Here is a 57,671-nt window from a genome sequence, read left to right on the forward strand (position 1 = left end):
TTGCCACACGCTCAAAAGTGGCCAGCTCAAGCCGTCCTTTTGCTAGCATTTTAACTAGCTGGTCTAAATTGGTTACTTCAACAAACTTGGCTCGTGGAATATCAAGTAATTCTGAGAAAAAGTCGGCATTGCCGATTAAGGTTCCTATGCTTGCATTTGGAATGTTAGCAATATCAATGTGCTTGCTTTTTTGTGAAAAAATATCAACATGAGCGGCAATATTCCAATTTAAATCTTGTGCATAGCGGTAAAATTCTTCAGTTTCTAGCCGCTGAGGTGTTAACCCAATTAAGTCCAGCTGATGGTTTTTTAAGGCGAGCTTTGCGCGACCATAAGTCATTATTTTAATATTGAATTTAAAATTCGAAATTTTTTCAATTGCGCGCAACATGTTAATAACATGTCCTTGGCCGCTTTCATTTATCATTGGCGGAAAGGGTTCAAAGCCAACGTTGATGTTTTTTGCAAACAGTGGTGACGTGCAAATTAACGCAGCCAAGCAACTAATAGCTAATAACTTCACTATTTTACCTAGATTATTATAGACGGAGTCAAGATAACATGCGGCTAGATAGATGCCAATGCTGCATCTATCTCGCTAAGTTTTGTTGAGTTAAAATATCAAGGGTATTGACGACGGTAAGTTACGGGTGCAACTTAAAATGTTGCCAATCGTTATTATTTTTTTCAAAGCAAACTCGATCATGAAGACGGTTAGCTCGACCTTGCCAGAACTCAATGTAGTGCGGTTTTACTCGCCAACCACCCCAAAACTCTGGTAATGGTACTTCCTTACCGGCAAACTTTTTAGTGTAGTATTCAACACGGCTAGCTAACTCATTTTCTGATTGTATTTTATCACTTTGCCTTGATGCCCAAGCGCCAATTTGGCTGCCTCGATCTCGGCTATGAAAGTACATCGCCGATTGTTCAGCACTGACTTTTTCGACGCAACCTTCTATTCGAACTTGGCGCTGTAAAACATTCCAGTGGAATAACAACGCAACTTTATCATTTTCATCCAACTCATGACTTTTTCGACTAGCGTAATTGGTATAAAAAACAAAACCATCGGTGTTGAATTCTTTTAGTAACACCATACGAGAGCTTGGTTGTCCGTCAGTGCTTACACTGCTGACTGATACGGCTTCTGGGAGTAAAATACCTGACTTATTAGCATCTTCGAACCAGACCTTGAATAAGGAGTAGGGCTCTGCATTGTTATCAATTTCGGGTAGAGCTAGGGCGACGCCTTGGCCAAAGGTTAGCAAGCAGCGCAGTTTTTCAAATAACGTCATATCAAGGATGGATAAGCTTAAGTAATTGTTTTTGCCATGATATCAGTTTTTTGCAAAAAACGAATCGTTGTACTCAAAAATGCCTAGATAAATTAGCTATATTGAATACTTATATTGTGCTTTGCCTGCGCATTGGTTGGCTTGTTTAAATATCCCAATCATCAGAGTCGTCTAATAGTTCTTTTAAGCGTTTTTTCTCTAAAAGATCATCGATACGCTTTCTGACTTCGGAATTATGTGTTGCCTTTTCTCCTTTAGGCAAGTCTTTATCATAATTCTCTTGGTCTACAGACGGGGTAATATCATTTGTTAATTCATCGTTCATTCTTAATACCTACGGCTTTTACAGCAATGCTGTAATTACAATAAATAGTGGCTTACGCTAATCATGCCTCAACTTTTTACGTTTGAATATCTCAAATAGCAGTAACTCATAATCATAATGAATAATGCTAACTTTCATAAATTGAACATAGGCAACTCAGGCAGAATTTTCAACTAAATAATTTTTCATTTCAACAAAAAAGTCGCCTAAAAAAACTAAATGATTATTTTCTATTCGGATTTATCACTGATGGAGATATTTAGCTTTTGTATGTGCTCTGATAGACTTATCGTTGAAATTCTTTAAGGTTAGTTACATTGATGTCGAACGACGAATTTTCTTCTTGGTATAGTCAATTACAACAACACGCGGTACAAAATCGTTGGCGAAACCTTGTGGTTTTAGCGGGTGAAAGTGATTGGATAAATCAACGGCTCAAAGTGGTGTTTTCTGCTCATGACTCTTGGTTAAAGGCGAAAAATTCAGCGCCAGTCTGCGGGCTCAGCTACCAGGGGAAATCTTCAGTATTAGTGGCTCAAAACCTCATTACGGTTAGCCGTAAAACTTATGGCCAGTACTTAGGCACTGAGCAACAAGTGGTTATCTTTCCTATCAGTCAATGTGAAGGAGGTCATGAAATTGCGAGCGACTTCGATGTTGACGCTTTTGCTGCGCTTTCAGGCACTATAATTTCCGGTGGTGTATTGGTTCTGACTATTGTGACTAACGCTGAAGTAGAACTGCCACAATTTGATTGCTTTTTACAACGCTTTTGGCAATTACTTAATGCCGGTAATAGTTATATTGTTAGACAAAATGATCAGCCATCATCTTTAATACCAATGCAGAATGTTGTTCAAGCCGACGTAGTAAAGGATAAGTTCGATATAGGCAATAATGCAGGTGATATTGCACAAGATAGTAACTTACCAGCCCTGCGGTCACTACGATATGGTGGTATAACTCAAGAACAAGTGCTTGCCGTTGAAGCAAGTTTAAAAGTGCTATACGGGCATCGCAATCGTCCGTTAGTATTGACTGCCGACAGGGGGCGTGGAAAGTCTTCAGCACTAGCTCTTGCTGCATGTGAAATGCTACTTAATGCTAAACAAAAATTGAAAATAGTGCTAACAGCGTCTAGTCGTGATGGTGTCAATATTTTTTTTAGTCATGTCGCGAGTCATTTACCCGGAGCAATTTTATCTGCTAACGCTATTGCTCATGACAATGGCGAGATAGTGTTTTTGCCGATTGACAGCATTTTAAAAGACCGTCCTGTTGCAAATATTGTCATGGTGGATGAGGCCGCGGCGTTTCCAATTTATCTTTTACATGAGCTATTAAAGCAATATCATCGCCTTGTTTTTGCCTCTACCGTGCATGGCTACGAAGGTGCTGGGCGGGGCTTTAGTATTAAGTTTCGTTTAATTTTAAATAAGTTGAGGCCGCAGTGGCGTGAATTGCATATTCATGAACCGATTCGTTGGGCTGCGGATGATCCACTAGAGGCGTTTGTTTTTTCTAGTTGCCTGCTCAATGCTAGCTTACCTAAATATCCTGAAAATAGTGTTAGCAATGAGCAATTACAAGCTTGTCGAGTTTTACAACTTAGTGCTAATCAGTTGTTGGCAGATGAAGCACTGTTGCAACAGGTGTTTGCGGTATTAGTTACCGCACACTATCAAACCTCGCCGAGTGATGTGAAGTTACTACTCGATAACCCTGCCATCTCGTTATTTGTACTTATGCATGATCAAGAGATTATTGGCGTTGCTATGCTCATTTGCGAAGGACAAATTGATGGTGAGCTTGCTGAGCTGGTGCGCGATGGTAAGCGTCGACTACCTGATCAATTTTTACCACAATCGTTGCTGACCCACTGTGGTATCAAAGATAGCTTTGAATATAGCTACCAACGAGTGATGCGTATTGCGATACACCCACAATTTCAAGGGCAAGGGCTTGGGCAATATTTTCTCACTAACATTGAGAAACAGCTTAGTGTTCTAGGTAGCGATTTCATAGGTTCAAGCTTTGCGGGTAATGCGACTTTACTCAGCTTCTGGCAACAAAGTGACTTTTCACTGGCGCGTATTGGCTTTAATAAAGACAAAGCCAGTGGCGAGCATTCATGCTTAGTGCTTAAACCATTAAGCGGTAATGCGATTATAAAACAACAAGAAATATCTCAGCGTTTTTATCAGCAATTTGACTACTGGCTAACAGATGAGCTTAAAGAGTTGCCGGCGAAATTGGTTTGGCAAGTACTACACCACAGGACTTTTTCGCAAACCAACTCGTTTGAACTTAGCCGTGAGCATCAACAAGCGGTCGAAGATTTTATCAGTGGCCAACGACAATTTAGTAGCTGTGTTTATGGTTTGCATCATTGGCTATTACGCCATTGCGTAAATGACTTTAATACCGAGGTATTACCGCTGATTACGCGAATTTTTCAAAAGCACAGTATTGAACTGGTTTGTGCGAGTTTTGGTTTTACTGGCAAAAAGGCACTTAACCAGCATTTGATTAATACTATTGCTAAGTACCAAATTTAGTTTAGCGTCTCACTAAAACTTGGCTAAGCGATTTGGTAGCGCCATAGCCAATAGTTTTTCATTTTGTAATAACTACAATGGCGATCGGCTAGTTGGTCAAAGTCATCATGTTGCATAACCGCGTTAACCCCTAAGCATATTTTGGCCAATAATTGTTTATTTGATGAATGACTGTAGCTGTTAATAAAGCTTTCTAACCAGGCTTCTAAATAACTTATGTCAGCAATAGGTAATTCAGTGGTCATTGTGTTACTCCATAATACTCAGATTTAAAAGTGACAGCCATAAGGTTTTACGAGCGTTATTATCTAAGCATTTGCACTCGTTACCGGCGAGTGCGCCGGAGCTGATTAAATGCGCCAGTAAAGCCGTGGGTATTTCAACACGTGAGGTGTTATTGCAGCCTTCATTTACTTGTTTAATGCCCATATTTATCTCCTGTTATCACTTAGCTGTTTAAACAATAATAGAATTTTTTATTTAATGCAAATGATAATTATTATCATTTGTAAAATATTGTCTTTATTGTATTAATATTTTTTCTTAGCCGCTAAAATGATACGCAGAAGTTTATTGAGGTGTGCTATGCAAGAAGTTATTCGGGTGGAAAATCTCACCAAGAGTTATAAAGATGTTGTTGCGGTTGACCATATTGATTTTTCGATTAAGAAAGGTGTTTGCTTTGGCTTACTTGGCCCTAATGGTGCAGGTAAAACCACCACAATAGAAATAATGGAAGGCATTATTAAAGCGACGAAAGGCCAAGTTTTTTATTACGACAAGCCCGTTGATGAATCTATGTCACAACAAATAGGTATTCAATTTCAGCATACCGCTTTGCAAGACTTTTTAACGGTGAAAGAAACCTTAGATTTATTTACTTCTTTCTACGAAAATACGGTGCCACATCGAGAGTTAATTGAACTATGTGACTTAAGTGAGTTTTTAGATCGTGACAATCGTTTGCTTTCAGGCGGGCAGCGCCAACGACTATTGTTGGCATTAGCACTGATCAATGATCCTGATATTGTTTTTCTTGATGAGCCAACCACTGGCTTAGATCCACAAGCGAGAAGAAACTTTTGGCAGCTGATCAAAAATATTAAAGCACGCGATAAAACGGTAGTACTGACCACACACTATATGGATGAAGCACAACAACTTTGTGATGATGTGTTGATTATGGATCACGGTAAAGTAATCGAGCGTGGTACGCCGAGAGAATTGTTGTCGAAGCATTTCGATGAAGTTTTTATTTACTTACCCGCAGAACAAGTGCCCAGTGAACTGTGTCAGCAATCGAATTGGCAAATTCACCATCAGCAAGTTGAAATAACTACCACAGATGTCGAAGCAACCATAGCGTTATTGCTGGCTAAAAACGTGTCGTTGTCGGGCTTGCATGTAAAATCACCGAATTTAGATGATTTATTTTTAAAACTCACCGGCCATTCTTTAAGGGATTAATCAGATGAATTTTTCACGTTTTTTTGCTGTTGTTAAAGCCCGAAATATTGAATTTTTTCGCGATCGTTCATCACTAGGCTGGAATTTATTTTTTCCAGTATTGCTATTAGTTGGCTTGTCGTTCGTGTTTTCTGGCGATGGTCGAGCGGTATACAAGGTTGGAGTAATGAACCTAGCTCAAAGCCAGTCAAGTTTTTTAGAGACCAAGTTTATCGGCTTTATCGATTACCAAGAAATAGCACCAGCGAAAGTGAAACTTGAGCAACACAGTATTGATTTATTAGTTGATTTTAATGCTCAACAATACTGGGTTAATCAAGGGGCGCCGAATAGCTATTTGGTAGAAAAAATATTCTTAAATGATCATAGCAATTTTCAGCGTATTGAAACGCAAGGCCGCAAAATACGTTATGTTGATTGGGTGCTGCCGGGCATTTTGGGCATGAACATGATGTTCAGTTGCTTATTTGGTGTTGGCTACGTTATTGTTCGCTACCGTAAAAATGCGGTATTAAAACGCTTAAAAGCGACACCATTATCGGCCTTAGAATTTGTTTCTGCGCAGTTAGTATCGCGTTTATTTATTGTCATGTTTATGTCATCAGTAGTTTATATTGGCTGTAACCTATTTTTTGATTTCTACATGTTAGGCAGCTATTTTGACTTATTTATTATTGCCATACTAGGCGCCTTTAGTTTGATCACCTTAGGTTTGCTAGTGGCAAGTCGCAGTAAAAGTGAAGAGCTTATCGGTGGCTTACTAAATTTAAGCTCTTGGCCGATGATGTTGCTATCGGGGGTGTGGTTTAGCTTAGAAGGTGCACCTAATGCCGTGAAAGTATTTGCCGACTTTTTGCCGCTAACGCATTTAGTGGCTGGCGCTCGTAAAATTATTACTGAAGGGGCAACACTGGCTGATATTAGCCATCACGTATCAATTCTTGTAGTGATGAGCATAGTGTTTTTAACTTTAGGTGCTTATTTGTTCAGCTGGAATACCGAGCGTTAGTGTAATAACGGATGTTTAATTGACTTTATATCAGCTTGCGGTGAATCTGCCATAGTAAAAATGATCTCATTCGTTGCCGCGACTTTACTCATGGTGGTATTTGAATCGAGCAAGTTTTTAGGGATTTTGATTAACGGCACGCTTTTTTGTTGCGAGAAGTCATAAAAAGCAATGATATAGTGTTTATTATCTCGTTGGCGATAGTAAACACCTTGCTCTGTGTACTCCCAAGAATAAGTGACTTTAAATTCTTTACTACTGATCTTTAGTAATGGTTGAGCATTGCTGTAGGGGCCAGCGAGCTCTTTTTGCCATAATCCTTTTTGTTCTTGCGTATAAATCAGTGTTGTTGGTGATGTCATAACACCGTAGCGACTACCATTAGATGTGATGCGAGTACTAATGCCTGTTTCAATGTCGATCTTATGTAAATCTACGTATTCACTTTCATAAACAGCAGATATTATAGCATCGTCGTGCCAACTCCATGTTGGCCTATTATGGGCTTGGTGTTGACTTGGTACAATGGATAAGATTTTACTGGCTAGGTCATAAATGTAGATTTTATCGGTTTTATCGTCTTCTACTGGTGCTAGAAATGCGATTTTATCGCCTTTATTTGACCAACGAGGATAGCGAATGGCTTGCTCTAAGAACGTAAGCTGTTGCCGGTTTTGGCCATCAACATCACTAAGCCAAAGCTCATAAAAGCCTGACTCATTTGAAACATACGCAACCTTATTACTCTTTGGCGAATATTGTGGGTATTGATGACTGAATTTTGATTGTAATATTGGATAAGGTGTTGCCGCCACGTCACGATTGAGAGAAAGGCTGGCTAAGTGATAATTCTCAGTTCGTTGTTGATAAAATAGTTCTCCGCTTTGTTTTGCAAATGCAGGATAGCTAAAACCATCTAATTGCAAATTGATACTCTCTTTTGAATCTAGGTCTATAATATAGCCACGTCTAATATCAGCACGCTGAGCGCCGTAAACGAGCTTTTCTCCACTTGGGTGCCAAGCTAAACCAACAATATCCTCTTCACCAAAGGTTAATTGTGTTGTTTTGAGTGTGTTGAGGTTAACTAGAAAAATATTCTCATTAAAGCGATTCACGCGGCGAGTAACGGCTATATTTTCGCCATCAGGGGAAAAGCTAAAGTCTCTATCTTTATAGCCACAATTTGTACTACAGGAAAAGCGCACAGGTTGACTACGGTCGTCTGTTAAATCGATAAAATATATACCACTGTCGTCAGCAGGTGGTTGATAACCATGAAATGCTAAGGTTTTGTCATCAGGGGAAATGTCTAAATAATAATAGCCACCACTTTCAGGGCAGTTGGTAATAACCTTTTCTTGGTGAGTTTGCACCTTTAATTGAATAACTTGGCAGGTTTTATCACGACGATTCTTTCGAGAAAAATAAAGAAAGTTACCATCGTTACTCCAAATCGAGTGTCCTACATAGGCTGAGCCGAATGTAAGTTGCTGTGGCGGCAATTGCGGATTGTTTCTATCTTTTAAGTACAAATTGCCATTTGCTTGATTATTAAGCCATTGGAAAACTATTTTTCTGCCATCAGGCGAAGGGGAAGTAAATAATTCAACACCAGGGTATTTGGTAATTTGCGTTACTGTACTTGTTTTTAGTGACGATTTGCTATGTTGTGTTGTAAAAAAGATCAATGCTGAGATGACTAAAATTACTAGTAGACTGTAATAATTTATCTTTTCATGAGGTTTTTTGGCTAGTGTTGCTTGTTTATTGTTATCTATTTGCACCGGTGAAATCAATAACCGGTAACCGACCTTTCGAATGGTTTCGATGATTTCTTTTTCTTCATCTGCATCTTTTAAGTGCTGGCGCAGGTGCCAAATCGCATTTGTTAAGGCTTTTTCACCAACATAGTCATTACCAGCCCATACCTCATTAATTAACTCATCGCGTGGCACGATACGAGGAAATTCAGCGGCTAAATAACATAGCACTTCAATAAACTTAGGTTGGATAGTTTGCTTCGGCTGACCGTCAAATTTAATGGCATATTCAATAGGAATAATTTGGCAATTTCCAACCATGAATGCTTGATTAAATTTCATAAATATCTATATGCAGCCTTAAATTATGTCGTTAACTGATTATATGAACAGACGTGGTATTCATCATAGCGAGTTCAATGGTGTCATTCAATGGAATTAATTGTTGAACTATTAGATTTTAAAATTACCAATAATTTATATGTTAAGTCAATAATGAGTTTTCTATTAAAGTATTGAAATATAGATATATTAATGTAAATAGATATTAAATAGATATAGAAACGAGCGCTAGAAGATTGTAGTTACTCCTTTGAGTAGATAAAAAAAACTTGCACCACATAAAGTTGATTGGCCTTTGTTTACATTTAAATGAACGATTGTTGGTTTAATTGCATCGGCTAAACACACCACTCAACTAACAATAATTATAATAAATTTTATAAAATAGTCGGAGAGAACATGAAAATGTCTAGGATAACAATAGCGGTAAAATCCGCTATTATCAGCTCGGCGGTAGCTCTATCGGGTCATGCTTTTGCTCAAGAGTTAGAGCAAATTGCGCCTCCTCAAACAAACACTAGTGCAGCATCGGAGAATATAAAAGAAGACACCACTGAGAAAATTACTGTCACAGGCTCAAGGTTGCGTCGAGATAGCTTTAGCGTTGCAACGCCATTAGCAACTATGAACCGAGAAGCCATTGAAGATACCGGCATAGGTTCGTTGTCTGATATTCTTATCAATGAATTGCCGCAAATCTCTGAAGGTAGTAGTAATAGTAATTCGCAATCAAGTGTGCAAAATACTGGCCTATCGACCATTGATTTACGGGAATTAGGCACGAATCGTACATTGACTCTGATTGATGGTCGTCGCGTCGTATCAAATTCATATTCAGGTAACTATGTTAGCTTATCGACAATTCCGTCAGGTATGGTTGATAGAGTTGAAGTTATAACTGGTGGTGCTTCTGCGGCGTATGGCTCTGATGCTATTGCCGGTGTTGTGAATATTATTACTAAACAATCTTCAGAAGGCTTTTCGTTTAAAGCCCGCGGAGGCGAATCTGATGAAGGTGGTGCAAAAGAGATTGGTATCGATGTTGATTACGGTACTGAGTTCGCCGGCGGTGATGGTTTTGTCTATTTCGCATCGAGTTATGACAAAGAGTATGGTTTAAAGTTTTCTGATCGAAAACGCGCTCAGCAGCAAGACTCTTGGGATTATGATAATGATTTAATGTGTAATGTCATGCAAACTGAAGATGGTGATCAATGTATGCGCGACATTACCCAAGCTGACTGGCGTAGTTTAAGTGACTCCATTCCTGGTGGTGTTTTTGACGAGTCTTCAAGTACTAAGCCAGATTCTGGTTTTTGGTATGATCAAAATGGATTACGTAGTGATTGGCATGAAGAAAAATACGGTATCAATACGAACCAATTTGTGATGCTTCATGTTCCAGATGAAAAGGCATCGGCCGCTATTAAGGTTGATTATGATCTAAATGATGACCTTATGTTCTACGGGCAAATACAATACAGCTATAACCGTTCTATTAATGATAAAGCACCTGAAAGTGAAGATGAGTGTGATTTAATTGTCACGCATGACACTGCAACGGGTGAGTTTGGCGAAGACTGTATTGGCAGAATTCCAACCAATAACCCGTTTATGCCAGATGAAATTCGTGATGATGCAAGCTCGAAAGGCGTGAAGTGGGATCGTAATTTTGCCGAAGTTGGCAATATTATTACTGATAATACTCGAAGAACTATTCGCTCTTGGGCTGGTTTAACCGGCACAATATTTGATGGTGAATGGGATTGGGACTTATCGGTCGGTTTTGGTAAATTTGAACAACAACAAAGGCGCTTTAATGAGCTTTATGTTGCGAATGTTCGCAACGCTTTAAACGTGGAAGATGATGGTAATGGTGGCTATCAATGTGTTGATGCCGATGCCCGAGCTGATGGTTGTGTGCCAGTAAATTTATTTGGCGAAGGGGCTATTTCTCCTGAAGCGGCTGATTATATTCGTGCTAACCCTGGCATTAATACAGATATAGAGCAAGTGAATGTTCTTGGCTACATCGCTGGCGACCTCTTTGAAATGCCTGCGGGTTCGGTTGCAAGTGTTTTTGGTTTTGAGTATCGAAAAGATTCACAAGAGGTCAGTACCAACGTGCCTGAAGGTGGTGTTACCTTTAATTATGTTCCGGACTTTGAAGGTGATATCAGTGTCGCTGAAGTGTTTGCTGAAGCGGCTTTCCCGTTATTAAAAGATGCTGCTGGCGCAAAGAATTTAACCGCGGAAGTATCAATGCGCTTAGCAGAATATGACCTAGACAATATTGATTTAGTTGAAAGTTATAAAGCAGGTATCGTTTGGGAACCTATTGAAGGTTATGCACTTCGTGCTAATTGGGCAAAAGCACAACGCGCCCCGACCGTAACAGAAGCCTTGTCACCACCACGTGGCGATTATGATTCATTCGATGATATTTGTGACGGTGTTACGGCAACATCTGTAGGTCGAGCGGATGACAATTGTCGTAAAGACGCTGGTATTGCTGCAGCAATTGCTGCTGATGGCGTCTTTGAAGATGACAATAATGGTTATTCGCCAAATGTTGGTAATAAAGATCTATTTGAGGAAACGGCTGAAACCGTGACTTTAGGTATTACCTTAGCACCATCATTTATCGAAGGTTTTCGGGCTGCGGTAGACTACTATGATATTTCAATTGAAGATGCCATTACCTCATTTGGTAATGAAGATATTATAGAGTTCTGCTATGACTCTTCGTTGGAATATGGTGAGTCGAATCCGTTTTGTAGTGATGTTAGTCGTGACCCAGATGGGCAGATCACAGGTGTAATGCAACGGTTATACAACCAAGATGAAATTTCCACAAGTGGTTATGATGTGGCGATGGAGTATAGTCTAGATCTCAATGACTACGGTACTTTAAAATTTAAAGCCGATTGGACACATGTGTTGAAGTATGAAGAAACCAAGACTTCACCAGACGGCAAATTTACTACAGATTTTACTGGCTCATTATCGGCAGATGTGTTTGAAGATAAAGCGAGTGCATCAGCGACTTGGTATAAAGATAACTGGCGTATTCGTTGGAGTATGAAATACAAAAGTGGTGTGATTTCAAGTAAATCTCGCTATGACGAGTTTTATGCCCCGCTCGATGAAAATGGCAAAGGCGGCATTATTCCAGAATACGAAGCGTCATGTGCTGCCGACGCAAGTGCCTGTGTAGATAATCCTGAAACCCCTTACAAGTTATTCTTACCTTCGTATGTACGTAATGACGTTTCTGTATCCTATAACATGGAATTGGAACAAGGTAGTGAATTGCGCTTATTTGGTGGTGTGAACAATATTTTTGATAATAACGGTTCATTTATCTTAGGTGGTAAAGGTAATTACGATAGTAATTACGGCGGTGGTAAAGGCCGCTTCTTTTATGCGGGTGCTGAAATTAGTTTCTAGCCCATTGATCGGTAATTAACGACACATGGACGTGTGGTTTCCTCTATAGCTTTAATTTTGGTGTTTTATGATGTTGGTTAAACAAAAGGTTTGGCTGGTTGGTCTGTGTTTGTTGTTTGCATTGGGCGGGTTACTTTTAGTCAATAAATTTAAGGGTATTCACCCGTTAACAAAGCGAGAAATTAGTGACGGCCCTTATATTAAACGGCTAGAAACTGATATTTTAGCTTCGTGGTTTTGCGATAGTGAATTGTTCGAAAAGCAATTTGCTAATGTTTCACTGCCACTCGCCGTGCCTAACTGCAACTACAATGTGGTGATTGATCGTTTAAATTTTAACGAGCAAGAACTGCTTGAATATTCAGGTGAATTTGATGTCGTTGCAAGCAGCGATTTTCACGGTCAGTACCAGATATTAATTGATCTTCTGACCAATAACGGTGTGATTGATAAAGAAGGTCACTGGCAATTTAAAAATGGACATTTTGTTATTACTGGCGATGTTTTTGACCGAGGGGATAAAGTAACTGAAATTCTTTGGTTTTTATATCGACTTGAGCAAGAAGCAAATCAAGCGGGTGGGAAAGTGCATTTGCTTTTGGGGAATCATGAGGTGATGGTACTTAATGGCGATTTACGTTATTTGCATTCTAAATATGTTGCCGTTGCAGAATTAGCAAATGTCCCTTTTGAACAGCTATATGCGAAAGGTACTGTTTTAGGGGATTGGCTAAGAGCAAAACCGGTACTGGTAAAAATTAATAACATGCTATTTACTCATGGTGGCTTTCATCCCGATCTTGCCAAAGAAAAGCGTAGTTTATCGGAGATTAATCGAGTATTTAAAACCAACTTAGTAAAAGCGGAATTAGCCTCGCCCCGAGCAGACTTTGCTGAGTATTTACATAAGCGTAATGGCCCTATTTGGTATCGAGGTTATTTTAAAGATAATGGTGCCAGTAGCGCTGAAATTGATTTATTGCTAACACATTTTGATGTTGAGCATTTAATCGTTGGGCATACGTCTCAAAAACAAATCGAGACTCGACATCAAAGGCGAGTTATTGCGATTGATTCAAGCATCAAAAATGGCCAATCAGGAGAATTGCTTTTTGTATCTGGTGCTGAAAAATGGCGCGGTAGCATGTCGGGCGAAAAGAGACCTTTATTAATAAATGCCTCGCAATAGGGGCTGTGTTAGATGAATCACTTTGCTAGAATAGTTATCTAATGATTTTCTTGCCTACAAAGGCAATAAAAAGTGAATTAATATAGCTAAAGCGCAGAGGGATTATGCTGTTAAAAATAACGGGGATATTGTTTGTTGGTTTAGCCTTTATTGGCGCGTTTTTACCTTTATTACCAACAACGCCTTTTTTATTAGTTGCGGCAGCATGTTTTGCTAAATCTTCACCGCGCCTACATAAAATGCTGTTAGCTAATAAAGTGTTCGGGCCGATGATTTATCACTGGGAACAGTCCCGAAGTATTCCAAAAAGAGCCAAAGTCATCGCTTTAACGTCAATTGTTATTGCGACACTTTGGTCTTGTTATATTTTGCCATCACTATGGTTAAAAGTGTTGGTGGTGGCGTTAGTGGCTTGGCCATTTGTATTTTTATGGCGCTTACCACTTTCAGATGGCAATGCAGAAATAGCCGCAATTGAAGCGCCCGAACAAACTAAACCAGAAGAAAATAAGTAACTCTGGTTTTAAGCTAACGCTTTAGCAACCAGTTGCGCTAGATGTGGCGGTAAGGTTAGTGATAGCGCAATTTCTTGGCCCTGTGCTGACATTTTACGCCAAGTTAACTGTACAATTCTGATGATTTTTTCTTCAGTATGCTTGGCGGAAAACTCATCAAAGTAATATTGTAAGAATACTAAACACGCAACATCTTCCAATGTTTGACTATCGTTATTTGATTTTAACCTTTCTTTACGAATAATTGCTGCGGTAGTTTCTGCTGCCTCTTCACTGTAGCCATGTTCTAACATAAGCGCTTTGGCTGTGGCGGCATGAAAAATACCAAGTTCTCTACGCCAAGTTAGGTAACCTTGTTTACCAAGGGCATAGTCAGCTCGCTTTAAGTGCCAACGTTTAACATGCTGTGCCCGTACCGCGATTTGCAAATGTTCATTTGCATCAGGCCAATATTGTTCAAGGCAAGTGGACATATATTGCCCATACAATAACTCTTTTGGGTGGCTAATACCGTCAACAACTGTGGTATTGATATCGTCTTTATTGATGTTGTCGATGGCGTCTAAAACATTTTGCAATTGAGTCATAGTATTTATTTATTGTTTGTGAAAGAAAATTAAAAAGCCAGTTTACCCCGTTTTTAAATAGTTACAATAATACTTTACGGCAAATATAGGCTATTTTAATTAAAATATGTGCAACTAGATGTCTTGATCATATTGTCGTGAACATGGCTTTTCGGTATAATGCTTTCCCGTCCTACTAAATTCATTTGTTTGCCAAAAATCAAATCAATTTAGTGCAAAATTTCTGTTTTTCCTGACTCTGGGTATCGCATGACAACTAGATATATTTTTGTTACTGGCGGCGTTGTATCGTCTCTTGGTAAAGGTATTGCTGCAGCTTCACTAGCGGCAATTCTCGAAGCACGTGGTTTAAAAGTTACCATGTTAAAACTTGACCCATATATTAATGTTGACCCGGGCACCATGAGCCCAATTCAACATGGTGAAGTTTTTGTTACTGAAGATGGTGCGGAGACAGATCTAGATCTAGGTCATTACGAACGTTTTATTCGTACCAAAATGACTAAGCGCAATAACTTTACTACTGGCCGTATCTATCAAGATATTCTCGCCCGTGAACGTAAAGGTGAATTCTTAGGTGCCACGATTCAGGTTATTCCTCATATTACTAACGACATTAAGCGTCGTGTTATTGAAGGTGCTGAAGGTTACGATGTTGCCATGGTTGAAATTGGTGGCACAGTAGGTGATATCGAATCACAACCTTTCTTAGAAGCAATTCGTCAACTAGGTGTTGAACTAGGTCGTGAACGCGCTATGTTCATGCATTTAACACTAGTACCATATATTGCTGCAGCAGGCGAAATTAAAACCAAGCCAACACAGCATTCAGTGAAAGAGCTACGTTCAATTGGTATTTTCCCAGATATTTTAGTTTGTCGCAGTGAACAAGCTATTCCAGCCAATGAACGTGCTAAAATTTCATTGTTTACCAATGTCGAAGAAAAAGCGGTTGTTTCAATGCGCGATGTTGACTCAATTTATAAAGTGCCAGCCTTACTTAAATCACAAGGTACTGATGAACTAGTGGTTAAGCGCTTTGGCTTAGATGTACCAGAAGCTGATTTAAGCGAATGGGAAAAAGTGCTTTATCAAGAAGCCAACCCAGCGGGTGAAGTGGTTATTGGTATGGTGGGTAAATATACTGAATTACCAGATGCTTATAAATCAGTAAACGAAGCATTAAAACATGCCGGTATTAAAAACCAAGTAAAAGTTAAAATTCAATATGTCGACTCACAAGATGTTGAAGCCAAAGGCGTAGACGTATTAAAAGACTTAGATGCGATACTAGTGCCCGGTGGATTTGGTGAGCGTGGTGTTGAAGGTAAAATTTTAACAGCACAATATGCTCGTGAAAATAAAGTACCTTACTTAGGTATTTGTTTAGGTATGCAAGTGGCATTAATTGACTACGCACGAAATGTTGCTGGCTTAACTGATGCGCACAGCACTGAATTTAACCCTGAAACACCACACCCAGTGGTTGGTTTAATCAATGAATGGTTAGATGAAGAAGGTAAAATTGAATACCGTAATGCCGATTCTGACTTAGGCGGCACTATGCGTTTAGGCTCACAATTGTGTCACATTGTGAAAGGTACCAAAGCGTATGACGTATACGGCAGTGAAACAATTTATGAAAGACACCGTCACCGTTTTGAGGTAAATAATAACTACCGTGAACAATTAGGCAAAGCTGGCTTAGTGTTCTCGGGATTATCTACGGATAAAAGCTTAGTTGAGGTGATTGAAAATCCAGATCATCCTTGGTTTATTGCTGGGCAGTTCCATCCTGAGTTTAATTCAACTCCGCGCGATGGTCACCCACTTTTTGAAGGCTTTATTGCTGCTTCTTTTGAGCATCAAAAACAGCAATCAAGTTAAATCGAACTAATTAAAACCGTAGCTTATTGCTGCGGTTTTGTTTTTAGTCACGCGATGATTTATCGTGACTAAAAGCTCAACAATTTCAAATTTAATTTATCGTTAATAACCTGCCATGCGCAGTTAGTAAGGAATAGGGAACATAATGTCGAATATCAGTAAAATTATCGCTCGCGAAATCATGGATTCTCGCGGTAACCCAACGGTTGAAGCTGACGTATATTTAGAATCAGGTGCATGGGGTCGAGCTGCTGCTCCTTCTGGCGCATCAACCGGTTCTCGTGAAGCACTAGAATTACGTGACGGCGACAAAGCACGTTATTTAGGTAAAGGCGTGTTAAAAGCCGTTGCTGCTGTAAACAATGATATTGCTAACGCGCTTAAAGGCAAAAATGCTTTAGAGCAAGCAAACATTGACCAAATCATGATTGACTTAGACGGTACTGAAAATAAAGAAACTTTCGGTGCTAATGCGATTCTAGCGGTATCTTTAGCAAATGCTAAAGCGGCGGCAATGGAAAAGAAAGTACAATTATTTGAGCACATTGCTGATCTTAACGGCACGCCAGGCCAATACTCGTTACCATTACCTATGATGAACATCATCAATGGCGGTGAACATGCTGACAACAACGTTGATATTCAAGAATTTATGGTACAACCTGTTGGCGCAAAAAGTTTTAAAGAAGCATTGCGTATGGGCGCTGAAATTTTCCACGCCTTGAAAAAAGTATTATCTTCAAAAGGTATGAGCACAGCGGTTGGTGATGAAGGTGGTTTTGCGCCAAACCTAGAGTCAAATGCTGATGCACTAGCAGTAATTAAAGAAGCAACTGCCGCTGCAGGTTACGAACTAGGTAAAGATGTAACATTAGCGCTTGATTGTGCCGCTTCTGAATTCTATAACGCTGATAAAGGTATTTACGACCTTACAGGTGAAGGTAAGCAATTTACAGCCAATGAGTTTTCTGACTTCTTAGCTAGCCTTTGTCAACAATACCCAATTGTTTCAATTGAAGATGGTTTAGATGAGTCAGATTGGGATGGCTTTAAATACCAAACTGATTTAATTGGCGATAAAGTACAAATCGTTGGTGATGACTTGTTTGTGACAAACACGAAAATTTTAGCCCGTGGTATCGAGCAAGGTATTGGTAACTCTATCTTGATCAAATTCAACCAAATTGGTTCATTAACTGAAACCTTAGCAGCGATTAAAATGGCGAAAGATGCAGGCTTTACTGCGGTTATTTCTCATCGCTCAGGTGAAACTGAAGATGCAACCATTGCTGATTTAGCAGTAGGTACGGCAGCCGGCCAAATTAAAACTGGTTCATTATGTCGCTCAGATCGTGTTTCTAAGTACAATCAATTACTACGTATTGAAGAGTATTTAGGTGATAAAGCGGTATTTAATGGTTTGTCTGAAGTGAAAGGCCAGTAATCATAATTTTTTTGCTAATTAAATTCTGCATAAATTACGACAGGGCTTTGGTTATACTCACTAACACTTGTTAGCTGCGTGTAACCGCATTGTTCTTGAACTAATTAGCGACAAGTTTACTGATTACTTAGCAATGATAGAAATTTAAAAGCCACTCAAATGAGTGGCTTTTTTGTTACTACTGACTTGTTGAGTAGGTAATCTAAGTTATGTATATTATTTTGCATTAATGCAATACGGAGTTAATCAGTTGGCCTTTAAAGCAATCACAATTCTACTTTCATTACTTTCTTTTAATGTCTTTGCATCTACACAAGATGAAATTGCTCACCTTTTGAAGTTTGTCGAAACGACCGAATGTAAATATGAACGCAATGGCACTTTGCATACAGGTGCAGAAGCTGTAGAGCATATTAACAACAAATATCAATATTACGCTGATGATATTAAATCGACTGAAGACTTTATTAAGTACTCTGCGACTAAAAGTAAAATGTCAGGTAAATACTATAAAATTCATTGCGCTAATGCAGATGTTGTAAAAAGCCAAGAGTGGCTGCTTACTGAATTGAAAAAATTTCGAATTAAACAGCAATAACGATGGATATATCTCATGTATAAGTATTTACCATTAGCATTGATATTATTGTCATTTTCAAGCTATGCCGACGAAACTGAAGCGTTAACCGTTGATAGAGTTATCTCAAATAATCTGGAGTTAGTTTTTCCTAACGATAAAAATATTAAGCCGAAGGCCAGTGACTTTGAATTGATGAACTATGTTGTCATGAGTAACGACTTAGGTGAACGCTGGGCAGTAATTACTTTAAATAATACTTCCTCTGGTAGCCGAATTCTTGAGCACGAGCATTTAATGGCTTTGTTTGCTGACGGAAAACGTCAAAGTCCGCTAGCATTTAAAATGAGCTTTGAAGGGCAGGAAACACAGTCAATTACTGTTTCATTTGGTGAGAATAAGTTCCCTATTTTGTCGATAAGTACTGACGCTTCACTGTAATAACGGCTTGAGCTGAAATTGAACTTAATGGCGTTTTACCCGTCATATTTAGCGGGCTTAATTATTATTTATTTATCACGTTCACTTAAGGCATATTATGAAAAACATTATATTTTTTGCGTTCGTATTACTTGCATTAACAGCTTGTAGCAATAAGCAACTTTATCAAGTGGGGCAAGACTATCAAAAAAGTGAGTGTATTAAAGAGTCTAGGACTGCACCGCAATATAATGACTGCGTAAGTAGCGATAAAAAGTCGTTTGAAGAATATGAAAAAGAACGTAAAGAAATCGCGAAAAAATAATACTTCTCATATCTTATTGATAGTCGGTTATACCGACATATCTTCATTAAAGCCAAACATTAAGTTTGGCTTTTAATTTAATCGCTAGCAACTATAACGCAGCGTGAGGGCCAAATACTTCATAATGTATATTACTTTCTCCGACACCTAGTTTTAGCAATTGCTGTTTAGCAAATTGCATAAATCCAATAGGACCACATAAGTAGAAATTACCTTTTTCAGTAGGTAAGTTAACGGCCGCTAAATCCATCATGCCACTACTAATATGAGCTTGCTGAGCATCTTCATTTCTATACCAGATATTTTGTTGCCAGTTATTTTGCTTAACTAATTCGCTAGTACGTTGTGAAAATGAATGCTGCTCGCTACCTTCACAGGCATGTAAAAAATGCACCGGTTGATTATGATTATTATCTGCTAATGTTTCTAACATACCTTGCATGGGAGTAATACCCACACCTGCAGAAATGAGCACGGTAGGTGTTTGACGATCAACAAAGAAAAAATCGCCAGCTGGTGCGTATAACTGTACTTCGTCGCCAACGTTAACCGCATCGTGTAAGTAGTTAGATACTTTACCTGGAACGCCTAATTGCTCTCGTTTTACTGAAATACGGTAAGTTTTACCGTTTGCCTTGTCTGACAATGAATATTGGCGAATTTCTTTATAGTCATTGCCGGTAGGGTGAACTTCAAGCCCTAGATATTGCCCGGGCGTAAAGCCAATAACCGCTTGTTGGTCGACTGGAGCAAAAACAAAACTTTTAACCAGTTCCGACTCGACAATTTTATCAATAACTTTAAATGCTCTAGCGCCTTTCCAACCGCCAATGTCTGCAGCTCGTTGTTGATATAGTTCTGATTCACGGTTAATAAAAATACTCGCTAAAAACTGGTAGGCTTGAGTCCAAGCTTCTTCAACTTCTGTGGTAAATGCTTCAATGGCAAGTTCTCGAAGGGTTTCAATTAAATGATGGCCAACAATAGCGTAATGATCAGCCTGAATGTTAAAGCTGGTGTGTTTTTGCGCGATGCGTTCTACGGCACTGGTTAATACACTCAAATTTTCAATGTTTTTTGCATAAGCAGCTATCGCTTCAAACAATGCTACTTGCTGGCGGCCTGTATGCTGGTTCGACATATTGAAAATGTCTTGTAATTCTGGGTTATGCGCGAATAACCGCTGGTAAAAGTGTGCCGTCATTGCTGAACCAGCGTTCTCTAATAGTGGAATAGTGCTTTTAATTATGTCGATGTGCTTATCAGTTAGCATTGTTGCTCCTAAATTAACTGAATGAGTAAAGCCTATGATGTTGATTGTTTAATGTTCATAGGTTGTATGGAAATAGGTTAAGTTCTCTGTTGATATTGTTACTAAATACGGTTGCGTTTGGGCTTGGTTAATACCGGAATATAAATGATTAAAAACAGACTTGCCGCGACTAACCAAGCCGATAGACTGATATTCCACCCAAGTAGCGAGTGCTGAAACATTGGCATTAATACACGAGTGATTGCACTGATAAAAATTAACAAGAATATCCAGCTTACTAATTTATGTGGTAATAAAGCTCTTCCTGTATGACCTAGTGATACTCGCGACATCATGGCAAATATCATTAAACCCATTGCAGCAATAGTGATGACATGAATTGCATCCGAGAAGCTTATATAAAATGGACTTCCCATAACGAATAAGTAACTTGAACCAAGTAATATCAGCCCTAGGCCAAGTGAGAAATATGATAAATGCAAAGACCAAAGTAATGAAATTTGCAGAGTTGATGCTGTGCGCCAAAAACAGAGGCGGATCAAATGCGCGATACCAACGCTGATCATTAAAGTGGCTGGTGTAAAAGGTAGTTGAATAAAGTAGCCACTGAAAAACACCAGTATTCCCAGTAACGATAACGTGGTAATTAACGGGGTAAGCCATGTAGGTTGTTGTATCGCGGAAGTTTTTGCACCTGAAACGGTGAAAAATGGAATGACACGGCCACCAAGCACGCCCATGAGTAAACAAAATAGCAAAACAGCCGTTCTTGCAACATGTAAACTAAGCGCTTTATAGCCATTAACATCTAAAACTAATAAGCTAATATTTGTTAGCATTAAGGCAATGAGTAAAGGGATGAAAATGTAGTTACGATGGTTTTTACTGCTAAGCACTAATTTAGTAAACACTAAAATTGAACCAAGCCACCAAAGTAACTGCAAGGCAATAGCCGTATATAAAAATAATGACTGATTGATTTCATTTTCGGCAACTATGCTCATTGCCAAACACACTCTCACGATTAGCCAAAGCGTGATAAAACTTAATACTGCTAAGCCTTTAATGCTTGCTTTACCTGTCCATGTTTGTGCTGCCGTTAAAATAAAACCGACGGCAACTGTTGCGGCAAAGCCAAACAGCATTTCATGAATGTGCCAAGTGCTTGGGGAAAGTTTGCTTAAACTTATAGTGATATAGCCATTGAGAAAAGCGCCCCAAATTGTCAGAGCGAAAATAGAACATAAAGCTGCTGAGAGAAAATAGCTTCTAAAAGGTAAGTCTAGCACCGCATGGTGATGAACTTTATTTAGTGGGCTTTGGTGTTGCGGATGATTGAGTTGTATAAGTTCAGTATCTTGAATATTAAACATCTTAAAAGTCTCTTTTTCCAAAAGCATGTAACGCTACGCAGCGTATGACATAACCAAGCTTTAATGCGCCAGCAGAAATGATAGTCGCGATATGACCAGAAATTTGTATTGCCATATCAAAGTGATCATCGAATACAAAAGTAATTGCAATGCTTAGTGAAATGATGACGAGCGATATCAGCATCATGTAGTTACCTACAATCAGACACTTTTGAAAATTAAGCGCGTTATCAATCTCTGGTAGCGGATTGGCTATAGAAAACTGTGAGTACATCACTAACTCCTGAATCAACGTGTTGACGTTGTCATTAATATTGTTATGTACTCATTTAGCAATACTAGAGCCAATAATTAATTTAATTGTTAATCAATGGTTTAGGTGTTTATGTTGATATAGTGTAGTCGTATTGACTCTTTAATTTTGTGGTCAATATGACTCGTGTGTGTTATTTTGTTTTTATGTAATATCCATTTTCGATAAAAGAAAATTTAAAATGAGCCAAATATCATCAACAGCCATTATTGAACTGGCGTTAGACTTAGCCAGTAGCCTTAACAGTAAAGATAGGTTTGATCGCTTGCTTGATACGGTGAGAAAAGCAATAACTTGTGATGCGGTAGCACTGCTGTCGTTTCATGGTGATATTTTAACACCAATCGCACTACAAGGCTTGAGTCGAGATACTTTAGGTCGACGCTTCTATGTTGCCGAGCACCCACGCTTTGCTGCGCTATGTCAATCAAGCCAGCCAATTCGCTTTGCGGCTGATTCAACATTACCTGATCCTTACGATGGCTTGCTAATCGACCGTGAAGGCGACTTACCTGTGCATTCATGTATGGGCTTACCACTATATTATGATGATAAATTACTTGGTTTATTGACCATAGATAGCTTAACCCCACATGAGTTTGAAGATATTCCAGAACGCACACTGGTAGTGATTTCAGCAATGGCGGCAGCAACCTTGAATACCGCCTTTTTAATTGAGCAACTAGAGTCTCGTGCCGATCATTCACAAAAAGTTGTCGCGGAACTAACTGAAGAAGCTTGGAAGCGTGATGGTGGTGAGTTAATTGGTGAAAGCCCAATTATGTATCAACTTAAAGAAGAACTAAATATTGTCGCAAATTCAGATTTTAATATTTTAATTTATGGTGAAACTGGGGTTGGTAAAGAGTTAGTTGCCCGTACATTACATCATAAATCATTACGCCAGCATGGCCCTATGGTTTATGTTAATTGTGCTGCTTTGCCAGAAAACTTAATTGAAAGTGAGTTATTTGGTCACGTTAAAGGCGCGTTCACTGGTGCTGATAAAGACCGGGCCGGTAAGTTTTCATTAGCAAACGGCGGTACCTTATTTCTCGATGAAATTGGTGAACTTCCATTGGCCGCACAAAGTAAAATTTTACGCGCTATTCAAAGTAATGAAATTCAGCCAGTCGGGCAAGACGAGGTTGAACAAGTTGATGTTCGAATAGTAGCAGCGACCAATAGAGATTTAAAAGAAGAAGCTGAAGATGGTCGCTTTCGTGCTGATTTGTATCATAGATTAAGCGTATACCCAATTCGAGTGCCTAAACTGCAGGAGCGTGTCGGTGATGTACAAGTATTAAGTGGCTATTTTGTTGAGCAAACAAGGCGGAAATTGGGGTTAGGGCAATTAAAAATAACCGCTGAGGCAGTCTCTCACCTTGAACAATACAACTGGCCTGGCAATGTCCGTGAGTTAGAGCACGTAATTAGCCGAGCAGCATTAAAAGCGCGAGCTAGACAAAAAGATAAAGCCATTATCGCGATAGAAAAACCAGATTGTGGTTCGTTAGTAAACCTACAATTTAATGAGTTGAATAATCAACATATGGTAGCGGCAAGCTCTGATAAAAACACTGAAAAAGTTACCGAAGCAACACTTTTGAATCTACGTGATGAAACTGAGCAATTTCAACGACAATTGATCAGAAATGTTTTAACAGAAGAAGATGGCAATTGGGCCGCAACGGCTAGACGATTATCTACAGATAGAGCCAATTTAAATCGCATTGCGAAAAGGCTGGATATTAAAGTCGTTAAAAGTATCATTTAGTCATCACAAAACTTAGTTAGTAAAATTAATATCTATATAGAGAGTAAAAGCTATAGCTAACAAAAATGCCTAATTACAACAGTAGTTAGGCATTTTGTTTTTACTTTAGGCTTACTTAAAGTACTTAGGCTTTAGCTTCTTCTTTCGGTAAAATTAAATTTAAACCAATAGCAACCAATGCACATAAGCTAATACCTTGAATGCTGTATCCACCTAAACTCAGCGCCATACCGCCGATACCAAACACTAATACAACGGCAAATATAATGAAGTTTCTCGGTTGGTCAAAATCAACTTTTGCTTTTACTAAACTTCCTAAACCAACGCTGGCGATTAAACCAAACAATAACATCATAATGCCGCCCATGACTGCACCAGGTATGGTTTGTAAAAGCGCGCCTAATTTACCAACAAATGCCATAATGATGGCGGCACAGGCGGCCCAAGTCATAATTCTAGGGTTGAATGCTTTAGTTAGCATTACCGCGCCAGTCACTTCTGAATAAGTTGTATTTGGCGGTCCGCCTAGCATTGAAGCGGCAGTTGTCGCTACGCCATCACCTAATAAGGTGCGGTGTAAGCCTGGTTTTTTAATATAGTCTTTACCTGTTGCCGAGCCGATAGCAAGTACATCACCAATATGCTCAATTGCCGGGGCAATGGCAATAGGTAACATGTAGACAATGGCTTGCCAGTTAAACTCCGGCGCGGTGAATTTTGGTATAGCAAACCAAGCCGCGTTTTGTACTGGCGTGAAGTCGATAATACCGTGATAAAGCGACAATAAATAACCAACCACAATACCGGCTAATATCGGCATTAAGCGCATAAAACCTTTGCTAAAGGCTGAGACGAATAATGTTGTTAACAAGGCCGGCAATGAAATGCTCAAGGCAAGTGACTGGTCAATTAATTGCGCTGAACCGTCGCCCGTGCGCCCTAATGCCATGTGCACTGCAACAGGGGCAAGTGATAAACCAATTACCATAATAATTGGGCCAGTCACAATAGGTGGTAGATATTTACTAATAAAGCCAACACCGCGTAATCTAATAAAACCACTAAAACAGGCATAAACGACACCAACAACGGCCAAAGCCCCCATAGTTGCCGGAATACCCCAAGTTTGTGTGCCGTACATAATTGGCGCAATAAATACAAAAGAAGAGGCTAAAAACACTGGTACTTGCCGCTTCGTTACTAATTGAAATAAGAGGGTACCAATACCAGCAGTACATAGCGCAACGTTAGGGTCTAAGCCAGTTAATAAAGGCATTAGTACTAAAGCACCAAAAGCGACAAACAGCATTTGCGTGCCTGTTAGTACTTCTTTAAACAGTGATTGCTTATTATTGAAATTGTCAGTTGAGTTATTTTCTAAATTCATATTTTACTCAATAAAACTGCCAGCAAGCTGGCAGTAAAGTAGTTTTTAATGTTTGCTATAAACAAAGATGAACAATGCTATTTGGTACCGAAAATCTTATCACCAGCATCACCTAATCCCGGTAATATGTAACCAGCGTCATTTAGGCAGTCATCAACCGAGGCGGTATATAATTCAACATCAGGATGCGCTTTTTCTAAGGCTGCAATGCCTTCTGGAGCAGCAACTAACACTAATGCTTTAATGTTCTTACAGCCACGGTCTTTTAACAGGTTAATGGTTTCTACCATAGAGCCACCTGTCGCTAGCATAGGGTCGATAACTAGCGCTAAACGCTCATCAATTTGACCTGCTAATTTTTCAAAATAAAATACTGGCTCTAAGGTTTCTTCGTTACGGTACATACCAACAACCGAAATGCGAGCGCTTGGAATAAGTTCTAATACGCCGTCCATCATGCCTAAGCCAGCACGTAAAATTGGTACAACGGTAACCTTTTTACCTTTAATTTGTTCAACTTGAATTTCGCCATTCCAGCTATTAATGGTTTTACTTTCAAGTTCAAAACCTTTTGAAGCTTCATAGGTTAGCAAACTACCAACTTCGGCCGCCAATTCACGAAAACGTTTGGTGCTGATATCACCTTCGCGCATTAGGCCAAGTTTGTGTTGAATTAAGGGGTGCTTTACTTCGATTACGCTCATCGTTTGCTCCAAAACTTGATGAAATTATTTGCCATATTATATGTGATTTATCAACTTATGTACTTAATCATTATGAAAAACAATTTACCTGCTCGAATGTAAGTGCGCGAATATAAGCTGAAGTCTAGAAATTAACCGTATAATTTTATCGCTTCTCTTCAGTATTCGCTTTGTTGCGGATCAATAAATGCGTTAAGGGCCGGAATAATATGCATCCGCTCGATATAATGAGAAAAATCCATATTGGTATGGTTAAGTTTTTGCTTGTTAGTTGTCGATAATTTTTCTTTGTTTGGTAGTGGCGTTTTACTGATAATAAGGATGATATTTTTATAATCGGTAAAATCAATTAATGCTAAATTCAAGCGAAGTGTTTTTAATTTTGCTAACAACTCAACTAACTGTTGCTGAGAGTCAACGCTAAGGCTAACTAATGCACATCCTTTCGTATTAAGCCTTTTGGATATATTGAGATAAAAATCTATCGTAAACAGTGCTTCAGGTGAAATTTCCTGTTGGTATAGGTCGCAAATAATAATATCAAAAGAATTTTTTGTTGCTGCTAAAAATGATTCAGCACAGTCGGCAATTGTTTTGACATTATCAGGCAAGGCAAAATATTCCTTCGCCATGTTTATTATCTCTGGTTGTCGTTCAACTGCAGTAATATCAAAATTATGGTTATGCACCAGTGTTCGTTCTAGTCCGCCAGCTCCTAAGCCTAAATTCAAAATGCTTTTGGCAGAGTTATGCCATAGCAGAAATATTAGCAATGCTTGTGGCACGGGTAATACACAGGTATTAGGCTGGCTTTTCAACATTATCGCTTGAACAGCGTTTCCTCCTAAGGTAAACCACCGATATTGCGAATTTTCAATGACTTTTAATGTTTGTTCATTAAATGGATGTTGAAAAATAGTTTTACCTTTTAATGCAATTAATTCTTTCGCAGTCAGCATAGTGTATTGATTAACGTAAGTGGGTGGCTAGGTTATTGTAATTTAACGCAGTTGAAATGTAATTAGGTGCTTTTCTTTTAGATTTATAGCAATTTTCTACAGTTGATTATTAATGGCTAAATTGTTACTTCGCTATTTTATCTTTACACAACAATCAAGTATGCTTAAATTATCGTCAGTAAATTTTAGTAGTAGTTAATTTCATGGTTACTCAATCGTTATTATGGCAAACAGAGCAGCAGTCTTCCGACTTTGCTGAATTGTGCAATGCCTTATATGAGCGTGAGTTACAGATTTTAGCAACGACTGAGATAACCGCTGTCTTGGCGCTACAAGGAAGAATTAAAAGTTTGCCGCACTATGTCAAACGGGCGGCGCATGCCTTATTAAGTGCAGATACTCCTTTAGAGTTAGACATTCAAAATGCCAGTTGGTCAGCTAAACAAACAGCCAGTATGCCATCGACTAGCCAATTACTTGATTATCATGGGAATGTATTGCCTTGGTATAAAGACCGGCAATTAGCCCATGGCTTGGTGGTGCCGATAGCAACAGAAGGCCGTATTGTACTTGACTGTATCGATAGAGTTGATATCGAAAAACAAAGATTTCGCACTAATGTTTATGGTTGGTTTGATTTAGCATCGGCACCAGAGGGAGTTGAGTCACAAGTACCGTTGGCTAAAGCGAAATTGCTTAAACCGAACAAAAAAGTGATGACGGCCGCATGTGCTGGACATTGCTGGCAAAATAGTCGAAAAGTTCAGCCTGTTATTCCTTCATTACGAGAACTGCTGCTTTCTTGCTCAATTAATTGGCACAACTTTAAGCAACCAACAACTGCAAACAAGTAATATTAAATCGCCTTGGGTGTTTACAGCAGGCTGTACGCATTTATAATGGCTATCAATAAGTGTTTTATCTCGAATATAGATAGTTTATGCGGCTGATCACGGCAATTTTAGTTATTTTTTTAGCATTACTGCAATACCGACTTTGGTTTGGTAAGAACAGTGTGCCTGACTATTTTGCGCTCGAAGATGAAGTTGCTCGCCAGCAAATTAACAATGATAAATTAAAACAGCGTAACAAATTGCTGTATGCCGATACGGATGATTTAAAATCAGGTACTGAAGCCATTGAAGAGCGTGCTCGTCATGAGTTAGGTATGATCAAACAAGAGGAGACATTTTTTCGTGTTATCCCCAGTGACTCTGATGCCAATAAAAAGGAACGATTGCGATAATGAGCAATTCTTCGGGGCAATATATAGTGGTAATGCCCGCCGCCGGTGTTGGCAAACGTATGCAAGCATCCTGTCCTAAGCAATATTTAACGATCAACGATAAAACCATTTTAGAACATACCGTGCAACGTTTGCTAAGTCATCAGGCTATTGCGCATGTTGTTATTGCCTTGGGCGAACACGATGAATATTTCCCTAGCACCTCATTAGCGAATAATGACAGTGTTACCGGTGTTGTTGGCGGTAAAGAACGTGTTGATTCGGTATTGGCCGGATTACAAAGCTTAGATGTTGAAAAATCACCTTGGGTGCTGGTGCATGATGCGGCTAGACCTTGTGTACAACATCAGGATTTATCGCAACTGATAAGCTATTGCCTTGAACATGATCATGGTGGCATTTTAGCGACGCCAGTGCGCGACACCATGAAACAAGCGACATTAACAGGTGTCATTGATAAAACCTTAGATCGCAGTCAAATGTGGCATGCGTTAACGCCACAAATGTATAAAACAGAGGAATTGACCTCGGCGATTACCTCGGCGTTAGCACAAGGTATTACCGTTACTGATGAATCCTCAGCGATGGAGGCGTTCGGCTATACCAGTGGTTTAGTGGCTGGCAGTAGCGATAATATTAAAATTACTCAGCCTGAAGATTTGCATTTGGCTGAATTTATTTTGCAACAACAAGAAAAAGAATCTCAACTAGAGGCATTATGAGAATAGGACATGGTTTCGATGTACATAAGTTTGGCGGCGAAGGGCCGTTGGTTTTAGCGGGTGTTGCTATCCCTTATGATGTTGGTTTTATTGCCCACTCTGATGGTGACGTCGCAATTCATGCTTTATGTGATGCGATTTTAGGTGCATTATGCTTAGCTGATATTGGTAATCATTTTCCAGATACCGACGGGCAATATGAAAATATATCTAGCCGTATTTTATTGCGTCACGTTGTTGGGCTTATGCAAGCGAAAGGTTATTGCTTAGGCAATGCTGATATCACTATTTGTGCTCAAGCCCCGAAAATAGCCCCGCACCTGTTAGCTATGCGCAACCGTTTAGCTGAAGATTTACAATCGGACATCGAACAAGTGAATGTTAAAGCCACAACAACCGAAAAATTGGGCTATGTTGGCCGTAAAGAGGGCGTTTCCGTGCACGCCGTCGTATTGCTAATGAAAGCTGAAAGTAAGAGTACTTAATTAAATGTCTGAACAATCACCTGAACACGTTTCAGAGCCTGTGGCCAATTCACTGCCAGATTTTGCCTACTTATACGGTGAGCCGTTATCAACCGGTTTACTGCGTAGTCACAAAGCAGATTTTAAAGTTTTTGAACAAATTCCTTTTTTACCTTGTGGTCAAGGTGAACATCTTTTTATTCATATTCGTAAAACTGGTGCTAACACGGCATTTGTTGCTAAGCAATTAGCGCAATATTTCTCGGTAAAAGAATCGCTAGTTTCTTATGCCGGATTAAAAGATCGTTTTGCTGTAACTGAACAATGGTTTGGTGTGCATGTTCCGGGTAAACAAGTTTATGATTTAAGTGATTTAAATATCGAAGGCGTAGAAGTTTTATCTTATAAGCGCCATAACAAAAAGCTCCGTATCGGTGGCTTAGATGGTAATCGTTTTGAAATTATTTTACGTGATGTGACTGACGTTGATGAGTTGGTTAGGCGCTGGCATGTGGTGAGTAACTTTGGTGTGCCAAATTATTTTGGTGAGCAACGTTTTGGCATTAACGGTGGTAATATAGAAAAAGCCTTAAGTTTGTTTTCTGGCGGTAAAGTTAAAGACAAGAAAAAGCGTGGCATGTATTTATCGGCCGCTCGCTCTTTAATATTCAACCAAATTATTAGCGAACGTATAAAGCAACAAAATTTCGACACGTTACTCAATGGAGATGTTTTGATGTTGTCAGGCACACAATCGGTGTTTTTAGCCAATGATATTGATGAAAGCTTAAAAGCAAGACACTTAAGTCATGATTTAGATATTACCGCCCCTATGTGGGGAGCGGGAGAGCTAATGACAACCGCTGACGCTTTGGCGCTTGAACAAGATATTGCTAAGCATCAACAAGTGTTTTGTGAAGGCTTACCACGTTTTGGTTTAAAGCAAGAACGCCGTAGAATTCGCTTAGTGGTAAAAGAGCCGAAAATAGAGCTTAAAAATGATATTGTCACCTTGTCATTTTTCTTACCTGCTGGCGCTTATGCCACCACCATTATGCGTGAGTTACTTAATTACACCGATATGACAGAGCGTGTTGATACCGCTGCACGTAACAAAGGCTGAACATGAGAATTTTATTGAGCAACGATGACGGTGTTCATGCCAATGGCATAAAAGTACTTTTTGATGAGCTGGTAAAAGCATATGCTGTTACGGTAATCGCACCAGATAGAAATTGTAGTGGTGCTAGTCACTCATTAACACTAATCAACCCATTACGAGCGCAAGAGTTAAATAATGGCTTTATTTCAGTTAACGGTACACCGACTGATTCAGTGCACTTAGGCGCGACACAATTAATGCAACCTGCACCTGATTTAGTGGTGGCGGGTATTAATCATGGCGCTAATTTAGGTGATGACACTATTTATTCAGGCACGGTTGCTGCTGCAACAGAAGGACGGCATTTAGGTATGCCAGCGATCGCAGTTTCATTGGTGGCCAAATACCCGCAACATTTTCAAACCGCGGCGGTGGTAACGGCTAGGTTTATTGAACGGCTAAAATTACACCCGTTACCAAGTGATCAAATTATTAATATTAATGTACCAGATTTGCCATTAAGTGAATTAAAAGGTATTAAAGTGACTCGCTTAGGACATCGTCATAAAGCGGAAACAATGAAAAAGATGCAAGATCCTTGGCAACGTGATATTTATTGGTACGGGCCACTAGGACAAGAGCTTGATGCAGGTGAAGGCACAGATTTTCATGCCATTGCCAATGGTTATGCCTCTATTACGCCACTAACTATTGATATGACCGCATATAAAAGTATGGCACAAATGACAGAATGGATTAATGAACTTTCAATATGAATCAACGAAATAATGCCAGAGTAGGCAGCAGTATCGGCGGTAAGTCGAGTCGAAGTGGGGAATTACTGGCACAAAAGTTACTGGTTGAAGGCATTCAAAATCAACAAGTACTGCAAGCCATAGCTCGTTCTCCTCGCCATATTTTTGTCCCTGAAATTTTAGCGCATAAAGCATATGACAATACCGCATTACCGATAGGGCAAGGGCAGACGATTTCTCAGCCATATATTGTTGCGAAAATGTCAGAACTGCTGCTCGCCGACGGTGTGCCGGAAAGCATTTTAGAGATAGGTACAGGCTCTGGTTATCAGACCTCAATTCTAGCGCAATTAACAACCAAAGTATTTTCTGTTGAGCGGATTAAATCTTTGCAATGGCAAGCCAAAAGAAGATTACGAGCCATGGATTTACATAACGTTTCAATGAAGCACGGAGATGGCTGGCAAGGTTGGCAGAGTAAAGCACCTTTTCAGGCCATTATCGTTACCGCAGCACCAACAGAAGTGCCAGCAGCCTTGCTTGAACAGTTGGCAGATGGGGGGCGTTTGATTATACCGGTTGGCGAACAAAGCCAAATATTAAAGTTAATTACCCGAGATGGTGATGACTTTAAAGAGCAGCAAATTGAAGCCGTGCGCTTTGTGCCTTTAGTTCCTGGTTCATTAGGATAGTTTGTGAAAATATTTTCTGCATTGTACGAATGGACATTAAAGTGGGCTGAACATAAGTTCGCGCCAAGAATTTTAGCAATACTCACCTTTGCGGAGTCTGTATTCTTCCCAATACCACCTGATGTACTGTTAGCTCCTATGGTGTTAGCGCAACGTGAAAAAGCATGGCGACTTGCTACCTTAACCACGGTAGCGTCCGTTATTGGTGGTATGGTTGGTTATGGATTAGGGTATTTAATGTTTGAACCTTGGATACAGCCTCTTATTACTGAGTTTGGTTATCAGGCACGCTTCGACAAAGCCATGTCATGGTTTAGTGAGTGGGGTGTTTGGGTGGTATTTATTGCTGGCTTTTCTCCTATTCCTTATAAATTGTTTACTGTTAGCGCTGGTTTTTTACATATGGCTTTTCTGCCATTTATGCTAGCGTCAACTATCGGTCGTGGTATGCGTTTCTTCTTGGTCGCAGGTGTTATTCGTTGGGGGGGAGCACCGATGGAGAAAAAAATTAGGCAATGGGTTGATGTCTTAGGTTGGCTGGTTGTTGCCATTATTGTTGTTGCTTATATTGCAACAAGATAGAGGAAGATAATATTTTATGGCGAAAAGGATGAAATTCTATTTATTCAACATTAATCACTTACTGATATTGATTGTGATGTTGGCAATAAATGGCTGTTCTAGTCGCACCAAACCCGCACCGGTTGTTGATGTCCAAGGCTCGCTTCCGTTGAGTCAACGAATAAAAAATAGTGTCACTGGGAGTGAATATATAGTTAAAAAAGGTGAAACTTTATATTCGATAGCATGGCGTGCAGATGTTGATGTTCGCACCCTAGCAAATATCAACAATATTAAAGCTCCTTATAATATTTACCCAAATCAAAAATTATTTTTAAGTAAAAAATCTAGCCAGCCAAGTAAAAATAAAGCTAAGAGTAAAAGCTTTAACTCGTCAAAACAAAAAGTTATAAAAAAACCTATTGCACAGAAGAAAAAGCAGGAGTATGGTGGAAATGTAACTGAGCAAAAAACAAGCAAGAAGGCTCAGCAACAAAAAACTGCGTTTTCACAAAAAATAAGAAAATGGCAGTGGCCTGCGAAGGGAAAAGTTATTCATAAATTTTCCACCGCAAAACAAGGGAATAAAGGAATCGACATTGCGGGGCGACGCGGTGATTCGGTGAAAGCAACTGCAGATGGCAAGGTAGTATATGCCGGTGATGCGTTACAAGGATACGGCCAGTTAGTCATAGTTAAACATAACGACGATTACCTTAGTGCCTATGCCCATAACGATCGCATTCTAGTTAAAGAACAGCAAGTTGTAAAAGCCGGTCAAGTGATTGCTAAAATGGGTGATACTGACGCTGAAAGAGTCATGCTTCATTTTGAAGTTCGCTTTCGCGGGAAATCAGTCAATCCCATGAAGTATTTGCCGAAATAATAATAAAAATTTATCAAGAAATAGATTGGAGCCAACGTGAATATTTAGTCAGTAAATTTAGCAATTGCTAATAGCGGGAGATATAACATGGGCATAAAAAAACAAGTAGAGTGTTCTGATGTTGCGGAAAAAGAAAAGCCAAATAATGCTAAGGCGACATTGTCTGAAGAGACCCCCTCTAATTTAGATGCAACACAAATATATTTAAGTGAAATCGGATTTTCGCCATTATTAACTGCCGAAGAAGAAGTGTACTATTCTCGCCTTGCCCTAAAAGGTGACGAATCATCCCGTAAACGAATGATCGAAAGCAATCTTCGTTTAGTTGTTAAAATTGCCCGTCGTTATAATAATCGTGGTTTACCCTTATTAGATCTTATTGAAGAAGGAAATTTAGGCTTAATTCGTGCGGTAGAAAAGTTTGATCCCGAGCGTGGCTTTAGATTTTCTACTTATGCGACATGGTGGATACGTCAAACCATTGAACGCGCTATTATGAACCAAACTCGCACCATTCGGTTACCTATTCATGTGGTAAAAGAGCTGAATATTTATCTTCGTACCGCTCGTGAACTCGTGCAAAAACTTGATCATGAACCGACCGCTGAAGACATTGCTATGGAACTTGATGTGCCAGTAGAAGATGTCAGTAAAATGTTGCGTTTGAATGAACGTATTGCCTCGGTTGACTCACCCTTTGGTGGTGAAGGTGAAAAAGTTTTACTAGACGTTATTCCTGATGAAAAGTCCGGTGGCCCAGAAACTAAATTGCAAACTAATGATATTAAACATAGTATTGTTGACTGGTTAAACGAGCTTAATTCTAAGCAGCGTGAAGTACTAGCAAGACGTTTTGGTTTATTAGGCTATGAAGCGGCGACATTAGAAGACGTTGGTGTTGAAATTGGTTTAACCCGTGAACGTGTTCGTCAAATTCAAGTTGAGGCGTTAAAACGATTACGTGACATTTTGAGCCAACAAGACTTGTCTATCGAAGCCTTATTTCAGGCACAGTAGTTAAATAGTTATTTCGTTGATAAAAAAAACCAGCAAATGCTGGTTTTTTAGTTTTAGCGAAGGCAACAATTAAACTAATTCTTTCAATTTATACAGTAAATCAAGTGCCATTTTAGGGCTTAAATCATTTACATCGGTTGCACTCAAGGTTTCCACAATGGGATGACTAGTATCCATGAGTGACAATTGCTCAAATGCTTGTGGTTCATTATTCATAATCGATGGCGCTTGCATGTTTTCTAGCTCAGATAGCCGTTGCTTTGCCCGTTGAATAACGGTTCTTGGCACACCAGCCAGTTGTGCCACTTGCAAGCCAAAACTTTTACTTGCCGCACCTTCTTGCACTGCATGCATAAAAACAATGCTGTCGCCATGCTCAACAGCATCAAGATGAACATTGGCTAAGCTATCAATTTGTTCTGCTAATAAGGTTAATTCAAAATAGTGACTGGCAAATAGTGTGAAGGCTTGAGTTTTTAATGCTAACATTTCTGCGCAAGCCCATGCCAGTGATAGACCATCATAAGTGCTGGTACCGCGGCCAATTTCGTCAAGTAGCACTAAGCTTTTGTTGGTGGCATTATGTAAAATATTGGCGGTTTCGGTCATTTCAACCATAAAGGTTGAGCGACCACTGGCTAAGTCATCTGAAGCGCCAATACGGGTGAATATTCTATCAACCATGCCAATATTAGCCGCACTTGCGGGCACGTAACAACCAATGTGCGCAAGTAAAACAATCAGTGCTGTTTGGCGCATATAAGTTGATTTACCGCCCATATTTGGACCGGTAATAATCAGCATTTTTCGGCTATCAGTGAGAACCACTGGGTTTGCAATAAAAGGCTCAACCGTCATTTGCTCAACCACGGCATGGCGACCAGCTTCAATGTTAATACCACTTTCTTCTTGTAACTTAGGCTTAACATAATTTAGTGCTTCAGCACGTTCAGCAAAGGTATTTAATACATCGAGCTCAGATAAAGCTTGTGCCAGTACTTGTAAGCTCTCTAATTCAGGTAAAACTTTATCAAACAATTCTTCGTACAAGCGTTTTTCAAGCGCAAGAAACCTACTTTGTGCTGACAGTACTTTTTCTTCGTGTTGCTTTAATTCATTAGTAATAAAGCGCTCATTGTTTTTAAGCGTTTGACGGCGAATATAATCGTCAGGCACTTCGTTAGCTGAACTGCGGCTAATTTCAATGTAGAAACCATGTACCTTGTTATAACCAACTTTTAACGTTTGAATACCTGTACGGGCTTTTTCACGTTCTTCAAGCTGTGCCAAAAATTCTGTCGCACCATCACTTAAATCTCTAAGTACATCAAGTTCGTCATTGTAGCCTGGTGCGATAACGCCACCATCGCGAATTAATACCGGTGGATTCTCAACAATTGCACGCTCTAATAATGTTTGAACTTCGGGTAGTGGCTGACATTTTGAGACTAATGAGCTTAAGTAGGTTTGTGAACTTGCTTGCATTAATGTTTGGAGATCTGGCAAAAGCATAAGTGCATTACGTAAGCGAGCAAAGTCCCTTGGGCGCGCAGAGCGTAAAGCTACGCGAGCGACGATACGTTCAACATCACCAAATTGCTTTAAGTTACCATTAAGTTCAAAGCTAAGATCTTGCTGTAGTAACTCTGCAATGGCATCTTGGCGATTATTTAGTATGGTAAGATCGCGCAGCGGAAAATGTAGCCAACGCTTAAGCAACCGAGATCCCATAGGTGTCGCGGCTTTATCTAGAATTGCTGCGAGGGTATTTTCACTGCCACCTTGCAGGTTTTGAGTTAACTCTAAATTTCGTCGAGTCGCCGCGTCTAGGATCACTGCGCTTGAAGCACTTTCGGCGATAATTGCTCTGATATGTGGTAACGCTGTCCGCTGACTGTCTTTAACGTATTGAAATAAACAACCCGCCGCAGCAATACCTAGTGGTTTATTGTCAACACCAAACCCTGACAGTGATTTAGTGCCAAATTGTTTGTTTAACAGAGTTTTACTGGTTTCTAAATCAAACTCCCAATCTGGACGTCTGCGCAAACCTTTACGTCCGGCAATAATATTAGTTGCAGTAAGTGATTCTGGGTACAGTAATTCGGCTGGTGATAATCGTTGCAGCTCAGCTTGTACTTGTTCTTCTGTATTTGGCTCGACTAGAACAAAACGGCCACTGGTCATATCTAAATAGGCTAAACCAAAACCTTGAGGGGATTGATGCACGGCAACAATTAAGTTGTCTTGTCGGTCCGTCAATAGTGCTTCATCACTGACAGTGCCAGGGGTTACCACACGCACAACTTTTCGCTCAACCGGTCCTTTACTGGTCGCAGGATCGCCAATCTGTTCGCAAATCGCGACCGACTCACCTAATTTTACTAGCTTAGCTAAGTAACCTTCGACAGCATGATAAGGTACACCGGCCATCGGAATGGCATTACCACCTGTTTTGCCACGCGCCGTTAATGAAATATCTAATAAGTCAGCTGCTTTTTTAGCATCATCAAAGAATAATTCATAAAAATCACCCATACGGTAAAAAATCAAAATATGAGGAAATTCTGCTTTAATGGTCAGGTATTGACGCATCATTGGCGTGTGGGCCGAGAGGTCTTGCGGTATTGTGGTCATCGAAATGCTGTAACTCATAAATTTATCAAGGTATTAAGTGAATAGATTATGCCATAAGGCATGCTTTCAGATCTTTCTATTTTTAATAAATTTAACTGTTATTCAGAAAAAGAAAACACCTGTATAACATCAAAAATCAGTAAGAGTAACTTTTTTAGCTGAAATTTCTAAAAGTTACTAATCGATTTAAATTCCTTATTTTTCAATGGATAAAAAGTACGACAACTTTTATTTTTAAAGTAAAATAAAATAAATTGATAAAAACCTTGATACTGTACGACTATACAGTATACTTTGCTTCATCAAAACGAATTAACCACCTAAATCATTGTGGAGCAATAAATGAGCGACAATAAAGAAAAAGCATTATCAGCTGCCTTAAGCCAAATCGAACGTCAATTTGGTAAAGGTTCAATCATGAAGTTGGGTGATAATCGCAGCATGGACGTTGAAACCATTTCAACGGGTTCATTAGGATTAGACATTGCCCTAGGTGCGGGTGGTTTACCTTTAGGTCGTGTCGTTGAAATTTATGGCCCTGAATCAAGTGGTAAAACAACACTAACGCTAGAAGTTATTGCCGAAGCACAGCGTAACGGAAAAGTTTGTGCCTTTGTTGATGCTGAGCATGCACTTGACCCGATTTATGCGGAAAAACTAGGTGTAAACATTAACGAATTATTAGTTTCTCAGCCGGACACCGGTGAGCAAGCGCTTGAGATTTGTGACATGTTAACCCGCTCAGGGGCAGTTGACGTGATTGTTGTTGACTCGGTTGCGGCCTTAACACCAAAAGCTGAAATTGAAGGTGATATGGGTGACTCGCACATGGGCTTACAAGCTCGTATGCTTTCACAAGCCATGCGTAAGTTGACTGGTAATTTGAAACAATCGAATACCATGATGATTTTCATTAACCAAATTCGTATGAAAATTGGTGTCATGTTTGGTAATCCTGAAACAACAACTGGTGGTAACGCATTAAAGTTTTATGCTTCAGTACGTTTAGACATTCGCCGTATTGGTGCTGTTAAAAACGGTGATGAAATCGTTGGTAACGAAACCCGTGTGAAAGTGGTTAAAAACAAAATAGCTCCTCCGTTTAAACAAGTTGAGTTCCAAATTTTATACGGTGAAGGTATTAATAGCTTAGGTGAATTAATTGACTTAGGTGTTAAAAACGAAATGGTAGAAAAAGCTGGTGCTTGGTATAGCTATAAAGGCGATAAAATTGGTCAAGGTAAAGCTAACGCAGCTAAATACTTGAAAGAAAACCCTGAAATAGCGCAAGAAATAGATACGCGTTTACGTGAAGTGTTTTTAACAAAAAACAAACCAACCGAAGCGATTGAAGAACCCGCTAAATAATTATTAATTTGTTTTAGCGCTATTAAAAAGCCACTTTTCAGTGGCTTTTTTGTTGCATTATTTTACAAAACAAAGCGACTTTTACTGTTGTTTACTTTCCCTTATTACTGTGAAATTTTCTGTAACTTGATATGATGATATTGCCTTTACAAGATTTAAAAGAGGTTTTCATTGTTAAATAACCACGGCCATTTTGCTTTACTCGAACATTACTTTAATCAAGGTGATGAGTTTGACTGGGTAATGGCGACAATCGTCAACAAAGAGGGCTCAAGTTACCGCTCACCGGGAGCTATTATGTTAATTAATAGCCTTGGCCAGTCTTTTGGTTTAGTTAGCGGCGGTTGCTTAGAAGCCAATATTATTCTCCACGCTAAGAAAGTCTTCGATAATAAACAGGCATATTATGTTGAATATGACATGCGTGAAGAAGATGGCTATGCTGCGGAGCTGGGAGTAGGCTGTAAAGGTAAAATAGGTATTTTATTACAGTATTTATCGGCTGAGCATAACTCTTTGCTTGCACAATTATTTCAGCGTTTGCAAAGTGGCGTTGCCAGTTACCTACAGCACATCTATAAAGTGTCAGATGGCAAGGTTAAACAATTAAATACATTAACTTTGTTTGATAGTAAAGGTCAGTTATTAGTTACTACGAGCCCGCATAGCCAAGGTTTTGACAATGAGCAGTTAACTCGAACTGTGGCATTGAATAAACAGCATAGTAATACAATTGTTGAAGCGGGTGAGTTATCGCTGAGCAAAATTTCTGCACCATTTAATTTATGGCTGTTTGGTGGTGGCTCAGATGTTATTCCTTTGGTCTCTATGGCGGCACAGCTTGGCTGGCGTGTCACTGTTGTTGACCATCGTTCCAGTTATGCTCGTCATAGTGTCTTTAAACAAGCATCTGATATTTTTCGAGTTCATCCTGATGATTTTTTCAAGCCTGAGCATGCCGAGCAGGTAAAGTTATTTCAGCAACTAGATGCCGCCGTTTTGATGACACATAACTTAACCTTAGATGCTGCTTGGCTAAAGTTATTACATTCAACTAATCAGGCTAAGTATATTGGCTTACTTGGGCCACTTGAAAGGCGAAGTAATGTTGAAGTGCTTAGTCATATCGATGATAGAGCCTGGTTATCACGCTTAGTTAATGGCCCTGTCGGTTTAGATATCGGAGGAGAGCTCCCCGAGTCTATTGCTTTATCTATTCTCGCTCAGTGTCACAGCGTTTTGCACAATCGCAGTGCTTTGGCGTTGTCGGGTAAGTTTATTAATAGTTAACATTAGCGAGTTTTCTTTATTCATAACAGCTTATTTTTTGTTGGCCTAGTCCTTTAGTCTAGTCTGTCACAATTGTCATTGAAGTTTTCTATAATATTGTTACGGTATCTTGTTAAAAGCAGCTAGCATAATCGCTTGCTTGAAACTAAAAGATCATTAGGTTAGAAAATAAAATGACATCAAATACTAAGATCATTATTGCTGATGATCATCCGCTGTTTAGGCAAGCGTTATCATTAATGCTGAAGTCTAGTTTCGTGTGCTCACACTTACTTGAAGCGGAAACCATCCCGCAATTAGAAGAAAAGCTGGCGAATATTTCTGATATCGATCTAATTTTGCTCGACCTTGATATTCCCGGTGCTCACGGCTTTAACACCTTAAGTAATCTTCGACATCTATACCCAGAGATAGGCGTGGTTGTGATTTCGGGCTTTGAAGACCCCGATACCATAGGCAAAGCGATGAACATTGGTGCCGCTGGCTTTATTCCAAAATCGACACCCGTACCGGAAATGATTAAAGCGATTAATGATGTGATTAAAGGCGAGTTGTGGACACCGGAGGGCAGCTATAATCCCGATGATGAAATACTCGAGCAAGAAGATAAGTTAGCGACGTTAACGCCTCAACAGCATAAAATATTATTAATGTTTGCCGATGGATTACTCAATAAACAAATAGCCTACGAATTAGGTTTATCGGAATCAACAATTAAAAGTCATGCTAGTACTATATTCTTAAAATTAGGTGTTAAAAGTCGCACTCAGGCGGTCATCCTGTTAAATGAACGCCAAATGGCCAATGCTTCTTTTACCTCATAGCAATATCATGTCTTTACAGCAAGTTAGTGAGTTGATTGACTTGGTGCTAGTTTATTATTGAAAACTATCAGAAATATAGTTTTGCTCTAACTGCTTGGTTAACAGTGAACTCATTAAAGCCCGTAATGCCAGCGGTTTTATTATTTTTCTTAAATAGCCAATATCTGCTTGTTGTGCTTGCACTTGCACTGACTCATCGGTTGTTGCGGTAATTAAAATGGCCGGCAACGGATAGTGACTTTTTGCTCGTAAAGAATTGATCAGCTCAATACCGTTGATGTTGTCTTCACACGCGGAAAAAGTGTCATGGTTATTGTGAACGCTTAGATAATCCGTAGTGGTTTGCGCATTAGTTTTAACTTGAGCGCTAAGCCGTTTCTCTTCAACCAGTTGATAATCTACTAATAAAATATCAATCTCTTCTTCATGCGCTTGATAAATGTTAAGCGCTTGCTGTGCGTTGCTTGCGGTGAAAACTCGACACTTCCAGGCTGATAAAAGTTCATTCATGCCTGAAATAACATCCAGCTCATTATCAATACAAAGAACGCCAACGCCCTGTAAAGTCGCACTGGCTTTCATCGGACGTGGCTGCATTTGTTTTGGCTTAGTGGTAATAGGGACTTCGACACTAAATAAACAGCCACAGCCAGCTTTAGAGGTTAAATCAAGGTCATGATGAAGGATATTTGCTAAGCTTTGCGCAATGTTGAGGCCGAGTCCTAGGCCTTTTGGTCCCACTAATTTTGTTGGTAGCTGAGTAAATTGCTCAAATACTTGCTGTTGCTTATCTTCTGGGATCCCAGGCCCATTATCGATAACTTGTATGCATAGATTTTGGCCTCTACGACGGCAGCCTAGTAATACTTTGCCGTGGCTGGCGTAGCGAAAAGCATTGCTAAGAAAGTTTTGCACTATCCTAGCGAGTAAAGTTAGGTCACTTTTGATAAATAATTTGCTTGTTTGGCAATGAAATTCGACCTGATAATCGTTTGTCAGTGCCGAGAATTCTGACTGCAACATATCGAATAATCGTGCTACCGGAATAGCGGAAATGTCAGGACTAATATTACCGCTTTCAATACGGGCTATTTCATTTAAATCGAGCAGTAAATTATTGGCAATTTCAAGCGAATTATCAATTTGCTTTATTTGACTGCGTTCGTGTTCTGACACTTTTGAACTTAAACTAACGGCTGAGGAGAATAAGCGAGCAGCAGAAAGTGGTTGCAATAAATCATGGCTGCAGGCACGTAAATATTGACTCTTTTTTAAATGTGCTTGCTCGGCCTTAAGCTGTGCATTAGCGAGATTTTGGTTCGCTTTTTCCAGCTCTAAATTGGCTTGTTCTAACTCTTTGGTACGCTCAAGAACACGACTTTCAAGGTCAGTATTTTCCTCTTTTAAATAGCTTTCCGCCCGACGGAACTCTGTAATATCGGAAAATATCATGACAAAACCTCCACCCGGTATTGGATTACCCTCAATATGAATAATTTTGCCGTTTGGTAAGGTTCGCTCTGACTTATGCTTGCTACCTTGCCTTATGTATTGCAAACGCTTTTCAACCTGAGCTTCAACATCATGAATATAACGCTTTTGATTACCAAGGTTATAGCGAATTAATTGGCTTATTGGGCAGCCAATATAAATAAAGTCTTTCGGGTAATTAAAAATGTCTAAATACTGTTTATTCCATGCTACTAAGTTAAGGTTACCGTCAATTACAGAAATACCTTCACTGGTATTTTCTATCGCGCCTTGTAATACCGAACGACTAAACTCAAGTTGCTGTGTTGAATTGTCTTCAACTATTTTCGCTACTTGATCAAAGGCAATATCTCGCCCGCCTAAAGCGAAAGAAATTACCAACTTTGCCGATGCCGATCCCATAACGCTAGCCAGTGTATTTTCGGCATGAAACAGCAAAGCTTCATTATAGGTTTTATGCTTTTTGTTTTTATGAATGCTATTAAACTCGCTAAAGCACTCAGTTGCTTTTTCTTGCCCGATAAATCGAGCAACTAGATATTCTAATTCGCGAAAATAAATTTTCGGTTGTTTTGGTAAATGAGATTGAAGATTTGTATCTTTCTTGTAAAAGAACTTACTTTGCATTTCTTCACGAATGCTTTGTCGTGTCAGCAAAGAAACTATGTATAACACCAAAATATTAATACAGAGACCAAACAGCGTAACTATGGTGGTTTCTGGCCAACGGGTATCTGCTAATGGGTGTGGATAAAAGCCCAACTGAGGCAATAAATTAAATAATGCCCAAATTGAAAAGCCACTACCAATGCCCCAAAGTACGCCTTTTTGCGTTGCACGTCGCCAGAAAAAGGCAGCAACTAAGGCAGGGCCAATTTGGGCGATGGCACCGAAAGCAACTTCACCTAATGATGCTAAGGTATCGGGTGGTGACAGCAATAACATGCCATAGCTTAAGGTGATCACGGCCACTACTAAGGCTTTACGGATCAAAAGTAGCCGAGATTGAAAATGCAAAAAATCATGATGCTTTCTTGGTGCTAATTTAAACATTAAAGGAAAAACAATTTCATTACTTAACATGGTACTCAAGGCAATTGTTGAAACTATGACCATCGAACTTGCTGCCGAAACAGCGCCAAGAAAGGCAAAAAGTGACAGCCATACTTGGCCATTATAAGCAGGGAGAAACAAAACATAGGCATCAGACTCTAAAGATTGGCCATAGTTTAATGTACCTGCTAGGCCGATAGGGCCAGCAAAAAAAGCGAAAACTAGAATATAAAGTGGTAAAAGCCAACGTGCAATATTACTGTTTTTTTGTTCTTTGATCTCAACAAACATCACCTGAAATTGACGCGGTAAACAAAGAAACGCTGACATGACTATGATCAGTAAACCAACCATACCAATTAAGTTTTCGCTTTCAAACTGTTGTGCAATGGTGAGTTGGTTTTGTGATTGCTGCCAGATATCTATCGGCGAGTCATAAATAACGAAAGAAACAAAGACCCCAACTAATAAAAAAGCAATCAACTTAACCACAGATTCAAAGGCGATAGCTATCATCACACCTGGGTGACGTTCAGTAACATCTATGGTTCTAATGCCAAAAATAATAGTAAAGCCTGCCAATATGCAGCTAACGATTAACCCTAACTGCCATATCGGGAAGTCTTGATTTTGCTGGAGTATTTTATACGAGTAAACAATGGCTTTAAGTTGCAAGGCAATATAGGGCAGCGTACCTATTAAGGCAACTAAGGTGACAATGAGCGCTAAACTTTGTGATTTGCCAAAGCGAGCAGAAAGTAAGTCGGCAATGGAGGTTATTTTTAATTTTAAACTGGTTTTGATAATGCGTTGGATAAACGGCCAAGCAAAAATAAACAATAAAATGGGCGCTAAATATACCGAAATATAAGTAAAAGAATTATTGGCTGCTTGTGCTGACGTACCTAGAAATCCCCAAGAAGTACAATAAACCCCTAATGAAAGCGCATAAATAATAGCATGCTGTTTTTCGACTAATTTATGGCGATGTTTCCCGCCCAAGTAAGCGATAAGAAATAGCAAACTTATATAGCCAATACTAACACTTACCAATAACCAATTCGAAAACATATCACCCTTATCTTGATGTTTTAAATCGTAAATTTTCCCTATATTAGCGGTTGCTAATTTTCCCGACAAGCCATAGTGCATCACTTAAGACTAAAGGACTAAGCGCAAGGTGCTAAGTCTTATTGCCAATTGTCGATTTTTTCGACTTGCTTAGTATTAATCAAACAAAACACACAGGGGAAATAGCTAGATGTTCAATTCAAATTATAAAAAAGTATTTTTTGCATCTTCGTTAATGGCAGCGACAACTTCGGCGTTTGCAGGCTACGAAATCGACTTAACAGATAATGATAAACTAACCTTTGGTGGTTACATTAAAATTGATGCCCGTTATGTTGATGGTGATGTGGCTTATCGTGATTTTTGGATTGGAGATGGCGCAGCACTAGCAGAAGATGCATCACAATTTAAAATTTTTGCTAATGAAACTCGTTTTAATACTAAGTATGTTCACGGCGATGTTATCGGCTTTATTGAAATGGACTTTTGGGGTGGCGGCGGTAACGAAATTGTTTCCAACTCAGCACATCCTCGTATTCGTCATGCCTTTGTAAAATATAAAGATTTAACCGTTGGTCAAACCTGGTCAACTTTTATGAATACCAGTGCAATTCCAGAATCTGCCGACTTTGCTGGTGCCACAACCGGCTTAGTGTTTATCCGTCAAGGCCAAGTGCGTTACAACATCGGTAATTTTCAAGTTGCACTAGAAAACCCAGAAAGCTGGGGCGGCGACACGGCTAACGATAGTGTGCCTGATGTTGTTGCACGTTATAACGTTAAAGGCGACTGGGGCAGTGTTTCAGTTTCTGGTTTGGCACGTCAATTAAATACAACACTAGGCAATAGCGAGTCGGCATTTGGCGCCTCAATTGCTGGTCGCATTAAAACCGGCGGTAAAGATGATATTCGCTTCCAAATTCATAAAGGCGAACTAGGACGCTACGTTGGTGTAGCCGCTGTGAAAGATCTTTATGGCGAAGAGGTGGAAGATTTGACTTCTGTACTTGTCGCTTATCGTCATTTTTGGAATGAATCCCTTCGTTCGACTGTTTTGTACGGCAAAGTTGAAGGTGATGTATCTGACCGAGAACGCACACAATGGGGCGTTAACCTATTTCAAAACCTAACCAAAGAACTGGCTGTCGGTATCGAAGTGGGTAACTTTTCAATTGATGAGTTAGATAAAGACTCGAACTACGTGCAGGCAACCATGAGATACATGTTGTAAACCCTTAGTGTCCTTTAATTTTGAAATTTACGTAACTTTCCCAATCGTTGTTACGTTTTTGGGAGGGGGCTTGCTCCCCTCTCTTTTTTCAAAGCATGAGTTTTAGAATTTTTATTCCCATTCGAATTTAGGAGGTTGAGTATGACAACGTCAATACTCAATATAGAGCAAATATCATTGGCTTTCGGTGGCGTTAAAGCGTTAACCGACGTTAGCTTTTCAGTCAAAAAAGGCTCAGTTTTTTCCATTATCGGCCCAAATGGCGCTGGTAAAACCTCAATGCTCAACTGCATTTCTGGTCGCTACCGTCCAAATAGCGGCAAAATTTCTTTTGACGGTAAGGACGTGACACATTTACGCCCTAATGATCGTGCAGACCTTGGTATGGGTCGTACTTTTCAAAACTTAGCCTTGTTCGGTCACATGTCAGTGTTAGATAACATTATGGTTGGCCGCCACCACCTATTAAAAAATAACTGGCTTACAGGGCCATTATATTGGGCATCTGGCGCACAAAAAGAAGAGTTAGCCCATCGCCGCAAAGTTGAAGAAGTTATCGACTTTCTTGAAATTTCCCATATTCGAAAATCAGTTGCTGGCACCTTGTCATACGGTTTGCGTAAGCGTGTTGAATTAGCTCGAGCCATGGCACTAAACCCGAAACTCATTTTACTTGATGAACCTATGGCCGGCATGAATTTGGAAGAAAAAGAGGATATGGCCAGATACATCCTGGATTTAAATGAAGAGTTTGGCATTACCGTGGTGATGATTGAACACGACATGGGTGTGGTGATGGATATTTCTCATGAGGTGATGGTGCTTGATTTTGGTAAGAAACTTATTTCAGGTTTACCTGATGAAGTGATGGCCGACCCTTATGTTAAACGTGCTTACTTAGGACTTGAAGAAGACGCTGATGAAGCTGAAACATCTCAAGTGAAATTAGAGGAGGTGAGCTAATGACTCAGCACATTCAACACAATAATCAGCAGCAAAATGATTTTGAGATGGGGCAGTTAAATACTTTCCCTAAAATATTACAGCATAATGCCGAAAATTGGCCTGATGATGTTGCCATGCGCGAGAAAGAGTTTGGTATTTGGAATGAGTTCACTTGGCACGACTACAACAACCGCGTTAAATGGTTGGCGCTCGCCTTATTAGATATGGGCATAACCAAAGGTGACGCTGTCGCCTTACTGGGTGATAATCGACCGGAATGGGTTTGGGGTGAAGTTGCTGCTCATGCCATGCGTTGCTATTCGTTAGGCATTTATCAAGACTCAATGCATGAAGAAGTGGTTTATCTACTAGATAGTAGCGGCGCCACTGTAGTGATTGCTGAAAACGAAGAACAATGCGATAAGTTGCTTGAACTTGGCGATGACATTCCAAAAGTAAAATTTATTGTTTATTGCGACCCAAGAGGCATGCGTAAATATAACGACTCGCGCTTGGTTGACGTCAATGTACTTTATAAGCTTGGGCAAGAAATTGACAAGGCCAATCCAAAGCATTACCAGCAATTACTTGATGCTACTACACCGGATGATATCTCCATTTATTGTACTACTTCGGGCACTACTTCTAAACCAAAAATAGCGCTACTTAATGGCGGTAATTTCGTTAAACATTGTAGTTCCTATTTGAGGGCCGATCCTCGTAATGCAGGTGATAACTATGTTTCTGTTTTGCCGCTACCTTGGATCATGGAACAAGTTTATGCGGTTGGCCAAGCGTTAATTGCTCGTCAAATTGTCAACTTTGTTGAAGAGCAAGAAACCTTGATGTCAGATCTTCGTGAGATCGGGCCAAGCTTTGTGTTATTAGCACCGCGAGTTTGGGAAGGCATTTTAGCCGATGTTCAAGCACGGATGATGGACTCAACACCGCTAAAAAGAAAGCTCTTTAATTATGCGATGAAACTGGCTGAAGCGAGCCAGGCCGAAGGTAAAAAATCTTGGTTAGCGGAAGTGTTGCTGATGAAAGCATTGCGTGACCGTTTAGGTTTTTCATTTTTAAAGTCTGCAGCAACCGGTGGTGCCGCCATGGGGCCAGATACTTTTAGGTTCTTCCAAACCATAGGTGTGCCTTTACGTCAGCTTTACGGTCAAACAGAAATGTGTGGTGCTTATACTATTCACCAAGAAGATGATGTTGACTACGACAGTGTTGGCGTTGCTTTTGATAACGCACAAGTGAAAGTGATTAATACCGATGAAGCCGGTGTTGGTGAAATTATCTCGAAAACTGTCGGTATGTTTACCGGTTATTTAAATAATCAACAAGCCTACGACGAAGATGTGGTTGATGGCTGGATGCAAACCGGTGATGCCGGTTATTTTAAACCTTCTGGTCATTTAGTGGTTATTGATCGAATCAAGGATCTTGCCTGTACCAGTAATGGCGCACAGTATTCGCCACAGTATATTGAAAACAAACTGAAGTTTTCTTCGTTTATTGGTGAAGCGGTTATTTTAGGCAAAGACAAACCTTACCTTTCTGCCATTATTTGTATTCGTTTTAGCATAGTGGCTAAGTGGGCTGAGCAAAATGGCTACGCATTTACCAATTACACCAATTTATCTACCTTGCCAGAAGTTTATCAAAAGCTAAGTGAAGAAATATCACGCGTGAATGAGTCACTACCTGAAGCCCAGAAAATTCATAAGTTCTTATTACTTTATAAAGAACTTGATGCTGATGACGGTGAATTAACCCGCACGCGTAAGGTTCGTCGTGGCGTTATTGCCGATAAGTATGGCGATATTATTTCATCAATTTATGACGACAAAGACCTTGTTGATATTGACACCGTTGTAGTTTTCCAAGACGGCACTAAAACCCGTATTCAAACGCAACTTCAGGTGAAATCACTATTGCCTAGTCAACCATCAAATGCTTTTGAGCAAACAAATATTGAACGGAGAGCATCATGAATTTCGAATTGTTAATCCAGCTTATCGTTAATGGCCTAATTGTTGGCTTGCTTTATGGCGTGGTCGGAATGTGTTTTGTTTTGGTTTATAAATCAACACAAATAGTTAACTTTGCTCAAGGTGAATTCTTACTAGTAGGTGCTTGGATTTGTTGGGCTGTGCTGGTGTATTTAGAGTTACCTTTTGTCGTAGGTTTTCTGCTCACCATGGTGTTTATGGCGGTTTTTGGCATTTTGATACAAATGATTGTGCTTAGGCCGATGATAGGTGAACCGATTATTTCTGTGATCATGGTCACGATAGGTTTGTCGATATTTTTCCAAGCATTGATGAAGTGGATATTTGGTGTTTCAGCACAAAGTTATCCGAAAGTATTTGAAACCGAAAGTATTCAAATTATGGGCTTAAATATTGAAGCTGCTTACTTAATGAGTACCGTTATCGCCTTAATTATTATGGTGGCATTCTACCTATTTTTTAAACACTCCAAATATGGCTTAGCGATGCGTGCCACGGCGTTCGACCAACAAATTGCGCAAAGTTTAGGTATTTCAGTAAAACAAGTTTTTGCCATGAGTTGGGGCATAGCGGCAACCGTTTCGGCAACCGCAGGTGTGGTTATCGCTATGGTCAGTGGGGTATCAAATTCACTGTCAATGATGGGCATTAAAGTCTTTCCAGCGGTTATTTTAGGTGGTTTAGATTCCATTGTTGGAGCAATTGTTGGTGGTTTGATCATCGGTGTTTTAGAGAACGTTGCCGAGTTTTTTGATAGCCAATACCTGCAAATTGGCAACATGTATGACATCGCACCATTTTATGTACTGCTGATTATTCTTTGGTTTAAGCCTTACGGTTTATTCGGCACTAAAGATATCGAACGAATTTAAAGGTTCGCCATTTTACGAACTTATAAGGCGCTGCAACAGCTAACGTAGCGCCAATTAACAGCGAACAATATTGAATTTTAGGAGTTTATTATGTCGAGTTTAACGATGCGACCGTGCGGTGATTTTCGCACTAGCTATAAACAAGATAATACTATTTTTGAAACAAAAACCATTAAACATTTTGCCATTATCGCGATCGCATTATTGTGTGCAGCACCGTATTTGGTCGATGCATATTATTTAACTTTATTTATTCAAATATCTTATTTAGGTATTGCTGCCTTAGGTTTAAATATCCTCGTCGGCTATACCGGGCAAATCTCATTAGGTCATGGTGCATTTTTTGGCTTTGGTGCGTTTGCCTCGGCATGGCTGAATATCTCATTTGGTATTCCGGTGTTTCTTTGTATCCCACTTGCCGGTTTTCTAACCATGGCCGTTGGTATGATGTTTGGCTTGCCAGCGTCCAGAATCAAAGGTTTGTATTTAGCCATAGCAACGTTGGCGGCACAGTTTATTTTAGAAGACTTTTTTGCTCGTGCTGAGTGGTTCTCAGGCGGCTCAGCAGGTTCTTCTGCTGACCCAATTAGCTTATTTGGTTTTGCATTTGATACCGACGAAAGCTTCTTTTATATCGCACTTTTTGCCTTAGTGTTTATGTACATCTGGGGTTGTAATTTAATGCGAAGTCGTGAAGGGCGAGCCTTTATTGCTGTTCGCGACCATTACCTTTCCGCTGAAATTATGGGCATTAAGCTCAACAAATATCGCTTGTTGTCGTTTGGTGTTTCTTCATTTTATGCCGGTATTGGCGGGGCGTTATACGCGCATTATTTAGGTTACGTATCGGCTGAAGGTTTCACGCTGTTCATGTCAATTCAGTTTCTCGCCATGATCATCATCGGTGGCCTAGGTTCAATTAAAGGCACCTTAATGGGCGTGGTGTTTATGGTCTTTCTACCAGAAGCGCTGGAGGGTGGCGTTGGCCTAATGAAAATGACCGAGTGGGGCAATATTCCTATGGTGGTTGACGGCTTAGCTTACATCAAAGAGATGGCGATAGGGTTAGTGATTATTCTATTCCTTATTTTTGAGCCAGAAGGCATGGCACATCGCTGGGGACAAATTAAAAACTATTGGAAGTTCTACCCGTTTTCTTATTAGTAGGCTCCAAAAGCTAAAAAATTAAAATAACAAAATCAGTACAAATATTAATACAACAAGTCATTGGCAATATAGCCATTTAAAAGAAGAAGGAAATAGTCATGCAAGATAAAGCAAAATTAAGTTCTCTATTCGTATGCTGTGCTTTGGGAATGAGCAGCCAAGCTTTCGCCGAAGATTCAGTATTTGTTGGCCACTTAGCCGATATGTCGGGTCCAACTGCCTTTGTCGGTAAAAACTATGCCGACGGTGTGCGAGATTCGCTTGCCTATATTAACGCCAATGGTGGCATTAAAGGCACAAAATTAGAGTATGAAACAATTGACTATGCCTACAAAGTACCCCAAGCCATAGCCTCATATAAAAAATGGCACTCACGTAAAAAAATGGTAGCAATGCAAGGATGGGGAACCGCTGATACTGAAGCACTAATTTCATTTGTCGCGAGAGATAAAACGCCGGTTTTTTCAGCGTCATACTCAGGCCATTTAACCGACCCTACTGGCAAAAACCCGCACACTAAAAAGCCTGCACCTTATAACTTTTTCTATGGCGCTTCGTACTCTGACTCTTGTCGTGGATTAGTGCAATGGGCGGCAAAAGACTGGCAAGAAAAAGGCGGAAAAGGTAAGCCTAAATTCACCCATATTGGTGCTAATCACCCTTTCCCTAATGCACCAAAAGCTGCCTGTGCTGAATATGCAACCGAGCTAGGTTTTGACGTTCAGCCATCAGTGGTTATTTCCATGAAACCCGGTGACTTCAAAGCGCAATGTTTAAGTTTAAAGAGCTCAGGATCAAATTACGGCTACATCGGTAACTTAGGTGGCTCAGTACTTTCACTGGTGAAATCTTGTAATACCGTAGGTACCGACATTCAGTTTATGTCAAATATTTGGGGCGGTGATAAGAAAATATTTAGTGCTGCTGGCGAAGGCATTAAAGACTATGTTTTCCCAACGATGACACCGTTTTGGACTGATCAAGTGCCTGGCATGAAGCTGGTTAGAGAAATTTCTAAACAGTCAGATAAATCAGGCCAAGAGCAACGTGTGCATCATTACATTCGTGGCGTTTGTTCAACTTTCTTTATGAAAGAAGCAATGGAGTGGGCTAAAGATAATGGTGGTATTAGCGGTGAAAATATCAAAAAAGGCATGTATGCCCGTGATAACTGGGTACCAGCAGGGCTTGAAGGTGTTTGTTTAGCGGCTAATTGGAGCAATGACGATCATCGTGGCATCAATCAAGTGAATATTTATAAAGGTAACTATAACGGTGGTGATATCGCGGTAGAAAAAGTATCACAAGTAACCCTAGATCGTCGTGATGACTGGTTAGGCTACTAATTTACACCTTGTCATAAAGGCTATTTTGTTGAGCAAAGTAATGGCTTTGCTCAGCTATTAATTAACAAAGTTTATCAGTAAAACATTATTTATACGGAGTATGTATGTCACAAGCGGCTGCAAAACTACAACCAGCATCACCAATATTAACGGTGAATAATATTGAAGTTGTTTACGATGAGGTTATTCAAGTACTTCGAGGTGTGAGTTTAGATGTACCTGATGGTGAAGTTGTTACTTTATTAGGTCCCAACGGTGCGGGTAAGTCGACTACGCTAAAAGCAATATCAGGCCTATTGAAAACTGAAAATGGTGAAGTAACCAAAGGTGATATCACCTTTATGGGCGAAAGAATTGATAGTAAAAATGCAGAGGACGTGGTTCGTAGCGGGCTATTTCAAGTCATGGAAGGGCGTCGTATTGTTGAAGATATGACTTCGCTAGAGAATCTTAAATTAGGGGCGTTTACCCGTAAAGATTCACAAATAAATCAAGATATTGAAATGGTTTATCACTACTTTCCAAGGCTGAAAGAGCGCACTGGTTTAGCGGGCTATTTATCGGGTGGTGAACAACAAATGTTAGCGATTGGCCGAGCATTAATGGCACGACCGAAAATGATTTGTCTTGATGAACCGTCAATGGGATTATCGCCTTTATTGGTAAAAGAAGTGTTTGGCATTATTAAAAAAATTAACATCGACCAAGGCATTACTATGCTGCTAGTTGAGCAGAATGCGAACTATGCGCTGCGGGCAGCAAATTATGGTTACATCATGGAGTCAGGAAAAATTGTCCTAGATGGTACGCAAGAGCAGCTGATGAGTAATGAAGATGTAAAAGAATTCTACTTAGGTGGTGGTAATGAAGAGCGAAAAAGCTTTAAAGGTTTGAAGTCATACAAACGCCGTAAGCGTTGGTTGTAACCCTTGTATTCCATAGAAGCCAGTCCGTTTTTACTGTAATTGTTAGCAAATTTATTGAGCCACTATGACACATTTTTATCACCAAAAAGAGAATATTGCCGCAACTGTTCGAGAGCAAACGTTATTTTCCCAATTACCTGAGTTTGTTGCATTGGTTAAGCAACAATCGAGTTATTACCAAGAACTATTGGCGAGTGTTGATGCAGAGAATGTCACTTCTCGTGGGCAACTGGCAAAGCTGCCGATCACTCGAAAGTCAGATTTAATGCGCTTACAAAAACAGCAGCCACCACTAGCGGGTGTAAATACAGCTAATGGCACTGTTAGTCGAATATTCCAATCACCAGGGCCGATTTATGATCCTGAAAATTGCCAGCAAGACTGGTGGCGTATGGGCCAAGCTTTTTATGCCGCGGGTTTTAGAGCAGGTGATTTAGTGCAAAACTGTTTGTCGTATCATTTAACCCCAGGTGGCTTTATTCTTGATTCTGGTGCTAGAGCCTGTGGTTGTACGGTAATTCCCGCAGGGCCAGGGCAAACCGAGCAGCAACTAGACATCATAGAGGATTTAAAGCCACAAGGTTATTGCGGTACACCTTCTTTTCTCAATATTTTACTGAGCAAAGCACAACAGCAAGGCCGTGACATTAGTAGTGTTAAAAAGGCTTTAGTCACTGGTGAAGCATTGCCCCCTGCACTGCGTGAAGAATTTACTGATGCTGGTATTCATGTTTTGCAAGCTTATGCTACGGCTGATATTGGCTTGATTGGATATGAAAGTATTGCTGATGATGGTTTAATTATCGCCGAAGACTTAATTGTTGAAATAGTTCGCCCTGGCAGTTTAGCGCCAGTGGCTGATGGCGAAATTGGTGAAGTGGTTGTTACTAGCTTTAATAAAGACTACCCATTAATTCGCTTTGCTACCGGCGATTTATCGGCAATTAAGCTAGGAGAAAGTGCTTGTGGTCGAACAAATATGCGCATTAAGGGCTGGCTAGGTCGTGCTGATCAAACCACCAAAGTTAAAGGTATGTTTATTCATCCTGAACAAATCGAACGTGTACGACTGACAACAAATTATTTTCCGAAAGCGCGCTTAACGGTAACTCAGCATGAACACCAAGATAAAATGCATCTGCAATGTGAATTCGATAGAGAAAACTGCGCTGAAAATAATGTTGAACTACTGTTAACTGAGCTTGCTGATAATTTAAAAAAATTAACTAGGCTCAATGGTAGCGTTGAGTTTGTTAGCGTCGGTAGCTTGTTGGATGACGGTAAAGTGATTGATGATCAAAGAGTTATAGGTTAGATTTTCAAAGAATAGTGGTCATTTCAAAAAATATACATTAGATAGGGAATTATTCGTGAGCAGAGTCGCTTTTCAAGATTGTTATCCAGATGACCTTAGCCATTGTTATGGCTGTGGCAAAAATAATATTGATGGTCATCAACTAAAAAGTTATTGGCATACTGAGCAAGAACAACTGACAGAGCAAACAGCCGAAAAAACTATTGCTCACTTTATGCCTTTGCAGTGTCATACCGCTATTCCAGGCTTTGTTTATGGCGGGCTGATAGCATCGCTTATTGATTGCCATGGCACGGGCAGTGCGGCGGCGATGGCATATCGTCAAGCGCAACGTCCAATGGGCTCGGGCGCAGCGCTTCGCTTTGTTACTGCGGCGCTGAATGTTAGTTATTTAGCTCCCACGCCGCTAGGTGTAGAGCTTGAACTTATTGGCACTTTTACTGAAATTAAAGAAAAGAAAGTTGTTGTTGAAATCACGTTATCTGCAGTGGATGTTATTTGTGCAAAAGGCACAGTAATCGCCGTAAAGATGCCCGATTCTATGAGTAAAAAATAGTCTAACAAAAGTCAGTGTTTATTAATCTGTGTGAAATTTATCGCCAAACGATTTGAAAGTGATCTGAAATATTTGCTTTGACATTGGTTGGCTATAATCGCAAAACATTCCCCAGTTTGGTCTAGAGCACAAGCAAGTCAATTTGACTTTATCGAGTACCCCACATCATCAAATTAGTCTTCTAACATTGTTTAGGTGCTAGTTGACTCATATCGTGAAAAGCACCTATGGCAAGATGAAACAGCAAAAGCAATGTAATCATTTTTTCATGATATCAGTTACTTTTTATATGCAGATCACCAAAAATAACTAGGAAAAATTCAAATAATGAAAAACTTTTGTTTTAAAAACGATTTTGTAGTGTTAGCTGAAGTCCCTACTTTATTCAGCAATACGATATATTAACAAGCGTTTAGTTACGTTCCTTTTAACAGCTTCGTTAGTCAATATTGAATATGATCGGAGTAGTTAACCGTGCTAGTGACTAATTCAAAAGTAAGTTGAGGGTTAGTTGATAGTATATACAATGAAAGAGAAACACAGAGCGTGTGGTGGCTAAATACCTAGCTCAAGATAAGCTTACGTGAGGCAAGTTGACAAGAACTTGAAAGTGTTCGCTCTGCAATCGAATGCATTTTGTATAAACGCGCTAGACATGCTATCACTGAGCATCAACAAAGGTTAAAAATATTTGTCGCGTTAAATAATGTCTTTGACATTGTCAATCAACATTATAGAAAGCAAGCTGGCTTGGTTACAGGATTCTACCTGTGCTCGCTAACACCTAAGGAATTTGTACGGTAAATAATATTTGGTTATCTATATAGGTACTAAACGTGCTTGAGCGCATTTTATCTCGATAGCTTAATGACAAAATAGCTATTAAATAATAATAAATACGCAATATCAAAATGATAATTGCTAAAGCGAGGTTATGAAATGAAACTGGAAATGTTCGATATTGGCGTATTTATTGTTTACGTTATTGGGCTTTTATTTGTCGCATTATGGATTTCACGTAGTGACAAGAAAGATGGCGCAGATACCGAAGACTACTTTCTTGCAGGGAAATCATTACCTTGGTGGGCAATTGGAGCCTCTTTAATTGCGTCAAATATTTCAGCTGAGCAAATTATTGGCATGTCTGGCTCTGGTTTTGTTATGGGCATGGCAATTGCCTCCTATGAATGGATGGCGGCCATCACTCTGATTTTGGTTGGTAAATATTTACTGCCAATATTTTTAAAAAATGAAATATTTACCATGCCGCAGTACTTGCAGCAGCGCTTTGATCATCGAGTTAAAACCACATTAGCTTTATTTTGGCTGTTAGTTTATGTGTTTGTTAATTTAACCGCGGTGCTATGGTTAGGTGGTTTAGCTATTGAAACAGTTGCTGGTGTAGACTGGTGGTACGGCATGTTGTTTTTGGCCGCCTTCTCAATTGCTTATTCTCTTTATGGTGGCCTAAAAGCGGTAGCGTATACCGATATAATTCAAGTGGTACTGTTGATATTCGGTGGTTTATTGTTGAGCTATCTGGCTTTAGATGCTGTGTCTGAAGGGCAGGGGATGTTGGTTGGTTTTGGTAAGTTAACGACTGAACTCCCTGGTCATTTTGATATGATTTTGTCGCCTGATAACTCGCAATATACCAATTTACCGGGTATTTCTGTTTTGGTTGGTGGTATGTGGGTAATGAACATCTCATACTGGGGCTTTAATCAGTATATTATCCAACGGGCGCTAGCTGCTAAAAACATTCAAGAAGCGCAAAAAGGCATTGCCTTTGCCGCTTATTTGAAATTATTGATGCCAGTTATTGTTGTTCTACCAGGAATTGCGGCAGTGATTTTATACCCTAACCTTGCTGCGGCAGATCAAGCTTATCCATCGATGATGGAGTTGATGCCTGTTGGTATTAAAGGTTTAGTCTTTGCGGCATTAGTTGCGGCAATTGTTTCGTCGTTGGCGTCAATGACCAACAGCATTTCAACCATTTTTACCATGGATATTTACCGTCCAATTAAGCCTGATGCGAGCCAGCAACATTATGTTTGTGTGGGCCGTATTGCGACATTAGTGGCATTAATTATTGCCTTATTTATGGCTGAGCCATTATTAGGTAAATTTGATCAAGCGTTTCAGTATATTCAAGAATTTACCGGTGTATTTACCCCCGGTATTGTGGTGATTTTCTTAGTTGGTATGTTTTGGAAAAAAGCGACGTCAATGGGGGCGCTTGCCGCTGCGATTGGCTCGGCGGTATTCTCATTCGGCTTGAGAACCTTGTGGCCAGAATTACCCTTTATGGATCGGATGGGTTTAGTGTTCTTGCTATGCTTAAGTTTGATGGTGCTTATTTCACTTAATGATAAAAGTGAGAATAAAGACACTAGTGTTAACTTAGCCGATGTGAACTTTTCGACAGAGAAAAGCTTTAATATTGCCGCCCTTGGCGTTGTAGTTATTCTGACCTTTTTATACACCATTTGGTGGTAAAGCTTTAAATACTTATAGTTAGGTAAGTACATTATGGCCGTAAACCTTTAGGTTTGCGGCCTTTTTAGTTTCTTCCTTTATTCCTTCCGGTTCAGCAATACTTCCTAAAAATTATAGCTCATATTAAAATGTTTAGACGTCTATACGTTTAGAGGTTGACATATCTAGAAATCCAAGTCACATTATAGCCTAAGAAAAATTGTAATGAGTAAGGCTGTTTTACAGCGTTATTTTATACTTAATAAATATTCGGAATTAGGTTAGTGCTATGCCCATTAAGATCCCCAATGAATTGCCCGCTTTAACGGTATTAGACAACGAAAATATTTTCGTGATGTCTGAACGCCGCGCAGCAAATCAAGAAATACGTCCGATGGAAGTGGCTATTCTTAACCTGATGCCAAATAAAATTGAAACTGAAGTGCAAATTTTGCGGATGTTGGCGAATACGCCACTGCAAATAAATGTTGAATTTGTTCGTATTCATGCCAATGAGTCAAAAAATACCCCGCAGGCGCATTTAGATAATTTTTATCGTTTGTTTGATGATATTAAAGACAAACAATATGATGGCCTGATCATCACTGGTGCGCCTTTAGCATTGTTGGATTATCAGCAAGTAACCTTTTGGGATAAAATTTGCGAAGTATTTGACTGGGCAGAGAAAAATGTTAC

The 57,671-nt window shown here is 39.7% G+C and carries 51 protein-coding genes (2 of these 51 running past the window's edge); 36 read left to right on the forward strand and 15 right to left on the reverse strand.

Annotated elements, in window-relative coordinates; genetic code table 11:
• The 3 genes from AC27JP_RS14125 to AC27JP_RS14135 all read right to left on the reverse strand — a co-directional run.
• Positions 1–523 carry the 5' portion of a substrate-binding periplasmic protein gene (locus AC27JP_RS14125; RefSeq protein WP_487116160.1) on the reverse strand. 218 nt of this gene lie to the left of the window's left edge, so only the first 523 of its 741 coding nucleotides appear in the window; it begins with the start codon at positions 521–523; the stop codon falls past the left edge of the window.
• Positions 524–644: 121 nt separating this feature from the next.
• On the reverse strand, positions 645–1,298 hold the full coding sequence (pdxH, locus tag AC27JP_RS14130; RefSeq protein WP_487116162.1) for a pyridoxamine 5'-phosphate oxidase: 654 nt from the start codon (positions 1,296–1,298) through the stop codon (positions 645–647).
• Between the two features lie 145 nt (positions 1,299–1,443).
• Complete coding sequence (locus tag AC27JP_RS14135) at positions 1,444–1,623, reverse strand: PA3496 family putative envelope integrity protein (RefSeq protein WP_487116164.1); 180 nt, start codon at positions 1,621–1,623, stop codon at positions 1,444–1,446.
• A gap of 320 nt (positions 1,624–1,943) precedes the next feature.
• On the opposite strand from AC27JP_RS14135, the gene AC27JP_RS14140 reads away from it, so the two are divergent.
• Positions 1,944–4,181, forward strand: a complete 2,238-nt coding sequence (locus AC27JP_RS14140) for a tRNA(Met) cytidine acetyltransferase TmcA (RefSeq protein WP_487116166.1) — start codon at positions 1,944–1,946, stop codon at positions 4,179–4,181.
• A 23-nt stretch (positions 4,182–4,204) separates the two neighbouring features.
• On the opposite strand, the gene AC27JP_RS14145 is transcribed toward AC27JP_RS14140, so the two are convergent.
• Together AC27JP_RS14145 and AC27JP_RS14150 are read right to left on the reverse strand one after the other, a co-directional pair.
• Entirely contained in the window at positions 4,205–4,426 is a 222-nt protein-coding gene (locus tag AC27JP_RS14145) for a hypothetical protein (protein ID WP_487116168.1), read from the reverse strand.
• A gap of 4 nt (positions 4,427–4,430) precedes the next feature.
• The gene (locus AC27JP_RS14150) at positions 4,431–4,610 is read right to left on the reverse strand and encodes a hypothetical protein (RefSeq protein ID WP_487116170.1); all 180 of its coding nucleotides are present in this window, start codon (positions 4,608–4,610) and stop codon (positions 4,431–4,433) included.
• Positions 4,611–4,766: 156 nt separating this feature from the next.
• Between AC27JP_RS14150 and AC27JP_RS14155 the strand changes: the two genes are divergently transcribed.
• Together AC27JP_RS14155 and AC27JP_RS14160 are read left to right on the forward strand one after the other, a co-directional pair.
• Positions 4,767–5,648 carry an ABC transporter ATP-binding protein gene (locus AC27JP_RS14155; RefSeq protein ID WP_487116172.1) on the forward strand — a complete coding sequence of 294 codons (882 nt, stop codon included), beginning with the start codon at positions 4,767–4,769 and terminating at the stop codon, positions 5,646–5,648.
• Positions 5,649–5,652: 4 nt separating this feature from the next.
• On the forward strand, positions 5,653–6,657 hold the full coding sequence (locus AC27JP_RS14160; RefSeq protein WP_487116174.1) for an ABC transporter permease: 1,005 nt from the start codon (positions 5,653–5,655) through the stop codon (positions 6,655–6,657).
• On the opposite strand, the gene AC27JP_RS14165 is transcribed toward AC27JP_RS14160, so the two are convergent.
• Positions 6,654–8,762, reverse strand: coding sequence for a winged helix-turn-helix domain-containing protein (locus tag AC27JP_RS14165; protein ID WP_487116176.1), 2,109 nt, complete (start codon positions 8,760–8,762; stop codon positions 6,654–6,656). The genes AC27JP_RS14160 and AC27JP_RS14165 overlap by 4 nt on opposite strands.
• 399 nt (positions 8,763–9,161) lie before the next feature.
• On the opposite strand from AC27JP_RS14165, the gene AC27JP_RS14170 reads away from it, so the two are divergent.
• From AC27JP_RS14170 to AC27JP_RS14180, 3 genes are all read left to right on the forward strand, one after another.
• Positions 9,162–12,212, forward strand: a complete 3,051-nt coding sequence (locus tag AC27JP_RS14170) for a TonB-dependent receptor plug domain-containing protein (protein ID WP_487116178.1) — start codon at positions 9,162–9,164, stop codon at positions 12,210–12,212.
• Between the two features lie 67 nt (positions 12,213–12,279).
• Positions 12,280–13,401 carry a metallophosphoesterase gene (locus AC27JP_RS14175; protein WP_487116180.1) on the forward strand — a complete coding sequence of 374 codons (1,122 nt, stop codon included), beginning with the start codon at positions 12,280–12,282 and terminating at the stop codon, positions 13,399–13,401.
• A 104-nt stretch (positions 13,402–13,505) separates the two neighbouring features.
• Positions 13,506–13,916 (forward strand): YbaN family protein, encoded by a 411-nt coding sequence (locus AC27JP_RS14180; RefSeq protein WP_487116182.1) that lies wholly within the window; start codon positions 13,506–13,508, stop codon positions 13,914–13,916.
• A gap of 8 nt (positions 13,917–13,924) precedes the next feature.
• Here AC27JP_RS14180 and AC27JP_RS14185 read toward each other — a convergent pair whose 3' ends face one another.
• Complete coding sequence (locus tag AC27JP_RS14185; protein WP_487116184.1) at positions 13,925–14,503, reverse strand: DUF4202 domain-containing protein; 579 nt, start codon at positions 14,501–14,503, stop codon at positions 13,925–13,927.
• 249 nt (positions 14,504–14,752) lie between these two features.
• On the opposite strand from AC27JP_RS14185, the gene pyrG reads away from it, so the two are divergent.
• The 5 genes from pyrG (at position 14,753) to AC27JP_RS14210 (ending at position 19,156) form a co-directional block, all read left to right on the forward strand.
• Positions 14,753–16,390 (forward strand): CTP synthase, encoded by a 1,638-nt coding sequence (gene pyrG, locus AC27JP_RS14190; RefSeq protein ID WP_487116186.1) that lies wholly within the window; start codon positions 14,753–14,755, stop codon positions 16,388–16,390.
• Positions 16,391–16,535: 145 nt separating this feature from the next.
• Complete coding sequence (gene eno, locus AC27JP_RS14195; RefSeq protein ID WP_487116188.1) at positions 16,536–17,834, forward strand: phosphopyruvate hydratase; 1,299 nt, start codon at positions 16,536–16,538, stop codon at positions 17,832–17,834.
• Between the two features lie 250 nt (positions 17,835–18,084).
• Positions 18,085–18,432: a DUF5329 family protein gene (locus tag AC27JP_RS14200; protein ID WP_487116190.1), complete on the forward strand. Its 348-nt coding sequence runs from the start codon at positions 18,085–18,087 to the stop codon at positions 18,430–18,432.
• Positions 18,433–18,447: 15 nt separating this feature from the next.
• On the forward strand, positions 18,448–18,852 hold the full coding sequence (locus AC27JP_RS14205) for a hypothetical protein (protein ID WP_487116192.1): 405 nt from the start codon (positions 18,448–18,450) through the stop codon (positions 18,850–18,852).
• A gap of 97 nt (positions 18,853–18,949) precedes the next feature.
• A complete protein-coding gene (locus AC27JP_RS14210) occupies positions 18,950–19,156 on the forward strand; it encodes a membrane lipoprotein lipid attachment site-containing protein (RefSeq protein WP_487116194.1) in 207 nt (68 codons plus the stop codon).
• A gap of 91 nt (positions 19,157–19,247) precedes the next feature.
• Here the strand turns inward: AC27JP_RS14210 and hmpA are convergent, their stop codons facing one another.
• The 3 genes from hmpA to AC27JP_RS14225 all read right to left on the reverse strand — a co-directional run bounded on the left by hmpA (position 19,248) and on the right by AC27JP_RS14225 (position 22,076).
• On the reverse strand, positions 19,248–20,429 hold the full coding sequence (gene hmpA, locus AC27JP_RS14215; protein ID WP_487116196.1) for an NO-inducible flavohemoprotein: 1,182 nt from the start codon (positions 20,427–20,429) through the stop codon (positions 19,248–19,250).
• Between the two features lie 101 nt (positions 20,430–20,530).
• The gene (locus AC27JP_RS14220; protein WP_487116198.1) at positions 20,531–21,802 is read right to left on the reverse strand and encodes an NnrS family protein; all 1,272 of its coding nucleotides are present in this window, start codon (positions 21,800–21,802) and stop codon (positions 20,531–20,533) included.
• Between the two features lies 1 nt (position 21,803).
• On the reverse strand, positions 21,804–22,076 hold the full coding sequence (locus AC27JP_RS14225) for a hypothetical protein (RefSeq protein ID WP_487116200.1): 273 nt from the start codon (positions 22,074–22,076) through the stop codon (positions 21,804–21,806).
• A 220-nt stretch (positions 22,077–22,296) separates the two neighbouring features.
• Between AC27JP_RS14225 and norR the strand changes: the two genes are divergently transcribed.
• Positions 22,297–23,892, forward strand: coding sequence for a nitric oxide reductase transcriptional regulator NorR (gene norR, locus AC27JP_RS14230; protein ID WP_487116202.1), 1,596 nt, complete (start codon positions 22,297–22,299; stop codon positions 23,890–23,892).
• Between the two features lie 124 nt (positions 23,893–24,016).
• Here the strand turns inward: norR and AC27JP_RS14235 are convergent, their stop codons facing one another.
• The 3 genes from AC27JP_RS14235 to AC27JP_RS14245 all read right to left on the reverse strand — a co-directional run bounded on the left by AC27JP_RS14235 (position 24,017) and on the right by AC27JP_RS14245 (position 26,942).
• On the reverse strand, positions 24,017–25,279 hold the full coding sequence (locus AC27JP_RS14235; RefSeq protein ID WP_487116204.1) for a uracil-xanthine permease family protein: 1,263 nt from the start codon (positions 25,277–25,279) through the stop codon (positions 24,017–24,019).
• Between the two features lie 77 nt (positions 25,280–25,356).
• Positions 25,357–25,983: a uracil phosphoribosyltransferase gene (gene upp / locus AC27JP_RS14240; RefSeq protein WP_487116206.1), complete on the reverse strand. Its 627-nt coding sequence runs from the start codon at positions 25,981–25,983 to the stop codon at positions 25,357–25,359.
• A 158-nt stretch (positions 25,984–26,141) separates the two neighbouring features.
• On the reverse strand, positions 26,142–26,942 hold the full coding sequence (locus tag AC27JP_RS14245; protein ID WP_487116208.1) for a spermidine synthase: 801 nt from the start codon (positions 26,940–26,942) through the stop codon (positions 26,142–26,144).
• A gap of 203 nt (positions 26,943–27,145) precedes the next feature.
• Here AC27JP_RS14245 and AC27JP_RS14250 point away from each other — a divergent pair, with 203 nt between their 5' ends.
• From AC27JP_RS14250 to rpoS, 10 genes are all read left to right on the forward strand, one after another.
• A complete protein-coding gene (locus tag AC27JP_RS14250) occupies positions 27,146–27,796 on the forward strand; it encodes a hypothetical protein (RefSeq protein WP_487116210.1) in 651 nt (216 codons plus the stop codon).
• An 86-nt stretch (positions 27,797–27,882) separates the two neighbouring features.
• The gene (gene ftsB / locus AC27JP_RS14255; RefSeq protein WP_487116212.1) at positions 27,883–28,188 is read left to right on the forward strand and encodes a cell division protein FtsB; all 306 of its coding nucleotides are present in this window, start codon (positions 27,883–27,885) and stop codon (positions 28,186–28,188) included.
• Positions 28,188–28,910: a 2-C-methyl-D-erythritol 4-phosphate cytidylyltransferase gene (gene ispD, locus AC27JP_RS14260; protein WP_487116214.1), complete on the forward strand. Its 723-nt coding sequence runs from the start codon at positions 28,188–28,190 to the stop codon at positions 28,908–28,910. Before ftsB ends, ispD begins: the two co-directional genes overlap by 1 nt.
• Positions 28,907–29,395 carry a 2-C-methyl-D-erythritol 2,4-cyclodiphosphate synthase gene (gene ispF / locus AC27JP_RS14265; RefSeq protein ID WP_487116216.1) on the forward strand — a complete coding sequence of 163 codons (489 nt, stop codon included), beginning with the start codon at positions 28,907–28,909 and terminating at the stop codon, positions 29,393–29,395. Before ispD ends, ispF begins: the two co-directional genes overlap by 4 nt.
• 4 nt (positions 29,396–29,399) lie before the next feature.
• Complete coding sequence (gene truD, locus AC27JP_RS14270; RefSeq protein ID WP_487116218.1) at positions 29,400–30,497, forward strand: tRNA pseudouridine(13) synthase TruD; 1,098 nt, start codon at positions 29,400–29,402, stop codon at positions 30,495–30,497.
• 2 nt (positions 30,498–30,499) lie between these two features.
• Complete coding sequence (surE, locus tag AC27JP_RS14275; RefSeq protein WP_487116220.1) at positions 30,500–31,252, forward strand: 5'/3'-nucleotidase SurE; 753 nt, start codon at positions 30,500–30,502, stop codon at positions 31,250–31,252.
• On the forward strand, positions 31,249–31,923 hold the full coding sequence (locus AC27JP_RS14280; RefSeq protein WP_487116222.1) for a protein-L-isoaspartate(D-aspartate) O-methyltransferase: 675 nt from the start codon (positions 31,249–31,251) through the stop codon (positions 31,921–31,923). Before surE ends, AC27JP_RS14280 begins: the two co-directional genes overlap by 4 nt.
• 3 nt (positions 31,924–31,926) lie before the next feature.
• Positions 31,927–32,505 (forward strand): YqaA family protein, encoded by a 579-nt coding sequence (locus AC27JP_RS14285; protein WP_487116224.1) that lies wholly within the window; start codon positions 31,927–31,929, stop codon positions 32,503–32,505.
• A 16-nt stretch (positions 32,506–32,521) separates the two neighbouring features.
• The gene (locus AC27JP_RS14290; RefSeq protein ID WP_487116226.1) at positions 32,522–33,370 is read left to right on the forward strand and encodes a peptidoglycan DD-metalloendopeptidase family protein; all 849 of its coding nucleotides are present in this window, start codon (positions 32,522–32,524) and stop codon (positions 33,368–33,370) included.
• An 87-nt stretch (positions 33,371–33,457) separates the two neighbouring features.
• A complete protein-coding gene (rpoS, locus tag AC27JP_RS14295) occupies positions 33,458–34,387 on the forward strand; it encodes an RNA polymerase sigma factor RpoS (protein WP_487116228.1) in 930 nt (309 codons plus the stop codon).
• A 69-nt stretch (positions 34,388–34,456) separates the two neighbouring features.
• On the opposite strand, the gene mutS is transcribed toward rpoS, so the two are convergent.
• Positions 34,457–37,024, reverse strand: a complete 2,568-nt coding sequence (mutS, locus tag AC27JP_RS14300; RefSeq protein WP_487116535.1) for a DNA mismatch repair protein MutS — start codon at positions 37,022–37,024, stop codon at positions 34,457–34,459.
• A gap of 342 nt (positions 37,025–37,366) precedes the next feature.
• On the opposite strand from mutS, the gene recA reads away from it, so the two are divergent.
• The 3 genes from recA to AC27JP_RS14315 all read left to right on the forward strand — a co-directional run bounded on the left by recA (position 37,367) and on the right by AC27JP_RS14315 (position 40,506).
• On the forward strand, positions 37,367–38,392 hold the full coding sequence (gene recA, locus AC27JP_RS14305) for a recombinase RecA (protein WP_487116230.1): 1,026 nt from the start codon (positions 37,367–37,369) through the stop codon (positions 38,390–38,392).
• Between the two features lie 171 nt (positions 38,393–38,563).
• Positions 38,564–39,682 carry an XdhC family protein gene (locus AC27JP_RS14310; protein ID WP_487116231.1) on the forward strand — a complete coding sequence of 373 codons (1,119 nt, stop codon included), beginning with the start codon at positions 38,564–38,566 and terminating at the stop codon, positions 39,680–39,682.
• A gap of 173 nt (positions 39,683–39,855) precedes the next feature.
• Positions 39,856–40,506 (forward strand): response regulator transcription factor, encoded by a 651-nt coding sequence (locus tag AC27JP_RS14315; RefSeq protein ID WP_487116233.1) that lies wholly within the window; start codon positions 39,856–39,858, stop codon positions 40,504–40,506.
• Between the two features lie 54 nt (positions 40,507–40,560).
• Here AC27JP_RS14315 and AC27JP_RS14320 read toward each other — a convergent pair whose 3' ends face one another.
• Entirely contained in the window at positions 40,561–44,121 is a 3,561-nt protein-coding gene (locus AC27JP_RS14320; protein WP_487116537.1) for a hybrid sensor histidine kinase/response regulator, read from the reverse strand.
• 190 nt (positions 44,122–44,311) lie between these two features.
• Here AC27JP_RS14320 and AC27JP_RS14325 point away from each other — a divergent pair, with 190 nt between their 5' ends.
• From AC27JP_RS14325 to metA, 11 genes are all read left to right on the forward strand, one after another.
• Positions 44,312–45,352, forward strand: coding sequence for a DcaP family trimeric outer membrane transporter (locus AC27JP_RS14325; protein ID WP_487116235.1), 1,041 nt, complete (start codon positions 44,312–44,314; stop codon positions 45,350–45,352).
• Positions 45,353–45,493: 141 nt separating this feature from the next.
• Positions 45,494–46,315, forward strand: coding sequence for an ABC transporter ATP-binding protein (locus AC27JP_RS14330; protein ID WP_487116237.1), 822 nt, complete (start codon positions 45,494–45,496; stop codon positions 46,313–46,315).
• Entirely contained in the window at positions 46,315–48,294 is a 1,980-nt protein-coding gene (locus AC27JP_RS14335) for an AMP-binding protein (protein WP_487116239.1), read from the forward strand. Before AC27JP_RS14330 ends, AC27JP_RS14335 begins: the two co-directional genes overlap by 1 nt.
• On the forward strand, positions 48,291–49,184 hold the full coding sequence (locus AC27JP_RS14340; RefSeq protein ID WP_487116241.1) for a branched-chain amino acid ABC transporter permease: 894 nt from the start codon (positions 48,291–48,293) through the stop codon (positions 49,182–49,184). Before AC27JP_RS14335 ends, AC27JP_RS14340 begins: the two co-directional genes overlap by 4 nt.
• Positions 49,185–49,274: 90 nt before the next feature.
• Complete coding sequence (locus AC27JP_RS14345) at positions 49,275–50,348, forward strand: branched-chain amino acid ABC transporter permease (protein ID WP_487116243.1); 1,074 nt, start codon at positions 49,275–49,277, stop codon at positions 50,346–50,348.
• Positions 50,349–50,449: 101 nt separating this feature from the next.
• On the forward strand, positions 50,450–51,697 hold the full coding sequence (locus AC27JP_RS14350) for an ABC transporter substrate-binding protein (RefSeq protein WP_487116245.1): 1,248 nt from the start codon (positions 50,450–50,452) through the stop codon (positions 51,695–51,697).
• A gap of 104 nt (positions 51,698–51,801) precedes the next feature.
• Positions 51,802–52,623: an ABC transporter ATP-binding protein gene (locus tag AC27JP_RS14355; RefSeq protein ID WP_487116247.1), complete on the forward strand. Its 822-nt coding sequence runs from the start codon at positions 51,802–51,804 to the stop codon at positions 52,621–52,623.
• Between the two features lie 64 nt (positions 52,624–52,687).
• Positions 52,688–53,938 (forward strand): phenylacetate--CoA ligase family protein, encoded by a 1,251-nt coding sequence (locus tag AC27JP_RS14360; RefSeq protein WP_487116249.1) that lies wholly within the window; start codon positions 52,688–52,690, stop codon positions 53,936–53,938.
• Positions 53,939–53,993: 55 nt separating this feature from the next.
• The gene (locus tag AC27JP_RS14365; protein WP_487116251.1) at positions 53,994–54,494 is read left to right on the forward strand and encodes a PaaI family thioesterase; all 501 of its coding nucleotides are present in this window, start codon (positions 53,994–53,996) and stop codon (positions 54,492–54,494) included.
• Between the two features lie 939 nt (positions 54,495–55,433).
• Positions 55,434–56,996, forward strand: coding sequence for a sodium/sugar symporter (locus tag AC27JP_RS14370; protein WP_487116253.1), 1,563 nt, complete (start codon positions 55,434–55,436; stop codon positions 56,994–56,996).
• 268 nt (positions 56,997–57,264) lie between these two features.
• Positions 57,265–57,671, forward strand: partial view of a homoserine O-succinyltransferase MetA gene (gene metA, locus AC27JP_RS14375; RefSeq protein WP_487116255.1) — the 5' portion only. The gene runs 544 nt beyond the window's last position; the window shows 407 of its 951 coding nt (coding positions 1–407); it begins with the start codon at positions 57,265–57,267; the stop codon falls past the right edge of the window.

Source organism: Colwellia sp. SU-HH01172, from assembly GCF_057553355.1.

What these genes read in the sequence shown, in the direction of transcription:
- AC27JP_RS14140 (WP_487116166.1), top strand. Translation starts at nt 1,944, where the DNA reads ATGTCGAACGACGAATTTTCTTCTTGGTATAGTCAATTACAACAACAC.
- AC27JP_RS14155 (WP_487116172.1), top strand. Translation starts at nt 4,767, where the DNA reads ATGCAAGAAGTTATTCGGGTGGAAAATCTCACCAAGAGTTATAAAGAT.
- AC27JP_RS14290 (WP_487116226.1), top strand. Translation starts at nt 32,522, where the DNA reads ATGGCGAAAAGGATGAAATTCTATTTATTCAACATTAATCACTTACTG.
- AC27JP_RS14335 (WP_487116239.1), top strand. Translation starts at nt 46,315, where the DNA reads ATGACTCAGCACATTCAACACAATAATCAGCAGCAAAATGATTTTGAG.
- AC27JP_RS14245 (WP_487116208.1), bottom strand. Translation starts at nt 26,942, where the DNA reads ATGCTGACTGCGAAAGAATTAATTGCATTAAAAGGTAAAACTATTTTT.
- ispD (WP_487116214.1), top strand. Translation starts at nt 28,188, where the DNA reads ATGAGCAATTCTTCGGGGCAATATATAGTGGTAATGCCCGCCGCCGGT.
- AC27JP_RS14345 (WP_487116243.1), top strand. Translation starts at nt 49,275, where the DNA reads ATGTCGAGTTTAACGATGCGACCGTGCGGTGATTTTCGCACTAGCTAT.
- ispF (WP_487116216.1), top strand. Translation starts at nt 28,907, where the DNA reads ATGAGAATAGGACATGGTTTCGATGTACATAAGTTTGGCGGCGAAGGG.
- AC27JP_RS14360 (WP_487116249.1), top strand. Translation starts at nt 52,688, where the DNA reads ATGACACATTTTTATCACCAAAAAGAGAATATTGCCGCAACTGTTCGA.
- surE (WP_487116220.1), top strand. Translation starts at nt 30,500, where the DNA reads ATGAGAATTTTATTGAGCAACGATGACGGTGTTCATGCCAATGGCATA.
- AC27JP_RS14320 (WP_487116537.1), bottom strand. Translation starts at nt 44,121, where the DNA reads ATGTTTTCGAATTGGTTATTGGTAAGTGTTAGTATTGGCTATATAAGT.
- pdxH (WP_487116162.1), bottom strand. Translation starts at nt 1,298, where the DNA reads ATGACGTTATTTGAAAAACTGCGCTGCTTGCTAACCTTTGGCCAAGGC.
- AC27JP_RS14370 (WP_487116253.1), top strand. Translation starts at nt 55,434, where the DNA reads ATGAAACTGGAAATGTTCGATATTGGCGTATTTATTGTTTACGTTATT.
- hmpA (WP_487116196.1), bottom strand. Translation starts at nt 20,429, where the DNA reads ATGCTAACTGATAAGCACATCGACATAATTAAAAGCACTATTCCACTA.
- AC27JP_RS14180 (WP_487116182.1), top strand. Translation starts at nt 13,506, where the DNA reads ATGCTGTTAAAAATAACGGGGATATTGTTTGTTGGTTTAGCCTTTATT.
- AC27JP_RS14175 (WP_487116180.1), top strand. Translation starts at nt 12,280, where the DNA reads ATGATGTTGGTTAAACAAAAGGTTTGGCTGGTTGGTCTGTGTTTGTTG.
- pyrG (WP_487116186.1), top strand. Translation starts at nt 14,753, where the DNA reads ATGACAACTAGATATATTTTTGTTACTGGCGGCGTTGTATCGTCTCTT.
- AC27JP_RS14150 (WP_487116170.1), bottom strand. Translation starts at nt 4,610, where the DNA reads ATGGGCATTAAACAAGTAAATGAAGGCTGCAATAACACCTCACGTGTT.
- AC27JP_RS14280 (WP_487116222.1), top strand. Translation starts at nt 31,249, where the DNA reads ATGAATCAACGAAATAATGCCAGAGTAGGCAGCAGTATCGGCGGTAAG.
- AC27JP_RS14160 (WP_487116174.1), top strand. Translation starts at nt 5,653, where the DNA reads ATGAATTTTTCACGTTTTTTTGCTGTTGTTAAAGCCCGAAATATTGAA.
- AC27JP_RS14165 (WP_487116176.1), bottom strand. Translation starts at nt 8,762, where the DNA reads ATGAAATTTAATCAAGCATTCATGGTTGGAAATTGCCAAATTATTCCT.
- AC27JP_RS14340 (WP_487116241.1), top strand. Translation starts at nt 48,291, where the DNA reads ATGAATTTCGAATTGTTAATCCAGCTTATCGTTAATGGCCTAATTGTT.
- truD (WP_487116218.1), top strand. Translation starts at nt 29,400, where the DNA reads ATGTCTGAACAATCACCTGAACACGTTTCAGAGCCTGTGGCCAATTCA.
- AC27JP_RS14330 (WP_487116237.1), top strand. Translation starts at nt 45,494, where the DNA reads ATGACAACGTCAATACTCAATATAGAGCAAATATCATTGGCTTTCGGT.
- eno (WP_487116188.1), top strand. Translation starts at nt 16,536, where the DNA reads ATGTCGAATATCAGTAAAATTATCGCTCGCGAAATCATGGATTCTCGC.
- norR (WP_487116202.1), top strand. Translation starts at nt 22,297, where the DNA reads ATGAGCCAAATATCATCAACAGCCATTATTGAACTGGCGTTAGACTTA.
- ftsB (WP_487116212.1), top strand. Translation starts at nt 27,883, where the DNA reads ATGCGGCTGATCACGGCAATTTTAGTTATTTTTTTAGCATTACTGCAA.
- upp (WP_487116206.1), bottom strand. Translation starts at nt 25,983, where the DNA reads ATGAGCGTAATCGAAGTAAAGCACCCCTTAATTCAACACAAACTTGGC.
- AC27JP_RS14205 (WP_487116192.1), top strand. Translation starts at nt 18,448, where the DNA reads ATGTATAAGTATTTACCATTAGCATTGATATTATTGTCATTTTCAAGC.
- AC27JP_RS14355 (WP_487116247.1), top strand. Translation starts at nt 51,802, where the DNA reads ATGTCACAAGCGGCTGCAAAACTACAACCAGCATCACCAATATTAACG.
- AC27JP_RS14250 (WP_487116210.1), top strand. Translation starts at nt 27,146, where the DNA reads ATGGTTACTCAATCGTTATTATGGCAAACAGAGCAGCAGTCTTCCGAC.
- AC27JP_RS14350 (WP_487116245.1), top strand. Translation starts at nt 50,450, where the DNA reads ATGCAAGATAAAGCAAAATTAAGTTCTCTATTCGTATGCTGTGCTTTG.
- AC27JP_RS14315 (WP_487116233.1), top strand. Translation starts at nt 39,856, where the DNA reads ATGACATCAAATACTAAGATCATTATTGCTGATGATCATCCGCTGTTT.
- AC27JP_RS14210 (WP_487116194.1), top strand. Translation starts at nt 18,950, where the DNA reads ATGAAAAACATTATATTTTTTGCGTTCGTATTACTTGCATTAACAGCT.
- AC27JP_RS14145 (WP_487116168.1), bottom strand. Translation starts at nt 4,426, where the DNA reads ATGACCACTGAATTACCTATTGCTGACATAAGTTATTTAGAAGCCTGG.
- mutS (WP_487116535.1), bottom strand. Translation starts at nt 37,024, where the DNA reads ATGACCACAATACCGCAAGACCTCTCGGCCCACACGCCAATGATGCGT.
- rpoS (WP_487116228.1), top strand. Translation starts at nt 33,458, where the DNA reads ATGGGCATAAAAAAACAAGTAGAGTGTTCTGATGTTGCGGAAAAAGAA.
- AC27JP_RS14235 (WP_487116204.1), bottom strand. Translation starts at nt 25,279, where the DNA reads ATGAATTTAGAAAATAACTCAACTGACAATTTCAATAATAAGCAATCA.
- AC27JP_RS14185 (WP_487116184.1), bottom strand. Translation starts at nt 14,503, where the DNA reads ATGACTCAATTGCAAAATGTTTTAGACGCCATCGACAACATCAATAAA.
- AC27JP_RS14170 (WP_487116178.1), top strand. Translation starts at nt 9,162, where the DNA reads ATGAAAATGTCTAGGATAACAATAGCGGTAAAATCCGCTATTATCAGC.
- AC27JP_RS14225 (WP_487116200.1), bottom strand. Translation starts at nt 22,076, where the DNA reads ATGTACTCACAGTTTTCTATAGCCAATCCGCTACCAGAGATTGATAAC.
- recA (WP_487116230.1), top strand. Translation starts at nt 37,367, where the DNA reads ATGAGCGACAATAAAGAAAAAGCATTATCAGCTGCCTTAAGCCAAATC.
- AC27JP_RS14220 (WP_487116198.1), bottom strand. Translation starts at nt 21,802, where the DNA reads ATGTTTAATATTCAAGATACTGAACTTATACAACTCAATCATCCGCAA.
- AC27JP_RS14135 (WP_487116164.1), bottom strand. Translation starts at nt 1,623, where the DNA reads ATGAACGATGAATTAACAAATGATATTACCCCGTCTGTAGACCAAGAG.
- AC27JP_RS14325 (WP_487116235.1), top strand. Translation starts at nt 44,312, where the DNA reads ATGTTCAATTCAAATTATAAAAAAGTATTTTTTGCATCTTCGTTAATG.